This window comes from Cypionkella sp. (assembly GCF_036782355.1).
Lineage (GTDB): Bacteria > Pseudomonadota > Alphaproteobacteria > Rhodobacterales > Rhodobacteraceae > Cypionkella.
Map to the genome: position 1 here is coordinate 1 of NZ_DAIPZF010000005.1, position 45150 is coordinate 45150.

At 59.3% G+C, this 45150-nt stretch carries 41 protein-coding genes and 1 tRNA gene; 22 read left to right on the top strand and 20 right to left on the bottom strand.

Features of this window, described 5'->3' with window-relative positions:
• Together V7Q10_RS02925 and V7Q10_RS02930 are read left to right on the top strand one after the other, a co-directional pair.
• Window positions 1-953: porin (locus V7Q10_RS02925; RefSeq protein WP_333867547.1), on the top strand; the 953-nt coding region annotated here is incomplete at its 5' end.
• Between the two features lie 517 nt (window positions 954-1470).
• Entirely contained in the window at window positions 1471-2124 is a 654-nt protein-coding gene (locus tag V7Q10_RS02930) for a response regulator transcription factor (RefSeq protein ID WP_333867548.1), read from the top strand.
• 63 nt (window positions 2125-2187) lie between these two features.
• Here the strand turns inward: V7Q10_RS02930 and V7Q10_RS02935 are convergent, their stop codons facing one another.
• On the bottom strand, window positions 2188-3093 hold the full coding sequence (locus V7Q10_RS02935; protein ID WP_333867549.1) for a LysR family transcriptional regulator: 906 nt from the start codon (window positions 3091-3093) through the stop codon (window positions 2188-2190).
• 133 nt (window positions 3094-3226) lie between these two features.
• Window positions 3227-4123 (bottom strand): peptidoglycan DD-metalloendopeptidase family protein, encoded by an 897-nt coding sequence (locus V7Q10_RS02940; protein ID WP_333867550.1) that lies wholly within the window; start codon window positions 4121-4123, stop codon window positions 3227-3229.
• A 116-nt stretch (window positions 4124-4239) separates the two neighbouring features.
• Between V7Q10_RS02940 and V7Q10_RS02945 the strand changes: the two genes are divergently transcribed.
• From V7Q10_RS02945 to V7Q10_RS02960, 4 genes are all read left to right on the top strand, one after another.
• Window positions 4240-4839 carry a hypothetical protein gene (locus tag V7Q10_RS02945; RefSeq protein WP_333867551.1) on the top strand — a complete coding sequence of 200 codons (600 nt, stop codon included), beginning with the start codon at window positions 4240-4242 and terminating at the stop codon, window positions 4837-4839.
• A gap of 149 nt (window positions 4840-4988) precedes the next feature.
• Window positions 4989-5762 carry a DUF6478 family protein gene (locus tag V7Q10_RS02950; RefSeq protein ID WP_333867553.1) on the top strand — a complete coding sequence of 258 codons (774 nt, stop codon included), beginning with the start codon at window positions 4989-4991 and terminating at the stop codon, window positions 5760-5762.
• A gap of 10 nt (window positions 5763-5772) precedes the next feature.
• Entirely contained in the window at window positions 5773-6144 is a 372-nt protein-coding gene (locus V7Q10_RS02955; RefSeq protein WP_333867554.1) for a hypothetical protein, read from the top strand.
• Between the two features lie 69 nt (window positions 6145-6213).
• Window positions 6214-8214: an NADPH-dependent 2,4-dienoyl-CoA reductase gene (locus V7Q10_RS02960; protein ID WP_333867555.1), complete on the top strand. Its 2001-nt coding sequence runs from the start codon at window positions 6214-6216 to the stop codon at window positions 8212-8214.
• 6 nt (window positions 8215-8220) lie between these two features.
• Here the strand turns inward: V7Q10_RS02960 and V7Q10_RS02965 are convergent, their stop codons facing one another.
• The 3 genes from V7Q10_RS02965 to V7Q10_RS02975 all read right to left on the bottom strand — a co-directional run bounded on the left by V7Q10_RS02965 (window position 8221) and on the right by V7Q10_RS02975 (window position 10692).
• Window positions 8221-8763, bottom strand: coding sequence for a glutathione peroxidase (locus V7Q10_RS02965; protein ID WP_333867556.1), 543 nt, complete (start codon window positions 8761-8763; stop codon window positions 8221-8223).
• A 76-nt stretch (window positions 8764-8839) separates the two neighbouring features.
• Entirely contained in the window at window positions 8840-9604 is a 765-nt protein-coding gene (locus V7Q10_RS02970; protein ID WP_333867557.1) for an FkbM family methyltransferase, read from the bottom strand.
• A gap of 56 nt (window positions 9605-9660) precedes the next feature.
• Window positions 9661-10692, bottom strand: coding sequence for a LacI family DNA-binding transcriptional regulator (locus tag V7Q10_RS02975; protein WP_333867558.1), 1032 nt, complete (start codon window positions 10690-10692; stop codon window positions 9661-9663).
• A gap of 256 nt (window positions 10693-10948) precedes the next feature.
• Between V7Q10_RS02975 and V7Q10_RS02980 the strand changes: the two genes are divergently transcribed.
• Window positions 10949-11025 (top strand) — tRNA-Arg (locus tag V7Q10_RS02980).
• 240 nt (window positions 11026-11265) lie between these two features.
• Here V7Q10_RS02980 and V7Q10_RS02985 read toward each other — a convergent pair.
• The 8 genes from V7Q10_RS02985 to V7Q10_RS03020 all read right to left on the bottom strand — a co-directional run bounded on the left by V7Q10_RS02985 (window position 11266) and on the right by V7Q10_RS03020 (window position 19047).
• Window positions 11266-11973 carry a class I SAM-dependent methyltransferase gene (locus V7Q10_RS02985; RefSeq protein ID WP_333867559.1) on the bottom strand — a complete coding sequence of 236 codons (708 nt, stop codon included), beginning with the start codon at window positions 11971-11973 and terminating at the stop codon, window positions 11266-11268.
• 239 nt (window positions 11974-12212) lie between these two features.
• The gene (locus V7Q10_RS02990; protein WP_333867560.1) at window positions 12213-12965 is read right to left on the bottom strand and encodes an alpha/beta fold hydrolase; all 753 of its coding nucleotides are present in this window, start codon (window positions 12963-12965) and stop codon (window positions 12213-12215) included.
• Window positions 12966-12976: 11 nt separating this feature from the next.
• Window positions 12977-14287 carry a histidinol dehydrogenase gene (hisD, locus tag V7Q10_RS02995; protein ID WP_333867561.1) on the bottom strand — a complete coding sequence of 437 codons (1311 nt, stop codon included), beginning with the start codon at window positions 14285-14287 and terminating at the stop codon, window positions 12977-12979.
• Between the two features lie 16 nt (window positions 14288-14303).
• Complete coding sequence (locus V7Q10_RS03000) at window positions 14304-15158, bottom strand: ABC transporter permease subunit (RefSeq protein ID WP_333867562.1); 855 nt, start codon at window positions 15156-15158, stop codon at window positions 14304-14306.
• Complete coding sequence (locus V7Q10_RS03005; RefSeq protein ID WP_333867563.1) at window positions 15155-15943, bottom strand: taurine ABC transporter ATP-binding protein; 789 nt, start codon at window positions 15941-15943, stop codon at window positions 15155-15157. Before V7Q10_RS03005 ends, V7Q10_RS03000 begins: the two co-directional genes overlap by 4 nt.
• Before the next feature lie 63 nt (window positions 15944-16006).
• Window positions 16007-16996 carry a taurine ABC transporter substrate-binding protein gene (gene tauA / locus V7Q10_RS03010; RefSeq protein ID WP_333867564.1) on the bottom strand — a complete coding sequence of 330 codons (990 nt, stop codon included), beginning with the start codon at window positions 16994-16996 and terminating at the stop codon, window positions 16007-16009.
• Between the two features lie 41 nt (window positions 16997-17037).
• Window positions 17038-17757 (bottom strand): aspartate/glutamate racemase family protein, encoded by a 720-nt coding sequence (locus V7Q10_RS03015; RefSeq protein ID WP_333867565.1) that lies wholly within the window; start codon window positions 17755-17757, stop codon window positions 17038-17040.
• Between the two features lie 270 nt (window positions 17758-18027).
• Complete coding sequence (locus V7Q10_RS03020) at window positions 18028-19047, bottom strand: D-cysteine desulfhydrase (protein ID WP_333867566.1); 1020 nt, start codon at window positions 19045-19047, stop codon at window positions 18028-18030.
• 114 nt (window positions 19048-19161) lie between these two features.
• Between V7Q10_RS03020 and V7Q10_RS03025 the strand changes: the two genes are divergently transcribed.
• Entirely contained in the window at window positions 19162-20070 is a 909-nt protein-coding gene (locus tag V7Q10_RS03025) for a LysR family transcriptional regulator (RefSeq protein WP_333867567.1), read from the top strand.
• Window positions 20071-20081: 11 nt separating this feature from the next.
• Here V7Q10_RS03025 and V7Q10_RS03030 read toward each other — a convergent pair whose 3' ends face one another.
• From V7Q10_RS03030 to V7Q10_RS03045, 4 genes are all read right to left on the bottom strand, one after another.
• Window positions 20082-21734 (bottom strand): S41 family peptidase, encoded by a 1653-nt coding sequence (locus V7Q10_RS03030; RefSeq protein ID WP_333867568.1) that lies wholly within the window; start codon window positions 21732-21734, stop codon window positions 20082-20084.
• A 10-nt stretch (window positions 21735-21744) separates the two neighbouring features.
• On the bottom strand, window positions 21745-23211 hold the full coding sequence (locus tag V7Q10_RS03035) for a SagB family peptide dehydrogenase (RefSeq protein WP_333867569.1): 1467 nt from the start codon (window positions 23209-23211) through the stop codon (window positions 21745-21747).
• Window positions 23212-23221: 10 nt separating this feature from the next.
• The gene (locus tag V7Q10_RS03040) at window positions 23222-25477 is read right to left on the bottom strand and encodes a TOMM precursor leader peptide-binding protein (protein WP_333867570.1); all 2256 of its coding nucleotides are present in this window, start codon (window positions 25475-25477) and stop codon (window positions 23222-23224) included.
• A gap of 65 nt (window positions 25478-25542) precedes the next feature.
• On the bottom strand, window positions 25543-27438 hold the full coding sequence (locus V7Q10_RS03045; RefSeq protein WP_333867571.1) for a thiocillin family RiPP: 1896 nt from the start codon (window positions 27436-27438) through the stop codon (window positions 25543-25545).
• A 233-nt stretch (window positions 27439-27671) separates the two neighbouring features.
• Between V7Q10_RS03045 and V7Q10_RS03050 the strand changes: the two genes are divergently transcribed.
• Window positions 27672-28580: an MBL fold metallo-hydrolase gene (locus V7Q10_RS03050; RefSeq protein ID WP_333867572.1), complete on the top strand. Its 909-nt coding sequence runs from the start codon at window positions 27672-27674 to the stop codon at window positions 28578-28580.
• Between the two features lie 7 nt (window positions 28581-28587).
• On the opposite strand, the gene V7Q10_RS03055 is transcribed toward V7Q10_RS03050, so the two are convergent.
• Window positions 28588-28794 carry a hypothetical protein gene (locus V7Q10_RS03055; RefSeq protein ID WP_333867573.1) on the bottom strand — a complete coding sequence of 69 codons (207 nt, stop codon included), beginning with the start codon at window positions 28792-28794 and terminating at the stop codon, window positions 28588-28590.
• 120 nt (window positions 28795-28914) lie between these two features.
• Window positions 28915-30711 carry a tetratricopeptide repeat-containing sulfotransferase family protein gene (locus V7Q10_RS03060; RefSeq protein ID WP_333867574.1) on the bottom strand — a complete coding sequence of 599 codons (1797 nt, stop codon included), beginning with the start codon at window positions 30709-30711 and terminating at the stop codon, window positions 28915-28917.
• A gap of 115 nt (window positions 30712-30826) precedes the next feature.
• Between V7Q10_RS03060 and V7Q10_RS03065 the strand changes: the two genes are divergently transcribed.
• Window positions 30827-31480, top strand: coding sequence for a YggS family pyridoxal phosphate-dependent enzyme (locus tag V7Q10_RS03065; protein WP_333867575.1), 654 nt, complete (start codon window positions 30827-30829; stop codon window positions 31478-31480).
• On the opposite strand, the gene V7Q10_RS03070 is transcribed toward V7Q10_RS03065, so the two are convergent.
• Window positions 31477-31980: a L,D-transpeptidase family protein gene (locus V7Q10_RS03070; protein ID WP_333867576.1), complete on the bottom strand. Its 504-nt coding sequence runs from the start codon at window positions 31978-31980 to the stop codon at window positions 31477-31479. The two genes, V7Q10_RS03065 and V7Q10_RS03070, sit on opposite strands and share 4 nt — an antisense overlap.
• A gap of 202 nt (window positions 31981-32182) precedes the next feature.
• Between V7Q10_RS03070 and V7Q10_RS03075 the strand changes: the two genes are divergently transcribed.
• The 12 genes from V7Q10_RS03075 to mutL all read left to right on the top strand — a co-directional run.
• Entirely contained in the window at window positions 32183-32869 is a 687-nt protein-coding gene (locus V7Q10_RS03075) for a response regulator transcription factor (protein WP_333867577.1), read from the top strand.
• Between the two features lie 414 nt (window positions 32870-33283).
• The gene (locus tag V7Q10_RS03080; RefSeq protein WP_333867578.1) at window positions 33284-34072 is read left to right on the top strand and encodes an exodeoxyribonuclease III; all 789 of its coding nucleotides are present in this window, start codon (window positions 33284-33286) and stop codon (window positions 34070-34072) included.
• A 77-nt stretch (window positions 34073-34149) separates the two neighbouring features.
• Window positions 34150-34386 carry a WGR domain-containing protein gene (locus V7Q10_RS03085; RefSeq protein WP_333867579.1) on the top strand — a complete coding sequence of 79 codons (237 nt, stop codon included), beginning with the start codon at window positions 34150-34152 and terminating at the stop codon, window positions 34384-34386.
• Complete coding sequence (locus V7Q10_RS03090) at window positions 34383-35432, top strand: saccharopine dehydrogenase (RefSeq protein ID WP_333867580.1); 1050 nt, start codon at window positions 34383-34385, stop codon at window positions 35430-35432. The genes V7Q10_RS03085 and V7Q10_RS03090 overlap by 4 nt, the downstream gene beginning before the upstream one ends.
• A gap of 11 nt (window positions 35433-35443) precedes the next feature.
• On the top strand, window positions 35444-36580 hold the full coding sequence (locus V7Q10_RS03095) for a saccharopine dehydrogenase family protein (RefSeq protein WP_333867581.1): 1137 nt from the start codon (window positions 35444-35446) through the stop codon (window positions 36578-36580).
• 242 nt (window positions 36581-36822) lie between these two features.
• Window positions 36823-38508 (top strand): heparinase II/III family protein, encoded by a 1686-nt coding sequence (locus V7Q10_RS03100; RefSeq protein ID WP_333867582.1) that lies wholly within the window; start codon window positions 36823-36825, stop codon window positions 38506-38508.
• 38 nt (window positions 38509-38546) lie between these two features.
• Window positions 38547-40133, top strand: coding sequence for a bifunctional phosphoribosylaminoimidazolecarboxamide formyltransferase/IMP cyclohydrolase (gene purH / locus V7Q10_RS03105; RefSeq protein ID WP_333867583.1), 1587 nt, complete (start codon window positions 38547-38549; stop codon window positions 40131-40133).
• Between the two features lies 1 nt (window position 40134).
• On the top strand, window positions 40135-40632 hold the full coding sequence (lspA, locus tag V7Q10_RS03110) for a signal peptidase II (RefSeq protein ID WP_333867584.1): 498 nt from the start codon (window positions 40135-40137) through the stop codon (window positions 40630-40632).
• A gap of 55 nt (window positions 40633-40687) precedes the next feature.
• On the top strand, window positions 40688-41224 hold the full coding sequence (locus tag V7Q10_RS03115) for a DUF3035 domain-containing protein (protein WP_333867585.1): 537 nt from the start codon (window positions 40688-40690) through the stop codon (window positions 41222-41224).
• Between the two features lie 95 nt (window positions 41225-41319).
• Complete coding sequence (locus V7Q10_RS03120; protein ID WP_333867586.1) at window positions 41320-42663, top strand: M16 family metallopeptidase; 1344 nt, start codon at window positions 41320-41322, stop codon at window positions 42661-42663.
• Window positions 42660-43964 (top strand): M16 family metallopeptidase, encoded by a 1305-nt coding sequence (locus tag V7Q10_RS03125; protein WP_333867587.1) that lies wholly within the window; start codon window positions 42660-42662, stop codon window positions 43962-43964. Before V7Q10_RS03120 ends, V7Q10_RS03125 begins: the two co-directional genes overlap by 4 nt.
• A 45-nt stretch (window positions 43965-44009) precedes the next feature.
• The coding region (gene mutL, locus V7Q10_RS03130; RefSeq protein WP_333867588.1) for a DNA mismatch repair endonuclease MutL at window positions 44010-45150 on the top strand (1141 nt) is incomplete at its 3' end.

Sequence of the window (45150 nt, forward strand, 5' to 3'; positions counted from 1 at the left end):
CCGGCTATGCCGCTGCTGAAGTGAAAACCACTGCTTCGGTCCGTATGGGCGTTGTGAGCACTCCTTCCGTAACTGCTAAAGCTGCTGGCGCAACCGCTGCTGCTGACGCAGACGCAGTTGTAGCAGCACAGGCTGATGTGAATGCAGCAACCACGACCGCTGACTTGACCGCAGCAAACACTGCTTTGGCAGCTGCTAAGACTGCAGCAGCAGCATCGGCAGCAGTTGCTGCTGTAGGTTCCGACGTGGCGTTCACGTCGCGTGTTCGTATTGGCTTCGCAGCTTCGGGTGAGACCGACAACGGCCTGACCTTCGGCGCTTCGGTTCGTGCTGACCAGTCGGGCCAGGGCAATACCGCAAACGGCGACTCGACCGTGTTCATCTCCGGCGCATTCGGCAAGTTGACCATGGGCGATGTTTCTGGCGCTGCTGACGCAATCGTTGGTCAAGTTTCGGGCGTTGGCTTCACCGGTCTGGGTTCGAACAACGAAATCGGTTACCTGGGCAACACCAAAACCGCTGCTCTGTACACCTACTCGGCAGGCGCACTGTCGTTTGGTCTTGGCCTTGGCCAAACCACAGCTGCTAAGCAGGAGATGTCGGTTGCTGTTAAGTACTCGACCGACGCTTACTCGGTAGCAGTTGGCTTTGAAGACAATGGCACAACCACCCAAACTTCTGCTTTGGCTTCCGCAACAATGTCGGGCGTAACCGTCAAAGCTAAAGTTGCTGACAAGAACACCGCAGCAAACAACGCTTATGCTCTGTCGGCTGACTACTCGATGTCGTCGGTTGCTATGACCGCTTTCTACTCCTCGTCGTTCACCAAAGTCGGTTCGTACGGCGTTGGCGCTTCCTATGACCTCGGCGGCGGTGCTACTGTCGCTGGTGGCGTCTCGAAGTCGGAAGGCGCTAAGTCGTCCTTCGACCTCGGCGTGTCGATGAGCTTCTAATCCTAACGGATTAACGCCAATGAAAGAGCGGGCACAGCGCCCGCTCTTTTTTTGCCTGCCGACCTGCTGTGGTGCAGGTCTGCTGATCGCGCGGAAGCGGCAGAGTTGCCGCAGGCCGCCGCCGTGCGCAACGATTGCGCCCCACTCTCCTCGCCACCTGACCTATCGGCCCCATAAAAGCTTGATCTGGCCGTTGCGCTGGCTTTTGGGCTGACTATCCAAAAATATAGCAAAATTCTCTTTGGGGGTTTCAGACCTGTCTTTGTGTGCAGGATATTGACCCTACAAATACCTACGTTATTAATGACATAAGGGAATGAAGGCGGGATATTGTCTGTAGTTCCATCAATATCAACCTAAAGTACTTAATAATCCTTAGGGTTGTATTTACTATTCCTTTTGTGTCTGCGGTGCTTATAGTCCAACGCCTAGTACGGTGATTTTCTGCCAAAGCATTTCGGGTATTTTGTCAGTTTCTTTGAATGAGGCCGATAAATACAAGAGCTGGGAGGCTGGAATGATCAACGTTGCAATCTTGGAAGACAAAACCTTCCTCTCGGATCGCTTTTCGGGTGTTTTGTCGAAATGGGATTATGTGGCGGAAACATCGGTCTTTAAATCCAGCCCAGATTTTCAACAAGCTATGCTGCAATTCTTTTACGATGTTCTGTTGGTTGATCTAGATTTCTCGGATGACTGCATGCTGGAAGTCATCCGCTTGATCGGCAAACTTCATCCGAAAACAGCCGTTATTGCGATTTCGGATAAGTCAGATTCAGAAACCGTGGTCGAATGTATAAAAGCAGGGGCCAGCGGCTATTTGTTGAAGGGCGATGCCACTTTTGGCGTGAAATCTGCGATCTCTGAAGTGTTAAATCGCGGTGCGCCGCTTAGTCCGACTGTTGCGCTGCATTTGCTGAAACGTATTACCGTTTCACCGCATTTCGACACAAAGTCCCGCGAGCGGCAGCCAGAGCTTAATCTGACAAAGCGGGAATGCGAAGTGATTGGCCTTTTGTCGAAAGGGCTTTCAACCAAAGACGTTAGTCTTGAATTGGGAATATCCGAAAAAACCGTGCCGGTTCATTTGCGCAATATCTATAAAAAGCTGGGCACCTCGAACCGGCGACAGGCGATTATCGAGGCGCGGCATTTGGGCTTGGTACATTAACCCGCCGCCAGCCAGAATGGTCGCGAAAGCCAAAGCAACAGGTGTCGTCGCTTTGGCCAGTCTTTACCACTGATCCGGGCCTTTGTCGGTATAGCGGCGCGCAAGAAAGTCGATGAAAGCGCGCACTTTTGGCTGGGTAAACCGGCCTGGCGGGTAGACGGCATAGATGCCCAGCGTTTCCACCGGCAGATTTGGGATCGCGTCTTCCACCTCGCCGCGCTTCATCGCATCGGCATAAAGGAAAGAGGGCAAATAGGCGATGCCAAGCCCCGAAACTGCGGCGTTCAGCAGGCTTTGACCATCATTAACTGTCAGCCAGCCCGCCGTGCGCACCTGCCGCTTTTCGCCGGAAGGCGCGGTAACTTTCCAAACATTGCCATTGGCCTGATTGGAATAATGCAGCAGCTTATGGTCGTTTAGATCGTCGATTTTCAGCGGACGGCCGTGCTTTTGGAAATACCCAGGCGAGGCGATCATCCGTCTGGTGGTATCGGTCAGCTTTCGGGCGCGCAGGGTGCTGTCTTCCAATTCACCGACACGAATGGCCATATCAAAGCCTTCGCTGATCAATTCGACAAAACGGTTGTTCAGCACCATGTTGACGGTGATATCGGGGTATTCCAAAAGAAAGTCGCCCAAGATCGGCGAGAGCAGGTTCACGCCAAAATCAGTTGCCACTGAAATGCGCAGCAGGCCCGAAGGCGCAGATTGCATGGATGTGACCAAGGCATCTGCCTCTCCGGCATCATTCAGCACGCGGCGGGCGCGGTCGTAATAGGCCAGACCAATCTCGGTTGGGCTGACGCGCCGCGTCGTACGGTTCAAAAGCCGCGCACCAAGCCGTGCCTCGAGCGCCGAGACATGCTTTGAGACCGCAGATTTCGAAATCCCCATCTTTTTTGCCGCATCGGTAAAGCCGCCTTGGTCAACGACCATCGCAAAGGCTTCCATTTCAGTCAGTCGATCCATTGTTTTCCCCAAGCGAATAGAGTGGGCAGATGCGACCTTATTGATCCGCAAATCGGGCAAGAACGCGGCGAGCTTGCGTTCTATCAAAGGTTTTAGCGAGGATCGTTGAAGGCAGGGCAACACTCGGCTGGGATTACAGCGCGAACCTTTCGGCGGGGATGCGCAGCACCAGATTGGGGTCGATGCAGATCCCGCTCCAGACATCCCACAGGCTTTCATGGCCGACACCATAGAAATTGCCGCCGGTTTGATCCAACATATCGGTCATAATTTGAAAGTGCAGATGCGCGGCCCAACCGCCATTTTCATGCCAATCGCCCAGATCGGCGATATGCTGGCCCGGCTGCACCGGATCGCCCACTGCAAGCAGCTGTGGCAGGCTATGTGCCAGATGGCCGTAAAGACTGTAAAAGCTAACCCCCTCGGCCGCATGTTCCAAGATCAGGGTGTGGCCATAATCCAAAGGATCGGCGTTATAGGTAAGATATTTGACCACACCGGCCAAAGGCGCAAAAACCGGCGTCATCACGGGGGCAAAAATATCGATACCGGTGTGAACCGTGCGGCGTTCTGGGCTGGCAGCATCGGCGAACTGCGCGGTTTGATAGACGCTGCGCTTTTCGCCATAAGCGCCAAGGCCGTAATCGACCTTTTGCGCCGCAAACCAAGCATCAAAGCTGGGGTCAGAAAAAGCGGGCATATCTGGGCGCTGGCCCTCGGTTAGCAGGGCGGTGGTCTTGGCTTTAGCCAGATCGGGTGCAAACAACAGCGCGGGTGAGATCTTGGACAAATAGGCGCGCACCGCGGCTTCTGCTTGGGTCGCGTCCAGCCCCCGCCCCCGCCGCATCACAGCCCTGAGCAAGCCTTGGTCTACGGCCTGCAACCGCTTTGCAGTCTGTTGCGCCACACTATCGCCAGCGCAAAGCGCCTGCATCACTGCTGGCAGCTCTGCCCCTTGCGCCGCAACCTGACGCAAAGCGGCGTAAAGATCGGCCTGACCTGAAACATATGTGGCAAAACTGTCTGACATCTTCGCTCCCTTTTCTGCAACAACTCTGTGCTGATCTTACCGAATTTGGCAATCCGCCTTGTCGCAAAGCCACGACGAGACTATCCCTTTGGGTAGGGCAGTTGTGACGAGTATTTATGCGTATCGTTTTTGTTAGATTAGCAGGGATTGGCCTGTGCCTGAGTTTGGCAGCCTGTCAGCTGGGCTCTGGCCTGTCTGGTCTGCCAAGCCTTTCGATGCTGTCCGGTCGCGCCGAGACGGTGGTTTTGGATGGTGCCATTCGCGTTGTCGCGCCGCGTGGCTATTGTATCGAGCCGCAGTCAGCGGCCGGCTCTGCGCAAACAGCGGTGGTTTTTCTGGGGCGATGCGCGGCACGATCAAAGGTCGTGGCGGCTTTGGTGACGATTTCGATCGGCGCCGAAGCCTCGGGCGGGGTGATGACGGCGGGCGGTGTCGCCCTTGCGGCGTTTTTCCAATCTGAAGAGGGTCGTGCCACGCTAAGTCGCAGTGCAAAGGCTGAAGATGTGACGCTGATTTCTGCCTCTGGCAGCGAGTCTGTGCTGTGGCTTTATCTGAATGATGCCGCCATCGGCAGCTATTGGCGGGCAATTTCGGCCATATCGGGCCGTTTGGTGACGTTATCGGCCACCGGCACAGTCGAACATCCGCTGCTGCCCGAGGATGGCCGCGCGTTGTTAGAAGCCAGCTACAGCGCCTTGCAAAAGGCCAACCGATAGACCGCCCGCGCCACATGGCGCAGAAAGATTTTAGGGACGCCCTTTGTCGGCTTGTCTTATGGATGGAGTATTAACATTTTAGCAGCGATAAAAGATTCGGTTTCGGTGTCAGGCTTGGCCTTGAAGCCGTGGTAAAAAGTAGAGGGTTCATGCGGCGCATTTTGACAAGGTTTGTCGACAGCTATCTGCATCGGCGGGTGTTGCGGCACTGGAGCTTTGCGGGCGATCAGGCAGAGACGGCTGATCTGGATGCTTTGCGCGGCTTGCGCGGCCGGGCACGCGCGCTTCGGCGCAATCTGGATCGGGTGATCCATGCCGCCGACCATCGGCTTGCGTTGCCGGTCATCGGTTCGAACATCATCCGCAAACCCCCTGGCACCGATTGGACCTGGCGGCCTGATCTTTGGAAGGGCCCGCTGCCCATTCCAGGCTTTGCCAGCGTCTCTGGTAAGTCCGAGATTTTTGACGGCGCGACGCTGTTTCACGATTGCCGCCGCTCTGAACTGACCGTGCGCCAGATCCGCAACTCGCGAGCTTCGGATATTGCGCCCTTTGGCTTTCGGATGGACGTTTTCCGCTTTGACGGCTCGTTTCTGTCGCTGGTCGTTGACCTGCCAGAAGATGCGGCGCGCGGCCTAAAGCAAAAGCATGTCATTCGCATGGATGTGATCGTCGAGATGGAAAAACCGCTGGAGATTTTCGCCAGATTGAACATCAAGCACGGTCCCAATGTCGAACAGATTGTGCGCGAACTGCCCCTGAATGAGGAAGAGGTGATGGTCGAATTTGATCTTGCCTATTCAAAGATAAATGAGCGTCGGGTCGAACGGCTATGGGTTGATCTGATCTTTGAAGGCCCCGAGATGAACCAAATCATCTTGCGGGATATCACCCTTAGCCGCCGCCCCCGCGCAGAACTGTAAAGGCCGCAGAATGGACGCTAAACTGACAAAGACAAGGATCCGCTCGGGCATTTGGGAGGGGGTGCTGACCGGCATCGCCGCCGAACCTGAGTTGGAGGTGGTGCATCTAGAGCAGGTCGTGGCCGGACTAAGCGTGACCCGCGTGCCCGAGCGTGAGGGCGATTGGCTGGTGCGGGTGCCGATCCCGATCGAGGTTTTATCAGAAGGGGTGCAGACCTTTTTGATCCGCAATCTTGCGACTGGCGAAAAGTTACAGCATTTTTCGGTGATTACGGGTGTTGCCATGGAAGACGATCTGCGGGCAGAGGTCGATCTGCTGCGGGCCGAACTTGATATGCTTAAGCGGGCCTTCCGGCGGCATTGCATAGAGACAGCGCAGTAGGGTGACGCGGCGTTTTGGGTGACAGGGCGCGCTTGCTGCGTCATCCTTCGACGAAATCGGAGGAAGCCTATGCCCTATTCCCACCTGCTGGCCCCACTTGATCTTGGCCATGTCACCCTGAAAAATCGGGTGCTTATGGGGTCTATGCACACGGGGCTGGAAGAAACCGGCGATTGGAACCGTGTGGCGGAATTTTATGCCACTCGCGCGCGCGGTGGCGTCGGGCTGATGGTGACCGGCGGCATGGCGCCCAATCGTGAAGGTGGGGTGTTTCCGGGTGCGGCGGGGCTGTTTTCGGATCAAGATATTGAAAACCACCGCCTTGTCACCGACCGCGTGCATCAGGCGGGCGGGCGGATTGCGATGCAGATCCTGCATGCTGGGCGCTATGCCTATTCGAAAGACTGCGTTTCGGCCTCGGCGATAAAATCGCCAATCTCGCCCTTCGCGCCGCGCGCTTTGGATGCCGAAGGCATCGAGGCGCAGATCAGCGCCATCGTCACAGCCGCGCAGCGCGCGCAGGCCGCGGGCTATGACGGGGTCGAGGTGATGGGGTCGGAAGGCTATTTTCTGAACCAATTTCTGGTGCGCCACACAAACACCCGCACCGATGATTGGGGCGGATCTTATGCCAATCGTATGCGCCTGCCGGTCGAGGTGGTGCGGCGGGTGCGGGCGGCGGTGGGGCCTAATTTCATTCTAATTTACCGCATCAGCCTGATTGACCTGGTGCCCGACGGCTCGACTTGGGACGAGGTCGTGCTGCTGGCCCGCGCGGTCGAGGCCGCGGGCGCAAGCCTTTTGAACACCGGCATTGGCTGGCACGAAGCGCGGGTGCCGACGATTGCCACCTCGGTGCCACGCGCGGCCTTCAGCTATCTGACCGCGCGGCTGCGGCCCGAGGTTTCGATCCCTGTGATCACCTCGAACCGGATCAACAGCCCTGATGTCGCCGAAGCCCTGCTGGCCGAAGGTGCGGCCGATATGGTGTCGATGGCGCGGCCGTTCTTGGCCGACCCCGACTTTGTTGCCAAAGCGGCGGCGGGGCGGGCCGATCTGATTGCGCCCTGCATCGCCTGCAATCAGGCCTGCTTGGACCATACGTTTTCGGGCAAGCTGACCTCATGCCTTGTCAATCCGCGCGCCTGCCATGAAACGGTTCTAAGCTATCCGCCCAGCTTGTCGTCAAAACGGGTGGCGGTGGTGGGCGCAGGCCCTGCGGGGATGATGGCGGCGCTGGTTGCAGCACAGCGCGGGCATCAGGTGGTATTGTTTGACCGCGCCAATGCCTTGGGCGGCCAGCTAAACCTTGCGCGCCGCGTGCCGGGGAAAGAAGAATTCGACGGGCTGGTTGATTGGTTTGCAGCCTCGATCGCGGCGGCGCAGATTGAGTTGCGTTTGGGCGTTGCGGCAAAGGTGGAAGACCTGCACGGCTTTGACGAGGTGGTGATCGCCACTGGTGTCGTGCCGCGTGACATAGCACTTGCGGGGCAAGAGCGCGCGCTAAGCTATATCGAGGTGCTGCAAGGGGCGCCGGTGGGGCCAAGGGTGGCGGTGATTGGCGCGGGCGGTATCGGCTTTGATGTCGCCGAGTTTCTGGTCGCTGGTCCGCATCTGTTGGCCCAAGATCCAGCCGCATGGCGGCGCGAATGGGGGGTTGGTGATCCGGCGGATGTCGCGGGCGGTTTGGTGCAACCACTGCCCGAAGCGCCCCAACGCGAGGTTTGGCTGTTGCAGCGAAAGGCCGAAAAGCTTGGCCGCCATCTGGGCAAAACCACTGGCTGGATCCATCGCGCAGCCCTTGCGATGAAGGGTGTGAAGATGATCGGCGGCGTCAGCTATCTGGGCATCGAGCCGGAGGGCTTGCGGATTGCCCGCGACGGGGTCGAGCAGGTCTTGCCGGTTGATACCGTGGTGCTTTGTGCCGGTCAGATGCCCGAGCGCGGGTTGGCAGAGCGGCTGACGCTGGCGGGCATTGCGCATCATGTCATTGGCGGCGCGGATCTTGCGGCAGAGCTGGACGCCAAACGCGCCATAGACCAAGGCGCGCGTTTGGCGGCGGGGTTCTAGGCGGCCTTAGCCCAGCAAGGCCTCCATCGCCTCTTTTACAGGACCCATCGGCTTGGCGTTTGATCCCCAAGATTTGACGATATTGCCGTCTTTATCCAACAAGACCTTGTTAAAGTTCCAGCCGGGCTTGAACCCGCTCTGCGCCTTTGCCCAAGCGTAAAACGGATGAACATCGCCCTTGGCAACATGGGTGATCGTGGTCATTGGCAAAGTTAGATCATAGTTCAGCGCGCAAAAGTTCTTCACCTCAGCCTCGCTGGCAAGCTCTTGGTTGAAGTCGTTCGACGGAACCGCAAGCACCACCGCCCGCGCGCCCAGCAGATCGGACAGCGCTTGCAAATCGGCATATTGCGGCGTGTAGCCGCACATCGAGGCCGTATTGACCACCAGTACCGGCTTGCCGCGCCATTGCGCGGTGTCATAGCTGCCGCCGTCGATCGACTCAAAGCTGAAGCCGGGGGCAGAGCTGGCGGCCAGAGCCGGCAAGACCCCCAAAGCGGCGGGGGCAGTCAGCAGGGACATAACCATCATGCGGCGCGAAACGACCATTGAACATCTCCTTTAAACACCTGCAAACTCTACGCAGGGCGCCCGTCTTTGGATCAGTCTTGCGGCGCCGCCGCGGTCATGCTGGCACAAAAATCGCGTTTCGGTTAAAGCGGAGCTTGCGCACCTCTAGCGCCTCAACATAGCCAAGCTCGGCCATCAGCGCGCAAAATTCGTTATTATTCTCTCGGTCGATTTCAACGAAGATCCGCGGTTTGCAGCGGGCGATGGTTTGGCGCAGGCCCTCAATGACATCAATCTCCATGCCTTCGACGTCGATCTTGATAAAATCGACCTGCTGATCTGCCAGCAGTGCGTCGCCGGTCTTGATCTCGATATCGCCGGTTCCGGCCTTAAGCGTGCCTGCGCCAAGGTTCTTTTCTGGCACGGACATGCCAAAGCCGCCCGAGGCCTTACGCCCGACCCCAAGCCCAAGATGCTGGGTGTCAACGCGGTCAAGCAGGCCGTTTAGCACAAGATTGGCCACCAAAAGCGCGTAGGCTGCGACATTTGGCTCTACGACAATGGATTTCGATGCCCCCAGACTCAGCAAGGCAAACAGCGTGTGATTGCCAATATTGGTGCCCAAATCGCAAAACACATCACCTGGTTTCAGATAGGCGCGGATCGCCTCAAGCTCGTCTGGCTCGTAATATTTGCCACGGCGATGCTTGCGCTGGATACGGTCCTCGGGGTTGGAAAAGGCAAAGATCACCTCGTGATCGGGGAGGCTGACCTGACGCGTTTCCACGCCTTCGGGCAGTGCAAAGCTGGCGGGATCGCTGATCCATTTCTGCACATGCGGGGCGATGCGAGAGCGGGTTTTGCTGCTCGGTTTTTTCATGAAAGATCCGATCTACTGGTAAAACGCCACGGGAAAACGAGTTTGGTCAAAGGCAGTTAGTTGCGAATGGTATCGCCGCGCTGCAAGGTTGGTGACAGCTCGACAACCTCGCCGCCGATCACCTCGCCTTGTGCCTTGCCTGCAATGATGGCTGCGGCACGGCGGCCTATTTCGTGGCGACAGGCATCCATCGTGGCCAGTTTGCGCGGCAAACCATCCAGCAATTCGACGCCGTTGAACCCCGCAAGACCGATTTGGCCGGGCACATCAATGCCCTTATGCAGGCAGTACAAAAGTCCACCAGCGCCAATCATATCATTGGAATAATACAAAAAATCCACCTGAGGGCTGCGGGTTAGCACCGCTTCGGTCATCTCGCGCCCTTTCAGCAGAGCCGAGCCGCCCGAGTAAAACTCGCGATCGACCAACGTCAGGCCGGCCTTTGCCAAAGCCTCTTCAAAGCCCTCCAGCCGTTTGCGAGCGCGGTGATCATAGGGCATCATCGTGCCAAGGAAGGCGATGTTGCGATAGCCCGCGGCGATAATCGCTTCGGCCATTTTGCGGCCCGCGCGGCGATGCGAAATGCCAACGGCGGAATCTACGGGCGTGCCATCGATATCCATGATCTCGACAATCGGAATGCCGGCCTGCGCCATCATCGCGCGTGCGGCTTCGGTATGTTCCAGCCCCGCGATAATCACGCCCGATGGCCGCCAGGACAGCATCTCGTAAAGCACGGATTCTTCGCGGTCTGGCGAGTAATTGGTAATGCCGACAACGGGTTGCAGGCCAGTATCTTCCAGCGTGTCCGAAATGCCGGTCATCACCTCGGGAAAGACCATATTCGACATCGAGGGGATGATCACCGCCACAAGATTTACCCGCTGACTGGCCAGCGCTCCTGCGATTTTGTTGGGCACATAGCCCAGCCGCCGCGCCGCTTCCAACACACGTTCGCGGGTGCTTTCCGAGACATCGCCGCGGTTGCGCAGCACGCGGCTGACAGTCATTTCGCTGACCCCCGAGGCCTCGGAGACATCGCGAAGGGTCAAGGTGCGGCGGGGATCGGAAATCGGTGGGATGCTCACGTTGTCTGGGCCTATCTGTTCTGGCGTGCGCTAGTGTTACCGCTAAAAGAGCGCTTGTCCAAGCCTACAATATCAGCTATGTTAGCGGTAACGGTCTTAAGGCCGACGATATCCTGCGCGTCCTGCAAGCTCTCAACCCAGACGCGACGGACCTTAGGGGGAGTGGTGGGCCAAAAATTCACTCCCCCTTACCTTTCCAAAATCACCTCAACAGCCTGTTGCATCTTTGCGGTTTTTTCCGCAAATAGAGCAGAGTGGCTCCGTGGCTCAACTGGATAGAGCAGTCCCCTCCTAAGGGACAGGTTGCAGGTTCGAATCCCGCCGGAGTCACCAAAATTAATAAATAAAATCAATAACTTAAAGATAAACGTTTTCCAGAAAGCGCAGTTTTTTCGCCGTTTTGCCTGTGTGCAAATCCTTTACAAATTTCACACAGAACTCCGAGCATACCGGACCATCAAGCAGCGAAGCATCTGAAGGTATAAGGGCTTTTCCAGAAAAGATTGATTTGAAGGGGGATGGGCGCATTAATCTCTGGCAACGAGAGGGCCTTAAGACCCCTAAGCGGCTCATTCAAGACGATCCATGTCGCGCGCGCTTGGCCGCGATTTTTTCCTTGTTCTTTTCTGCGCGTGCAGCTTTTTCTTGGTTTCCAAACTGGACAAGCAAAGGGCTTGGCCGCAGTTCGGCCTCTGGGCCTTCGGGCTTGGTAAAATACCAAGAGCGATAGCGGTTGTAAGTCTCATCCACCGTTAAATCCGTGATTTTCAGATCGACGCCAAGCTGATCTGCCAAGTTGTGAACGGCCCAAACAACCAAGGGCCAAGCCTCTGGATCGTAGTCGTCCCCCGCCATCACGCCACCCGGCTTTAATTTAGCGTACCAATTCAGCAAGGTTTGACCGCCTTCTTCGCCGGTGTGGGCATAGCCGTCTGCATAGATGAAATCGAAAAACTGATCGGGAAATAGATCCAGCGCTTGATCGAACGTCATCCGCAAAAGGTGAAAGTTGCGGTTCAGGCCGACGCTGCGCAGGGCCTTTTTATATTCAACAACGGTATGTCCATCGCCGTAAATATCGACGCCGTAAAAGCGTTTGAACTTGCCAGAACGCATCATGCGCGCCGAAAACGAGCCACCCGCAACGCCAAGTTCGATGCCGATGTGTCGATTGCCGGGAAGGCTGTCAATCACGTTCCAACGATAGCTGCCCGCCACAGTTTCAACTTTGATCTGCGGCATCTCTCGTTTGGCGATTGCCCGCAATTCTTCGGTCGTCATCGTCATCTCCTCTGGGATACACCGCCCACCAATCGCCCGCATAAGGCAGGCAGGATCGTCGGAATTTTGACACGGATCAAGGGGGACACTGCATATTCACGCGGCAGAGGTCGGTTTTTCAGAGGCTCTGGCGCGCCTGTCTGCGGTTGTCGTGCTGGCAAGGTTCAGCCGCGGTAAAGTGGCAAGCGGGGCATTGCAAACCGCACAAAGCCTGCGGGGCAGATCTTAGGGCCTAGCCATCATGTGCCGCGTAAAAAATCGGCCAGCAAGGTGTTGAAAAGTTTCGGCTTTTCTAGATGCACGTTATGGGCGCACTGTGGTACGACGCTGAGATCAGCGCCTGCTATGCCGCGCCAAAGTGCTTCGGGTTGCGACCAATCATAAGAGCGATCTTGGCTGCCCCATAAAACCAGCGTCCGCGCAGTGATATCGGCAAGGCTGCTGCGGCCATCCCAGCCTTCCCAAGCTGTCAAGCTGGCCAAAGCTGCTTGCAGGCATGCCTGTTGGCCAAGCCTTTCGCAAAGGGCAAAGCCTGCGGCTTTCTCGCCCTCTAAGAACCAAGTCGCGGCAATGCGTCGGGCGGTGGTTGCCAGACCTTGCTCGGTGATCCTTGCACGCGATTGCGCGATGGTCTCGAACCGGCCGGGTAGAACACCCTGCGGGCCGGTGCCGTAAAGGATCAAACTGCGCAGACGCGCGGGCGCCATCACGGCCATGGACTGCACAATCATCCCGCCCATCGAATGCCCCAGCAGATCAAACTGGTCGATTTGCAGGTGATCAAGCAGATCCAACACCAGCTGCGCATGGCCCTGAATGCTGTCGGGGGCGGTCAGATCGGCGCTGGCGCCAAAGCCTGCAAGATCGGGGCAGATCACATCATAATCGCGGCTGAAGGCCTCAATCTGTGCCGCCCAAATCGCGCTGCCGGCCAGATAGCCATGCACCAAAACCAATGTCGGGCCTTGGCCTTTGCGTTGATATGCCAGCAACTGACGCCCCCCTAGCCCGAGATCGCCGGCGCGCGCAGATCAAACACCTCATCTGGAAAGAACTTCGCCAGCCGAATATCGGCAGAGCGGGCGTGGCCCTCCATTCCCTCCAGCCGCGAAATGCGCGCGGTGGCTTCGGCCAAGGGGCGGGCGGCGGCGCGGGTGGCGCGCTGCCATGTCACTGTTTTCATGAACTTATGCACCGAAAGCCCGCCGGTGTAGCGCGCAGCCCCCGAGGTGGGCAGCACATGGTTCGGGCCAGAGGTTTTGTCGCCAAAGGCCACCGTGGTTTCTTCGCCCAAAAACAGCGACCCATAGGCGCGCAGCCGGTTCAGCCACCACTCCAGATTGGCCGCCTGCACATGCAAATGTTCGGGGGCGACTTGGTCGGCGACTTGCGCCATCTCTTCGGGGCCATCGCAGAGGATCACTTCCGCAAGCTCGGTCCAAGCCGCCTGCGCGCTGTCACGGTTCAGCGCGGGCAGCGTGGCGATCAGGCGCGGCACCAGATCCAGCACCGCGCTTGCAAGCCCGCGGTCCGAGGTGACAAGCCAGACCGGCGAGTTATAGCCATGCTCGGCCTGTCCAACCAGATCGGCGGCGACCATGGCGGCATCGGCAGTTGCATCGGCAATCACCATGCTGTCGGTTGGGCCCGCAAACATGTCGATGCCGACTTGGCCGTAGAGAATGCGCTTGGCTTCGGCGACATATTGGTTGCCGGGGCCGACGAGGATATCGGCTTTGGGCAGGCCAAACAGGCCGTTCGCCATCGCAGCCACGCCTTGCACCCCGCCCATGTTCAAAATCACATCCGCGCCGCAAAGATCCATCGCGTAAAGGATCGCGGGCGGAATACCCTGACCCGCGCGCGGTGGCGAACAGGCCGCAATATGCGGCACGCCTGCGACTTTGGCGGTGGTGATGGTCATGATGGCGCTGGCAACATGGCTATAGCGCCCGCCCGGCACATAGCATCCGGCCGCCGAAACCGGGATCTGCTTTTGCCCCGCCATCAATCCGGGCAGAATTTCCACTGCGCAATCGGTCACGGTGGCGCGCTGGGCTTCGGCAAAGCGGCGGATGTTGTCATGGGCAAAGCGGATATCAGCTTTCAGCTGATCGGGCACCAAAGCGGCGGCAGCCGCGCGCGTGGCTTGCGATACGACAATATCGCCGCTCCAATGATCCAAATCGGCAGTGAAGGCCCGGGCCGCATCTTCGCCGCCACTGGCGATTTGCGCCAAGATGCTTTCCACAGTCGCGCGCACATCTTGCTGATCCGCAGGCGCGGGTGGGGTGGCTTTTTTCATATATATCATGGGTTTGTCTTTCGGATTACATTCTGCCCTTCCAAGGCACGAGCCTGCGCTCGACAAAACGCATCAACAGATCAAAAGCAAAAGCGATGATGGCGATGACGAAAATACCCATGATCACCACAGGGGTTTGCAAAAACTGGCTGGCTGAAAGCACCATATAGCCAAGGCCTTTGGTGGCCGCGACCATCTCGGCGGCGACAAGGGTGGTCCAGCCAAAGCCGATGCCGATACGCATCGCGGTCAGGATCTCGGGCAGGGCCGAGGGCATGATGACATAGCGCATCACCTGCCAACGCGAGGCGCCAAAGGAATAGGCGGCGTGGATCTGTTCAATGGCTGCCGATTTCACGCCCGAGCGCGCGCCCAAGACCACCGGCGCAAAGACCGACAGAAAGATCAGCAGGATTTTCGAGGTCTCGCCAATGCCAAACCAGATGATCATCAGCGGCAGATAGGCCAGCGGCGGGATCGGGCGGTAAAACTCGATCGGCGGATCAAACAGGCCACGCATCAGCGGGCTCATCCCCATGGCAAGCCCGAGCGGCAGGCCGATGACGCAGGCCAGTAAAAACGCACCAAACACCCGCAGCGTCGAGACGCCAAGGTGTTCTAAAAACGGCGTGCCGGTAAAGCCATCGTTCCAGATCGCAATGAACTTGCCAAAAACCGCCTGAGGCGAGGGCACGAACAAGGGTTTGACCCAGCCCATCGCGGTGACCAGCCACCAGATAAAGAAGAACGTTGCAACCGAGCAGGCCGAAAGCCAAAGCGTGTTGCCTTGGCCGGGCACGCCGTAGATCTCGCCGGGTTTGGTGGGGCGCGCGCGCGACAGGCGGGCGATCAGCCCTGTGGGTTTGGATGGTTTGCTCATGCTGCGGCCTCTTCATCGGCAAAGATGATGGTCAGAATCTCTTCGCGCAGGCGGATAAATTCGGGCGAGGCTTTCACCTGCCGCGCCGAGGCTCCGGCCAGGAATTGCCGCGAAAACGGCAGGTCAAACAGATGGGTGATGCGACCAGGGCGCGGCGACATCACCACCAGTTTGGTGCCCATGAACAGCGCCTCTTCGACGCTATGGGTGATGAAGAACACCGATTTTTGCGTCTCGTGCCAGATGTTCAGGATCAATTCCTGCGCCTTTTCGCGGGTCAGCGCATCCAGCGCGCCCAAGGGTTCGTCCATCAGCAGAACCTTTGGGTCACAGGTCAGCGCGCGGGCAATGCCCACCCTTTGCTGCATGCCGCCCGAAAGCTTGTAGACGGGCGAGGCTTGAAAGCCATCCAGCCCCAAAAGCCCTACGAATTTATTCGCCATCTCGTAGCGCTGGGCTTTCGAGATGCCTTGAATTTGCAAGCCAAAGGCGACGTTGTCCAAAACGTTCAGCCAAGGCAAAAGCGCGTGCTTTTGAAACACCACCGCGCGGTCCGCTCCGGGGCCAGAGACCGGCACCCCGTCCAGCAACAGATCCCCCGACGAGGGCGACAAAAACCCCGCGATCAGGTTCAACAGCGTTGACTTGCCACAGCCAGAAGCCCCCAGCGCCACCACAAATTCGCCCCTGTCGATGGTCAGGTCGATCTTGCTGAGCGCTTCGACAGGCGGGCGGCGGTCGGCGGCGGGATATACCACTGATACTTGGTCGATTGTCAGTCCCATAAGTCCTCTCAGGCGGGAAGGGGGGCTGCCCAAGCAGGTGGCGCTTGGGCAGCCCGACTGGGCTTATTTTGCAGCTTCTGCGGCAAACTCTGGGTTCACAAAGCCTGCGTAATCATCGCCAACGCTGTCGATCCGGCCTGCCTCTTTCAGGAAGTCAGCCGTGCCTTTGATGGTTTTAGCAGCGCCGCCAAGCCAGGTGTCGGTGATCTGGGTAGCCATTGGCAAAAAGCCAAAACCTTCCAGAATTCCAGGCACTTGTGCAGCATCCGCCCCGGTGCCGCTGGCAAGGGTTTTCACCTCGGCAGAATCGGCAGTCCAAGCCGCTGGGTTGCTAAGGTAAGAGGCGTTTGCCTTGTCGATTTCCTTCAGGAAAGCCACCACTTCGGCCTTATGCGCTTGGCCGAATTCGCGGTTCACCACCCAGCCGTCAAAGGTTGGAAAACCCCATTCCGCAACCTGATCCGCGCCAAGGATCAGCGTGCCCGATTTCAGCAGTTCCGATTGCACCGGCTGCCAGATCCAGGCCGCGTCGATCACGCCTTGTTCCCACGAGGCCGCGATCTGGTCGGGCTTCATGCCAATGATGGTGACATCGCCCACCGCAATGCCTTCGTGCTGCAAGGCCCCCATCAGCGAGAAATGCGCGGTCGACCCGATTGGCACCGCGATGCGCTTGCCCTTCAGATCGGCGACGCTGGCAATGCCGCTGTCGTTATGAGCGATCAGCGATTCCGCTTTGCCGATGATGTCGGAAAAGGCGATCAGCTGTAGATCAACGCCTTGGCTGGCGGCAATCGCCAGCGGCGAAGACCCCAGCTCTGACAAGACCACATCGCCCGAGGCCATTGCCGCGATCACATCGGTGCCCGAGTCAAACTTGCGCCACTCGATATCCCAGCCGGTGTCATTTTTCAGCGCATCCGAAGCTGCAAGCAGCTGCATCGGTGTAGGGTTGCCGAAGTGGCCGATGATGATTTTATCAGCCAAGGCCGAGGTCGCAAGAAGGCTCGAGGCCGCGACGCCGATCAGAAATCTTTTAATGCTAAGGTTCATTTTGGGTCTCTCCTTGTCGTTGTGGGTTTTACGTCAGGCAATCACGATGCTGCCTGTTCTTCCTCCGCGCCATTGGTCTGCGCGAATTTCACGATAGCAGTGACAAGCAGATCCAGCGTGTCAAATGCCACAATATCTGTCGCAACCGCCTCAGCGATCAGCGAAAATTCGGTGCAGGCGATCATCTGCACCAAGGCGCCGCGCGCGCGCAGCTCTTGCGAGGCATCGCGCAGGGCTTGCCGCGCTGCCGCGCTTGGCCCCTGCGCCTTGATCTGGCGAATGGCTGCCAGCATTGCCTCGGGCGTGCTTGGATAAAACGCGGTCAGCCCTGCTTTGGCAAGCGCTGCATCAAACAGCCCCACCTTTTGCACCGCAGGCGAGGCAAGGATGCCGATCGCGCTTTGCCCCTGCGGCACCAATGCGCGGGCATGGCGCACCGAAAGCGCGATCATATCCAGAAAAGGCACGGTGACGGCGGCGCGAATGGCGGGGGCATAATGATGTGCGGTGTTGCAAGGCATCGCCAAAGCCTCGGCCCCGCCGGCCACCAAACGCCGCGCCATTTCGGCCAGCACGGGGGCGGGGTCTGGCCCGCTGCCTTCCAAAAGATGCCGAATGCGCGAGGGGACTTGTGGGTTTTGATCAACGATAACAGGGATATGGTCGGCGTCATCTTGGGCAGGCACCGCCGCCAGCAGCTTTTGCAGGATCAGAACCGTCGCCTCTGGCCCCATGCCACCAAGAATGCCAACCCGTCTCATGTCTTGCCCCGCTGCCGATTTAGGGCGCCACCCTTGGCGCAAGGCTGGCCGATCAGCGCCGTGCTGCCAAGCGGGCGCGCCCCAATCAGGCACGGCCTGCGCCATCTGCTGAAACAATCAGCCCTTTGCCGCTGCGCTTGCCCGATCTTCGGGCGGTTCAGGGCCTGTGCGTCTGTCTTGCTGTAATCTCGCGCCAAAACCAGCCGCCGCGCCCGAATGCGGGGCGGCTGAAGGGTTTTGGCGCGGATCAGAGCGTGGCGCATCGGCGGATCAGACCCGAAGTGTGGCGTTATGCTCGGCAAAAGCGGCGTCATAGCCAAACAGCGCCGCCGAGCCGCCGGTGTGCAAGAACACCACCCGCTCGCCCTTTTTGAACCGGCCCTTGCGGCAATAGTCGATCAGGCCCGCCGCCGCCTTGCCGGAATAGACCGGATCAAGCAAAATCGCCTCTAGCTCGGCAAACATCCGAATGGCCTCCAGCGTATCGGCGCGCGGAATGCCGTAGCCTGCGCCGACATAGCTGGTGTCGGCGATCACATCGCCGCGTTTCACCACATCAGGGCAGCCCAGCTTTTCGGCGGTTTTCAGCGCCAGATTGAACACGTTTTCCTCTTGCTTATCCTTGGGCGCCCGCACGCCCATGCCCAGCAGCGGAATGCCCGCATTGATGGCTTTCAGACCGGTGATCAGGCCGGCTTGGGTGCCCGCGCTGCCTGTTGCGGTGACCAGGTGGTCAATCACCAAGCCGCGATCATTGGCTTGCGAGACCAGCTCGAAGGCGCAATTGACATAGCCAAGCGCGCCGGTGGCATTCGACCCACCGCCCGGAATGATGTAAACCTTGCGCCCCTGCGCGCGCAGATCGGCCGCGACAGCCTCCATCTCGGCGGCCATATCAGCCCCGCCAGCACGTTTCGAGGTGGTCGCGCCATGCAGATGATCCAGCAGCACATTGCCGTTGCCGTTGTAATTGGCGTCGTTTGATCCGGTGCGGTCTTCCAACAGAATATGGCAGCCCATGCCGAGTTTTGCTGCAAAAGCCGCGGTTTGGCGCGCGTGGTTGGATTGAGTAGCCCCTTGGGTCATCACCGTATCCGCGCCCATCGCCTGCGCTTCGGCCATCAGAAACTCCAGCTTGCGGGTCTTGTTGCCGCCTGTCGAAAGCCCGGTGCAATCGTCGCGCTTGATCCAGATTTCCGGCCCGCCCAACTCTTTTGACAGCCGGTCCAGCTTTTCCAAGGGCGTCGGCAGATGCGCCAAGAAAACACGAGGGAAACGAGCGAGATGCATTGGCGACGTCCTTCTGATAACTTGCATCCCGCAACTATTGATCCACATCGACTTGTTTACAAATGCGAAATAGTTGAACCATATTGCATAAAATGCAAGTTAACGGGGGATGCGATGCGGTTGGAATGGCTGGAAGATATTCTTGCGATTGCCGAAACCGGCTCTTTCAGCGGTGCGGCGGAACGCAGGCGGCTGACGCAATCGGCGTTCTCACGCCGCGTGCACCATATCGAGGAGTTTATCGGCGTCGAGCTGTTTGATCGGAGCCATAAGCCAGTGCAACTGCGCCCCACCACCTTGGCGCAAAGCGGGCAGATCGAGCATATCGCCGCGGCGTTGCGGCAATTGATTGTCGATCTGCGGCGCGGCGACCGCATTGCCAGCAATCGCATTGTGATCGCCAGCCAGCATTCGCTGACAACCTCACTCACGCCGCAGATCATTCAGAATATGAGCAAGCAGGATGGCGATGTGCATGTGCGGCTGCGCTCGGCCAATCGCGATGAATGCCTGACGCTGTTGCTGTCGCGGCAGGCCGATATTGCGATTTTGTACCGGCTGCTGGATGAGGCCAACGAGCTTTCGGGCGATTTTATCGAAACCATCGAGTTTGGCTCTGATCAGCTGATCCCAGTTTTTGCCGAGGATCTGACCCAGCGCTTTGCCTTGGCCCCGCCGTCAGAGCTGCTGTATATCGCCTATCCCGCCGATGTGTTTCTGGGCGAAGTGATGGCGCGCAAAATCCTTCCACTGCTGGAACCGGTGACGCTGGCCTCGGCCAAAGCAGAAACCGCGTTAACGCTTGCAGCACTGGAAATGGCAGCCGTGGGGGTGGGGGTGGCATGGGTGCCAAAATCGCTGGCGCAAGACAGGTTACAGACCGGGCGGCTTTTCGATCTGTCCAAGCTCTTGCCCAGTTGCGAATTGCAAGTGCGCGCGGTGCGCATTCAGGGCAAGGCCAGCACCGCAGAAGCTGCCCTCTGGGCGCAGCTGTTGGCCTTGGGATCCACACGTTTGCCCTAAGCAAGGCGGCCTTAAACAGACGCTGGGCGCTGGAGTAGGTTGACGGCGGCCATCAGCATGTCTTCGTTCATGCCCAAGATGTCGCGTCGTGTTGGAAAGTAGCGCTGATCTGCCATCGCGCCCAGCCCCTCAAGCGGCAGACCACGGTTCGGCCCTGCCCTCAATGCGCGGCGCACAGCAACACGGCAATCCATGCCAACTGGCAAAAGCGGGATTTCGGGTAAGCCTGCCTCTGCTGCAAATCCCGATATTTGCGACAGGCTCCAGACATTGGCGCCACCCGCGCCTGTGGTCGGATCGAGCCCCAAAATATTCCCCAGACGATTGTCTTCAAACCCAGCAACAAAATAATCTGTCGTTGAGTAGCTGAGTGCGTCAATGATCACCACCACTGGCCCACGATAGCTGTGTTCAAGCCCCGCATAGTCTGCCGGATCTGAAAGCTCAAAGCCCTGCGAGAAATCCTGCCCTGTTTCGTAGACAAGATCGAGCGAGCGTTGCCAGCGCTGAAAAAACGGAATTGTACCTGCCATGGCGCGAAGTGGGCGGCTTGCGCGAAAGACATTGCGCGTTGGCTCGATCGCGCGATCGGTTATCAGATGCAGCAAAGCTTCGCCTGCGGGGATGGTCCCGCCCGGATTGCCGCGTACATCTATAATTAGGCCCGCTGGCGGCATCTGTCGCAGCAAGGCGGCCATGTCTTCGGCAAAGCGGCGCACGTCTTGAACCGAAAACGAAAACAGGCGCAAATAGCCATAGTTGCGCCCATCATCCAAGGTCAGGGTCGAGGCCGATAGCAGATTTTCAAGACCTGCTGAACCAGACAAGGGCTCGGACAATAAAGCACCATGACGCTGGCCACTTTTTCGAATGACACTGGCGCGGCGTGGTTTAGAGAACAGTGTCTTTAGCCCGCTGTTGACGATCGCGGTGCCTTCATCCAGACCTAACATGGCGGCAAGGGGGGCGGCCATCGCTGTTCCCGACATCACAGCTCCAGGTGTCGAGCCTCCCTCTGGTGCGATTGCGACCCGCCAGTTCAAACTGACATGCCGACGCTCGCCTTTCAAAGAGATGTAGCTGAGCGTCACCCAATCCTCTGGTGGCATTTGCATATAGCCTAAGGCGCGCAATGTCAGGCTGCGCTGGGCCAAAGCAATGCGTGCATAGGGGTTTGATCCGGGCGTGCTCCAAGACAAGTCATTGATCAGCTGGGCCACTGGAGTGCCGTTCCAATGCGTGACCTCGACGCCGACTTGCAGCTGATCATCGGGGATTTCGCCAGCGATGCGGCTGACAATAAGCAATCTGCGGCCCGCTTCATAACAGCTTTCCAGTACAACTGGCAGAAAGGCAATCATGCGGTTCAGGGGCTCGGGCATCCGCAGCGCTGTGTGACGATCGCGCAGTTTTGTGATAACGGCGTTCAGACGATTTAGAAACGCCAAGTTATTGTAGTAAAGTGGTGCGTCATCGGCCAGAAGTTCCAACTCGCGACTGGGGTTGATGGCCATTGCCCCTACTTTTTGGGGAAGATGAACGTAATAATCGCCAAGCAATTCGCGCAGGCGGATTGCCGTTTCGCGCCGATCGTCGCTGGTCATTGAAACGTCAAAGTCACGCAAGGACCACAGGTCGAATTCCTGAAAATCGGGCTTGGGCATGGCGATCTCCTTATGCTCCTATGGGTGGGCCACTCAGCGCGAATTCCCCGATGGAGCCTTCGACCTCGATCCGCGAACCCGTAAGGCGACGAAACGTCTCGATTGACCCTAAACCAAGCCCGCAAGGTGACAGGCCCATAGCCGTGGCCGCCATGTAGAAGGCCATGTAAATCGCACCCGTGTTCTTAAGCTGGGTTGCATAGGCCATGCCGGAATATTTCCAGCTTACACGCTGAAACCTTGCGCCCAGCGTCAGAACCGCATCGGGAATGGTGGTCTCGGCCATCGCGGTCACGGCCTGCGCGATTAACGCTTCACAATCGGTATTCCACGGCCTGACCAGCAATAATTCATGCGTGGCGGCAGCGTAAAAGTAGAAGCCCGGCATCAGGCCGACAACCTCGCGTGCAGTGATCCAGACGTCTTGTTCATAGCTGCCCCCGCCGGATGGATAGGGGCGGGCGGTAAACTCACCTATTCCACCGTCAAAGATGCGGGTGATCCTTGCGGTGCGCCAAAGAAAAAGACCTAACTCTTGCAAATTAAGCGGCCGGCGTGCCCCAGGCCTGACCGAAACGCGCGCCTCAATGGTCTGCGACAGGGTTGGATCATTGGCTGCCATCGCCATCTCGTCCGGCCTTGCCAGCTGAAGTCGGGCCAGATGCTTTGGCTCGGGGCGAAGCGCCGGAACCGGGTCGATGATATTCTTGAACCGAAAATCGCCGCCAATGCGCTGATCGTGCCGCCCCAAGCGTGACCGCAGATGGAAGGCCAGATCATGGACATCCCATTGCCGCAGGGTCGGATCTTGGTCTTCATCACTCAGACCGCTCGCGTCTAGCGGTCTGATCAACCCTGCCGCAGAAAGCAAGCTTAGCAGCGGTTCACAATCGGCTTCGGGGATGTCTGCGCGGCGCAAGTCTTCAAGCGCAGCTCCAGACCCCAGCAGAGCCAAGGCCTGCATTGCAGTTGTGCTGCGGCTAAGTGGGTTGATATGGCAGCGAAATGGTGACAGCGGGCTTTCAAGGATCAACCCCGCATTATGCGGCAGTTGCCCGGGCACATGGCCGGCCTCATCCATCCGAATCTGTGCAAAGCGCGACAGCCGGTAGGTCACGCCGGCCTTAGCAGATGTCGCGGTTAAGGCAGGTGCAGGGGCGACAGGAGCCAGCCGAAACAGGGATTCGGTTTCGTCTGCTGCGGTGGCATAGGCCAGCATACGCAATTCGCCCAGTTGGTCCATCACTTGGCTTGCCACAACAGCTGCCAATGGCTCACCCCCCTGCATCGCTGCAATCAAGAGAGCATCGACTTGGCTGCGGGCAACCGGTCTTCGCAACAGATCAGCAAGCGCAACCGCCGTATGTGGCGCCAACATCCCCAAGTTGGCCAGCATCTCATCCAAAACGCCGAGTGGGTCGGTTTTGGTCCGCGGACCACGATGCTGTCCGGGTGGCTGGCAGAGGCTTAGGTACATCTCGGCCTCCTCACAGGAACATCGCGATCGGATTAAGCGCGGTTTCGGGCAGGGGCGCTGTAACATCGCCCATGGTGAGCGGCACCTCAAACAGCCGCCCCGGCGCATAGCGTGCCCAGAAGTGGCGCAGTCCGGGTGCCATGACCTTCACAACCGGCAAGCCAACATCCGCACGGGTCTGATCGAGTATCAGCACCTCGTGTCCGGCCTTTTCGATGGCTGCAATAGCCTCGTCCAACAGATCGGAAATCGCACCACCCTGCCGCCGCTGGGCTTTGCTTGGGTCAGAGAGAATATCGCTTTTCGGTTGTATATAGGGCTGGTTTTCGAGCGTGGCTGTGCGCCACCAATGCAGGTATTCGGGGTCGTCAAAGGCGTAATGCGTCACGCCATCGCTGCCCACATCCAAAACCGCTGGCATAAACTGGTTCATTTCGGTGATGGCCCGCAAGATGCCAGTGCGTGCGTCCAGATGGGCCCCAAAACCCATCACGATATCCTCGGTCGGCCCATAAGTGCGACGGTTTAGGCACACATAAGATGGGATCCCAAGATCTGTTGTAAGGTCAAGCACCCAAAACTCGCGCCCCATCTGCGCGAACCAAGCCTGCATGCTGCTGATGAATGGATCATCCAAAGCGGTAAGATCAACCCGGGGCCGCTGCACGCGATTATACCACCAGATCGCGACGCTATCACGCTCGACCAGTTCAAAAAGACCCTGTAACACGGCGTCTTCATAAGAGGCGCCCGCGGCACAACCGTTGCTGTCTGCCCAGCTGGTGAACCTTGGGCCCTGAGCGGGGTAGCTGTAAAACAGCAGACTGGCAGGCAGATATTTGATCCGCTTTTCACTGTGTGACCAGACCGGAGTCCAATCTGTGATCTCGGTCTCTTCCAGCCAATAGGGCACAACCTGAAACTGGCTGCCGCGCGCGTTCCAAGTGTCACGTTCGCGGTATTGTTTTTCGGAATAAAGCATCAGCTTATTGGGGTGAATTCCTGCATCGCCAAATTGACGCAGGCTTCCTCGCAGGGTGATTTCCTCACCTCGATATTTGCCGCTGTAGCGTTCCAGCGCCTCGCAAAGCGCCGATGTGCGGGCCTGTTGATCACTACGTCCCTTGCCAGAAGAGTAGCTGCGCAGATTCTGCTTCAATCCTGAAAGCGCCATCGGTGCCACCGCCAAATTATTTCCTGCGCTGTAAGACAGCAACGGGGTATGGCCATTCCACTTGCTGGGGATCAACTCTTTCACGATGCCAGTTATCGGACCAATCAGATGGCTGTAGCGTGATAGCGTTTGGGCGGCACTGGCGCTGCGTTCACCGTTCTCGACACCTTTCACGCCGCTAAACGCGCGAAATTCCGTAGGCGCCCCGCCGATCCTGCCCACCGCAGGGTCGCCGCAGCACGCGCATTGGGGGCGTCGTGCCAGCGGATGCTGGCGGCGCGCAAAGCCGAGGGGATCCAACTCTTGTATTCGGCCTTCCAAATCGACGTTGCGTCCTGATTGAACAAGCCGCGCCAATTGTACCGCCGCCACACTGAGCGTTTGCGCGACAAAAGCCTGCGGGCGTGGCACGGGGCGTTCGGGTGGGCCGGCCACACCCAAACGGCGCGAGAGCAGCAGCTCGACCTCGCGGTTTTCTACAAGCCTTGTTCGAAGACATTCCCAGCACCCTGTCGTGCCGGGGACAAACAGCGGCCCTACCAAGGGCTTTAGCCCAGCCGCTCTGACCAACAGCCAAGCCATCCGCTTTGTCTGAAAGTGTCGGTTGAGCGGTTCTAGCTGCGGATCGAGATAATCATCGGCCAAGACAAGCGCCACGGCACCTTCGGTCCCTTGTGGGGCGATCTGCAAGCCCATCGAGCCCAACCAACTTGCGGCAATTTCAGGATTGGTCTTGCCCAAGCCAATCACGCTGATCGGATAGGCCGCGGCGCGGTCGCGTGCGCTGCGGGTGTCGATGCCAAGGCTTGACCAGAACAGTGCCTCTTCTGGAGCAGCCTGCGCATCCGCTTCGCGCAGATGTCCCATTTGCGCAAGGTAATCTAGTGTGTGCGAGACATCTTCGGCGGGAACTTGACCGGCCAAACTGGCAACAATTTCCGCCCGGGTCCGCTTGCCATCGATCATCGACAGCACGGGCGTGATGGCGCCACCTTCAAGCGCAAAACTTTCGGTGTCCGACAACAGGATGTTGCCTTCGCCATGCAAATGATACACGGCAAAATCTTCCCGCAAAACAGGCCTTGCGATCATCTCTGATCTCCTTTTGGGTGGCGCAGTGGCAGGTGGCCCCTACTGGCTGCCGCCTGCCAAGTTGATCACCAGCCGTAGCAGCCGCTGTAACCCATGTTCGGCATCCGCTGTTGTGCAAGGTTGAGCGCAGGCATCATACGCGTTGCCGAAATTGCCATGCCCGGGCGCTGCATCTGCATGGCCTTCAAGTCGCTTGAACCGCCACTGCCATAGGTTCCAGCTGACCCCACCGACCCCGCGCAGCCACCGAAGGTGCCCGCACTGCCGAAAGTCCCAGCAGAGCCCCAGCAATCGCCGCTCACTGGATCGGCTGACATGCTCTGACCATCATCCCCGACGCAGCCACAATAGGTTGCAAAGCTGCCCAGCGTGGCGCCCGACAGGCGGGTAGAAGAGGGCATCTGAGCGCTGGATGTCGCCATCATGGCCGATCCCTGTGTTGCCATCATCTGGCAGGGCATCGCCTGTTGTTGCGGCATCGCTTTCATCTGAACGCGCCCCCCAGCACAGCCATAGGTGCCGGCGGTGGCAAATGTGCCCGCGGTTCCGCCAACCGATCCAATCGAACCTGCCGATCCGACGGACCCCACGCAATCGCCCGAAACAGGTGCATTCATCGTCGGCACTTGGTTTTGACGAAGTGTGGCTTGGGTGCCCTGCGTCATCACGGAACCCATTGTCGGCGTCAGGCAGAAATCAGGTGTTTTCATTTTAAGTTCGTTAGATCCCCCGCTTCCGTAGGTGCCTGCTGTGCCGACCGAGCCTGCGCAGCCGCCGAAGGTGCCGGCGCTGCCAAAGCTGCCTGCTGATCCCCAGCAATCGCCTGACATCTGCCCCGTGTAGTCACCGCCCGAAAGGCGGGTCGAACTGATCGGGCCCGGGTTGGTAAGCATGCTGCCAGTGGTGACCTGCGTGGCCAATGTCGGGACAGGAGTTGAAAGGCAGGATTGGGTCAGTTGCGTTGCCGTGGTGAAATTGCAAGGCTTGATTGACGCCACAGTAAAGTCGCATTGCCGGATCGAGGCCTGTGTCAATTCACATTGCCGGATCGAAGCCACGGTTGGCTTGATAGAGGCTTGGGTCATCGGGGTGGATTCACAAAGCGCCTGAGCGCCCGCGCAGCCATAGGTTCCAGCTGTGGCGAAGCTGCCAGCGGTGCCGCCAACTGATCCGATTGAGCCCGCACTCCCGAAAGATCCGACGCAATCGCCGCCAAGAGTGGAAGAAGTTCCTGAACTTTGCATATTCATACCTTTCGTTGCCAATGATTGTGTCGTTGCAAATGAGTAAGCCGCCGTCATCCCCATTGATCCGGCGCTCGCTGTGGTGTCCACGCTTTGCTCTGCCGTTCCTGCCGACGCATCAGGCTCGGCTGGGGTAGGCTGTTGCGGCTCAGGCACGGGCATCCACCAGCAGCCAGACGTAAAGCCGCTGGCAACCGAGCCTTGGGCCGTTGCCGCGCAGGCGCATCCGCTTGAAGCTGTGGTGATATCGTCGCCGACGGGATTTGGCTTTGCCTGACCTGGCATCAAACCGCTTGCTGCGGCGGGTGGATGTGCCGCGGCTCCAATCATTTCAAGCGCGGCAGAATAGCTTGGTATCAAATCTTGTTCTGGGTCGATATCCCCAAGGCCAGAGACCCCGAATACTGCAAAGGCTTCGGCAAGGTTATCGCGCAAGACGGCCGCGAAATCGCTGTCTGATGCTGCCCGCGAGATGACCCTGGCCCAGACCAACTGAACCTCTGGTGAAACCTTCGGTCGGCTGGTGTCGCCAGGGCCTGATTTTGGGTTTTCAGTTGCGTCGGCTGTTGCGCGCGGATGTCTTTTTCGCCATAGAATGTCACTCTCAAATACACATGCTTTCAGAGGAAAAGCCCCGTATTTTTCGCGGCCTTGCACCTCTTGCAATAAAGTAGATTTGAATAAAATTTTAATACAACCCTGAGGATCAGTCTGCACGCAAAGATGTTATCTGTAAACTGAATTGTTTAAATTCGGCGGGGTGGTTGGTATCCTGTCTCGCGCTGGGGTTGACACTACGGGGGCGGAAAAATCTGAAATCCCTGCAACAAACCGTCTTGACGAGGTTCTGGGCAAAGCGCGAGCGGCTTGCTATGGTCGCACCTGATTTGACGACATTGGCTTGCCAGGTTCTCGCGTCACCTCGGAATTTTGGCCTAAAAGGAAACAGCATGCGCATCACCCGACGCAATCTTCTTACCTCTGCCTTGGCAGCCAGTGTTGTGCCAAAGATGCTTTGGGCCAGCACGCAGGTCACGTTGGGTGCGATGGAGATTTCGTCTTTGTCGGATGGCAATTTGATGCTGCCGGGGGCGTTTATTCTGGGTGGGATGCCGGCGGATGAGGTTGCGACACTTCTTGCCAAATATAATCTCTCGACAGAGACGCTCGAGCCGTCGTGCAACGTGACGCTGCTGCGCTCTGGGGGGCGGAATGTGTTGTTTGATGTGGGGGCTGGGCCTGATTTTCAGCCAACGGCGGGCAAGCTTGGTTTGGCGCTCGAGGCACTGGGGCTCACGGCTGAAGACATTACCGATGTTGTCTTTACCCATGGCCACCCCGATCATCTCTGGGGGCTGCTTGACGAATTTGACGAACCGGTTTTTGCCAAGGCAACGCATCATTTTGCGCAGGGCGAATTCGACTATTGGACCGATGAGAATACCCTTAGCAGCATTGGGGCCGAGCGTACGACCTTTGCCGTGGGCGCTGCGCGTCGGCTGAATGCCATTGCCGATCAGCTGCGCTTTTTTAACGACGGCGAGGAAATCTTGCCCGGTGTCGCGGCGCGGGCGACCATTGGCCATACCCCAAGTCACATGTCCTTCGAGCTGCGCGATGGGTCAGAGTCGATGCTGGTGGTCGGGGATGCCTTGGGCAATCACCATGTTGCTTTTGAGCGTCCGGCTTGGGCTTCGAACTCTGATCAGGATGCCGCTTTGGCGGCCCAGACACGGCTGGGTTTGCTGGATCAACTGGCCTCTGAGCAGATGCTTTTGCTTGGCTATCATCTGCCCAATGGCGGCCTTGGCCGCGCCGAGCGGTCGGGCGACACCTATCGCTTTGTGCCCGCCACTTAGGCCCGCGTCAGAGGTCTTTGACAGAGCGGACCGATAGGCCGGTGCCGTTTGCTTGGGTGCAACTGCATCCTTTGTCCAAAGGCATCCACGATTTCAAGCGACCGCCTTTCGCCAGATCTTCTACCGCAGTCCGCACGATATGCGTTTGCGGCATCTGTTCGCGATCAAAGCCATCAATGCCCAAAGACATGATCTGCGCCTGCTTATAGGCCAAGCGCGCCTTCTCTGGTGCCGGATCGACAGAGTCCGCCGGATAAGGCCAACTGGCGCTTGGCGCGGCGGAACAGGTGTTTTGCGGTTTCGCAAACGGCCGCGCCCAAGCCTGCAATAGGCCTTAGGCGAAATGCGCGATCAGTTCGGCCAAATGCGGCTCGAACTTACGCCATTTGCCGCTGCTGCCTTGATAAATCCCCGAACGCACCTGCCGCACCGAGGCTGTTCGCACCGCGCGTTGGTTGTCTTGAGGAGAGAGGCAGGCAGCGTCAAAGGGCAGGCCGCAATAGTCCAGCATCTGCCGGATGGCGGGCTCTGGATTGCGGGTCAGCGAGTCGTAATCGACATCCATAAAGCCGTCAGGATAGGCCGCGCGCCATTGCTGCATCATCTGGGTATACAGATCGTAATAGCCGATGGTATCGGACAAAGAGTTGTCATAGCCGATGCCCAGATTGGTGAAAAAGGTCTTATAGATCGACCAGCACACCGCCACCGGATCGCGGCGCATGTGCAAAATCCGCGCTTCGGGCAGGGCTTTGCGGATCAGGCCGATCAGCCGAAAGTTCGCGGGCAACTTATCGACCACATAGCGCGCATCGCCCGCGCCTTGATCAATGGCTGCCAGATAGGCGCTGCGAATCCGCTCTAGGGTCTGGGTGTCAAAGCTGCCGGAGGTCTGCGCGGTCTCGGCCATCACCAAACGTGGCAGCACCTCTAACTCGCCCGCGCCATGCACCAGCGGATGCGCCGACAGGATCTGTTCGGTCAAACTGGTGCCCGAGCGCATCATCCCCAGCACAAAGATCGGGGTGCGCGCGGCGGGTGGCGGCGTCAGGGCCGGCGCGGCAGGCGAGAACCGTTGCACATAGTCGGCAAACAAGGCGCGGTCGGTGGCGAGGCTATAAGGTGACTGTGACGCGCGCAGGGCATTGGCCTGTTGCAGATGCGCAAAGCTGGCGTCCGCCTCGCCGATATCTTCATAGGCCTTTGCAAGGCCAAAGTGCAGCGGCACGCGGTCTTCAAATGGCAGGCCACTGTCAGCGGTCATTGCTTGCATCTGCGCGATCAGTGGATCTTCTGCGGTAAAATCACGCGCGCGGCCCAGATTGAAAAACGCGATGGCCGATCGGGGATTGATCGTCAGAGCCCGTTCAAACAGCTCTTGCGCCTTGGGTAGATCGCCTTCTGACAAGGCCAGATTTCCCATATTGCCAAAGGCGGCAGCGTTGTTTGGGTCGGCGAGCAGCACGCTTTGCAACAGCGTTTTCGCCTCGCTCAGAGCGCCGGTTGTGGTCAGACAAGAGGCAAGGCCGATCTTGGCTTCCAGATCGTCTGGATGTGAGGCGCTATAGGCTTGAAAGGCCGCAATCGCCTCGGCGTCGCGCTGCGACAGCGCCAGAACTTGCGCGCGCTTTAATTGCGCCAAGGCGAAATTCGGGTCTTGCTTTAGCACATGCTCAAGGCTGATCAGGGCCTGCGGCAATTGTCCGGCTTGCTGCTGCGCGGCGGCAAGGTTCATGCCTGCCTCGAGGAAGCGCGGGTCCAGTTTCAGCGCGATGCCAAGGTATTTGATCGCGGCGGGCAGCAGGCCGGCCTCCATCAAGGCACCGCCCAGAATGCTGTTGGGCCAAGGATGCTGTGGGTTCAGCCGCACCGCTGCGGCCATTTCTTCGATGGCGGCGTCAAGCCCGATACGGTCGCGCACCGCAAGGAAATGCTGCACATGATGCGGGCCAAAGGGGCGGGCGGGCAGGCCGGTTGCGGCCTGCTGCACCTCGGTCAGTGCCGTCAAAAGCCGCGCATTGGCAGGAAATTTTTCCAGCGCCATCAAGACCTCGCCGCGCACCTGCGCCGCACGACCCGCTCGGATCTCGGTCTTGGCGTTGCGCAGCACTTTGTCGATGTTGACGCTCATATCGGCCTCTGGATGACGTTTGTTCTAGATTAGGCCGCGCGGGTGCAGACATCAACCATCGCCCGACTTTCCTTTCAAGGCAAAATATGGGCAGATGGCCAAAACAGGAGCCCACATGTCTTTGCACCTTATCACCCAACGTATTCGCGACGCCGAAGCCAAAGCCGGCCGTCTGGCAGGGTCGGTGCAGCTGATCGCTGTCAGTAAAGTGCAGCCCAATGCGCGGGTCCGCGAGGTTTTGGCCGCAGGACATTTGGTCTTTGGCGAGAATTATGTGCAGGAAGCGCAAGGAAAATGGCCGGGCTTTCGCGCTGAATTTCCAAGCGTTTCGGTGCATATGATCGGGCCTTTGCAGACCAATAAGGCCAAGGTCGCGGTCGAGCTGTTTGACGCCATCCACACGTTGGACCGCCCCTCGCTGGCCGATAAGCTGGCAAAACTGGCACAGGCGCGCGGCGCTTGCCCAGAGCTTTTCGTGCAGGTCAACACCGGTGCCGAGCCGCAAAAGGCCGGCGTCTTGCCGGACGATCTGGACGGATTTATCGCCACCGCCCGCGCGATGGATCTGCCGCTGTCGGGGCTGATGTGCATTCCGCCCGAGGATCAAGACGCCACCCCGCATTTCGCGATGCTGGCAGAGATGGCGGCGCGCAACGGGCTAAAGGGCCTCTCGATGGGGATGAGCGGCGATTTCGAGGCTGCCATCGCCGCAGGGGCCACGCATGTGCGGGTGGGGTCTGCGATTTTCGGCGCGCGCAGCTATGCCTAGCCGCGGGTGATCAGCCGCGATTGCGGTTGCAGCCGATTGGCGATCCACAACAGATCGGCGGGGGCAAAGCCCACGCATCCGGCGGTGGGGTGACAGGGTTTGCGCCAGCGGTGCAAAAAGATCGCCGACCCGCGCCCGGCGGTGGCATAGGGCCAGTTCCAATCGGTGATCAGGATCAAATCATACAGCGGATCGGCGCGGCGCAGCGATTCGTGACTGTAAGGGTGCGGCGCGGAGACCATGGTGTTGTAATCGGGATCATTGCTGTCATCTGACCACAGATCGCCCATTCGGATTGGCAAGGCCCAATCGGGCAGGGCGCTCGCCGCAATCCGGTCCGCGCGATAGAGCATGCCGACAATCTTATGCACCCCGCGTGGGGTTGCCCCGTCGCCCTCCCGTTTGGCATCCGTCATGCCGCCGCGCCCAATGGTGCAGGCAAAGCGGCGGTTCATGAACTGCGCTCCTGTGGGGCTGACAAAAAGATCTAGGCGGCTCATTATTGCTCCTTCGGTCGGGGTTTGGGGGGGGCGTCTTGGGGCGTAGATAGGTCAAATCATACGAAAGTGAAACAATTGCCTATCTGTCGACACGACCGCGTGAGCAAATTGAAGCATATCTTGTTGTGTCACGGATCAGAGCGCATCTGTAACCCACAGGGCGAGCCCGCCCAAAGGTATTCCCCGTGAGATGGAGGCCAAGATGGCAACGCTACGGAAGATTCTGCTGGTTGATGACGACGACGATCTGCGCGAGGCGCTGAGCGAGCAATTGGTGATGACCGAAGATTTCGACGTCTTCGAGGCCGCCACCGGTGCCGAGGGCATGGAGAAGGCCAAGGCCGGTCTCTATGATCTGGTAATCCTGGATGTCGGTCTGCCTGACACCGATGGCCGCGAATTGTGCCGCCGGATGCGCAAAACTGGCGTCAAATGCCCGATCATGATGCTAACGGGCCATGACACCGACAGCGACACCATCTTGGGCCTTGATTCGGGCGCCAATGATTATGTCACCAAGCCGTTCAAGTTTCCGGTGCTGCTGGCCCGCATTCGCGCGCAGTTGCGCACGCATGAGCAATCCGAAGATGCAGTGTTCCAGATGGGGCAATACACCTTTAAGCCTGCGCAAAAGTTGCTTGTCGATGCCAAGGATAAAAAGGTGCGGTTGACCGAAAAGGAAACCAACATCTTGAAATTCCTATATCGCGCGCAACAAGGCGTGGTGGCCCGCGATGTGCTGCTGCACGAGGTTTGGGGCTATAATGCTGGCGTGACGACCCATACGTTGGAAACCCATATCTACCGTTTGCGGCAGAAAATCGAGACCGATCCCGCCAATGCGCGGCTGCTGGTCACCGAAAACGGCGGCTACAAACTGGTGGCTTAAGTTAACGGTTTTGTCACCCTTTGGTCTTATTATTATCCAAATGGATAGGTAAAACCTATTTGTGGTGCGAAAGACGATCTTTGTTCCCCTTGCTGTGTCGGGGTTATGGCACAGCTTTCCTCCCTGTTGGACTGGCCGGGCTTTGCGCCCGGCCTTTTTTATCTGCGCTCTGCCGCTCCATTGGGGCGTGGCGAAAGTGCCATAACCCCGCAGATTGTTTCCAGAACCCGCGCAATGGCTTAAAACTGTGCTACCTTTGATCATTATCTCCCTGTTGGACCTCCCCGGCCATTTTGGCCGGGATTTTTTTGCCCAAAGCCGGTTGATCCCCTTCCCCCCAAAACCTTGGCCGCTTGCGGCTTGAGAACCGCCGCCGCAGGGCTTAGGCTTGGCCAACACCAGCTGGAGCGCGCTATGAGTTTTACCCTTGCCACTTGGAACATCAATTCCGTACGTCTGCGCGAAGATTTGGTGGCGCGGCTGATGGCCGAACAGCAGCCCGATATCCTGTGCTTGCAAGAATGCAAAAGCCCGGTCGATAAAATCCCGCTCGAGCAATTTCAGGCGCTTGGATACCATCACATCGTGGCGCGTGGGCAAAAAGGCTATAACGGCGTGGCGATTTTGTCGAAGCGTCCGATCACCGATGCGGGCGAGAAGGATTTCGCCACAATGGGCCATGCGCGCCATGTGGCGGCACGGCTGGAAAACGGCGTGACGATCCACAACTGCTATGTGCCGGCGGGCGGCGATATTCCCGACCGTGCGCAGAATGAAAAATTCGGCCAAAAGCTGGATTTCCTGACCGACATGCGGGATTATTTTCGCTCTGAAAAGCCAGAGCGCGCGATTTTGGTCGGCGATCTGAACATCGCCCCGCGCGAAGATGACGTTTGGGATCACAAGAAACTGCTGAAGATCGTCAGCCACACCCCGATCGAGGTCGAGCATTTCAATCAGGTGATGGAGGCAGGCGATTGGGCGGATGTGACCCGCAACGACCTGCCGCAAGGCAAGCTTTACAGCTGGTGGAGCTATCGCGCCGCCGATTGGGACACCGCAGACAAGGGCCGCCGCTTGGATCACATCTGGGCCAGCCGCGATATTGCGGCCGCAGCGCATGGCAGCCACATTCTGCGCGAGACCCGAGGCTGGACCCAACCCAGCGATCATGTGCCGGTCTTTGCGACGTTTGATCTTTAGGTTAGCCCCGCTTTCCCCCCTTTTGCTTGCAGCCAATTCTGTTAGGTCTGTGGCTGAACGATCACAGGAGCCGCTGCTTGTTCACCCTGTTTTTGACCCAAACCAGCCGCCAGCGGGATCGCTATTACCGCGTCGAAGTTGCCTACAATTTGTTTGGCGAATATTCGGTCATGCGCGAATGGGGGCCAAAGGGGCGGCAGGGGCGGCATTTGTTGGTCTGGTTTTCCAACCTGCGCGACGCCTGCCTTGCTGCCGAACGGTGGCACCGCCGTGCGATGCGGCGCGGCTATAGCACAGAAGGATTTCGTCGATGACTCACCTCTGGGTGCGCGCTGAACAGCGCCCGAACGAAGAACGCGTTGGCCTGACCCCCGAGGGTGCGGCGGCGCTGATCAAGGCGGGCATTCGGGTGACGGTTGAACACAGCTCGGTGCGCGCGATTGGCATTGACGGCTATATCGCGGCGGGCTGCGAGATTGCGGCGGAAAACCTCTGGCCAGAGGCCCCCGCCGATGCGATCATCTTTGGCTTGAAAGAGCTGCCCGAAGACGGCACGCCGCTGACCCATCGTCATATCATGTTTGGCCATGCCTATAAGGGCCAGCCCGCGGGGCGCCTGCTGTTGCAGCGGTTCAAGGCGGGGGGGGGCAGCCTGTATGATCTGGAATATCTGGTCAATGAAGACGGGCGTCGGGTTGCGGCCTTTGGCTATTGGGCGGGCTATGCGGGTGCGGCGATCAGCCTGAAATGCTGGGCCGCGCAACAGCGTGGCGGCATTGCCGGCCCTGTGGCGAAATATCCGGGCAAGACCGCGCTTTTGGCCGATTTGGCTGCCGAGATGGCGGGCATGACCCCGCCGCGCGCAATTGTGATCGGGGCGCTGGGGCGGGTTGGCACCGGGGCTTCGGACCTTTGCGAAGCCTTGGGGGTTGCGGTGACGAAATGGGACATCGCCGAGACCGCAAGCGGTGGCCCGTTTCCGCAGATTTTGCAGCACGAGATTTTCCTGAACTGCATTCTGGCGCGGCCCGGTTGCCCGGTGTTTGTGCCTGCAAGCGCCAAGACTGACGCGCGCGCGCTGACGGTGATTGGCGATATCGCTTGCGATCCGACCTCGGATTTCTCGCCGATCAAGGTCTATGACCGGGTAACGGAATGGGATGCGCCAGCGTTGCGGGTGGCGGATGCGCCGCCGCTGGATGTGACTGCGATTGATAATTTGCCGTCCTTGCTGCCGGTCGAAAGCAGCATGGATTATGCCGCGCAACTGTTGCCCTCGCTGGCGACTTTGGGCGCGTTGGAAACAGGTGTCTGGGGGCGGGCTATGGCGGAATTTACCCGCCACAGCGCCGATCTGTAAGGGAGAGCAAGATGACAATTCATTGGTGTGGCACAGGGCTGTCTTCGGCTCCGGGTTTGCGGCGGTTGATCGAGGCCGGTCATAAGGTTGTGGTCTGGAACCGCACCGTTGAAAAGGCGCGCGAGGCGGTGGGCGATCTGACCCAAGACATTCGCCCCTATGCGCTGGCCGATCTGACTGCGGCCCTGCAGCCTGGAGATGTGGCGATTTCGATGCTGACGGCCGATCACCATGTGCCGATTGCCACCGCCTGCTTGGCCAAGGGCGCGCATTTTGTGTCGTCGTCCTATATCGCCCCCGAGATGAAAGCCTTGGATCAGGCGTTTCGTGACGCGGGGCTGGTCTCGATCAACGAGGTGGGGCTGGATCCGGGCATTGACCATCTGATGGCGCATGATCTGGTGGCGCGCTATCGCGCCTCCAAGGCCTATGACGCGGAAAACACCCTGAGCTTTGTCAGCTATTGCGGCGGTATCCCAAAGATTCCGAACCCGTTCCGCTATAAATTCTCTTGGGCGCCGGTGGGGGTGCTGAAAGCGCTGCGCTCGCCGTCGCGCTCGGTGAAGAATTTCGCCGAACTGCGGGTGGCGCGGCCTTGGGATGCGATCACCAGCTATGAAGCACCGCTGCCGCAAGCGGAAAGCTTTGAGGTCTATCCAAACCGCGACAGCTATCCCTTTATCGAAGAATACCGCTTTGATCCGGCGTGGAAGGTCAAGGATTTCGTGCGCGGCACCATCCGTCTGGGCGGCTGGGCCGAGGCTTGGGCGCCGGTGTTCCGCGAGATTGAAACGCTGGAAGGCCCGGCAGGCGATGCGCGCTTGGCCGAGATGGCGGCAGAGTTCCTGAAGGAAAACGCCTATGCGCCGGGCGAGCCTGACCGGGTGGTGCTGTTTGTCAGCCTGAAGGCCGAGCGCGACGGGCGTGTGGTGTTCCACGAGACCTGGGCGATGGATGCTTGGGGCGATGCGCGCGGCTCGGCGATGGCGCGGCTGGTGTCGATGCCCGTGTCCTTTGCGGTTGAATCGGTGCTGAACCACGAGATCACGGCGGGGGTTCATGCAGCCCCACATGAGCCGAAGCTGTTGAAAAGCTGGCTGGATCAGGTGCGCGGGCTTGCGCAATATATGGACCGCGTTCAGCACTAAGCGCGATCTTTGCGCAAAACCCAGCGCCGCCGCGCGGGCCATCGAGGCCCCCACGGCGGCTTTGGTGTGCGACCTTGGCCGCAGTTTGGATTTTTAACCGCGCAGCTGGCATGTGCGGGTGACACATCTGCGCCGTCGCGCTAGGATTGCTGCAACGATCTGCCTCGGGCGGGCCGAGAGGCAAATGCAGGACAAGCATGCAGCGCAGCTTAGGAAGTGGAAGCCTTGGGAATAGGCTGGCGATGTGGCGCGCAAGGCGGGCTGCGCCTGCGCGCGGCTTTGTCTCGCAGCCCGAGCCGCGCAGCATGGGGCTTTACGCGCGCGGGCGGCAGCTGGTTGCGGGCAATTTCAACTTTGCAGGCCAAGTGATCGAGGCCCCAGACACCGCAATCTGGGATATCGGGCTGGAGGATTTGGCCGCCGCCGAAGAGATGCATGGCTTTGACTGGCTGGATGATCTGGCCGCTTTGGGTGATGCGGGCGCGCGGGCGCGCGCGCAGGATTGGACTTGGGGCTGGATGGCGCGGTTTGGCGCCGGCAAGGGGCCAGGCTGGTCGCCAGATCTGACCGGGCGGCGGTTGATCCGTTGGATTAACCATGCGCTTTTGCTGCTCTCGGGGCGCGATCGCGTGCAATCGGATGCGTTTTATCGCAGCCTTTCGGCGCAGGTGGTATTTTTGTCGCGGCGTTGGCCGCATGCCGCAGCGGGTCTGCCCCGGTTTGAGGCGCTGACGGGGCTGATCTATGCGGGGCTTGCGCTGACGGGGATGGAGGCACGGGTTTTGCCGGCCGTTTCCGCCCTGGCCGAGGAATGCAGCCGCGAGGTCGATGCGCTTGGCGGCATTCCCACCCGAAATCCTGAAGAATTGTTGGAAGTCTTCACGCTGCTGACCTGGGCCGAACTTGCACTTGCCGAATCGGGGCATCGCCCGCCCTTGGCTTTGGTGGAAGCGCTGGAGCGGATGGCGCCCTGCCTGCGGGCGCTGCGGCATGCCGATGGCGGCTTGGCGCGGTTTCATGGTGGCGGTCGCGGTGCGGAAGGCAGGCTGGATCAAGCGCTGGCTGTGACGGGGGTGCGGCCGGCCTCGCCCAAGGCAATGCCGGCGCTTGCCATGGGATTTGCCCGTCTTGGTGAGGGGCGCACCACGGTGATCGTTGACGCGGCACAGCCCCCCGATGCGCGCGCGGGTCTTTCGGCGCATGCCTCGACGGCGGCTTTCGAGCTGACTTCGGGGCGGCGCCCCTTAATTGTGAACTGTGGTTCAGGAAAAACCTTTGGCAGCGAGTGGCGTCGTGCAGGGCGGGCGACGCCTTCGCATTCGACACTGGCGATTGACGGCTATTCTTCGTCGCGGCTGCGGGCGGGTGAGGGGCGCGAGGTCTTGGTTGACCGCGCCGAGGTCACCGGCTTGCAGCAAGGCCAATTGCCCGAAGGCACCCAGATCTCTATCGCGCATTCGGGTTGGTCTGCGACGCATGGTCTGACCCATGGCCGCGATCTGTTGCTGTCGCCAGACGGGCGCAAGCTGACGGGGTTTGAGACTCTGCTGGCGCAAAGCTCTGCCGAGCAAGAGCGGTTTGAACATTTGCTGACCGAAGGCCGGATGGAGGGCGTGGGCTTTACCCTGCGGTTTCATCTGCATCCTGATGTTGAACCAAGCCTTGATCTGGGTGGCACCGCGATTTCGTTGGCGCTGAAAAGTGGCGAGATTTGGGTTTTTCGCCACGATGGCAGCACGAAACTGTCGCTTGATGCTTCGGTCTATCTGGAAAAAGGCCGGCTTAAGCCGCGTCCAACCCAGCAAATCGTGCTTTCTGGCCGTGCAAGGCAAGTCCAGACGCGGATCGGCTGGACCTTGGCGAAAGCACAGGATACTCCGCTCGCCATCCGGGATCTGGACCGCGACGATATGCCGGTTCCGATCTGACCGGTGCCGATCTGGTTTTTAACGAAGGGTCCAACGCCATGACCAACCTCGTCCCCATTGGCCGCGCGCTGATTTCTGTCTCTGATAAGTCCGGCCTGCTGGAGCTTGCCCGCGGTCTTGCCGCCCAAGGAGTCGAGCTGATCTCGACCGGCGGCACCGCTGGCATGCTGCGCAACGCAGGGCTTGCGGTGCGCGATGTCTCTGACGTCACGGGCTTTCCTGAAATGATGGATGGCCGTGTGAAGACCCTGCATCCGAATGTGCATGGCGGTTTACTGGCGCTGCGCGATGATGATGAACACCTGCTGGCAATGGCCGCGCATGGGATCGAGCCGATCGATCTGCTGATCGTCAACCTTTACCCCTTTGAAGAAACCGTCGCCAAAGGCGCCGACCACGAGACCTGCATCGAGAATATCGACATTGGCGGGCCTGCGATGATTCGGGCGGCGTCAAAGAACCACCGCTTTGTGACCGTGCTGACCGATCCTGCGGATTATCAGGCGCTGATCGACCAGATGCGCGCCAATGATGGCGCGACCACGCTGGCCTTCCGGCAAAAGCTGGCGCTGACAGCCTATGCGCGCACCGCGGCCTATGACACGGCGGTTTCGGCTTGGCTTTCGGGCGCATTGAACCAGCCCTTTACCCGCAGCAAATCCTTTGCCGGCACTTTGGCGCAGGGGTTGCGCTATGGCGAGAACCCGCATCAGGCGGCGGCGTTCTACACCGACGGCACTGGCCGCGCAGGGGTGGCCACGGCCAAGCAATGGCAGGGCAAAGAGCTGTCTTACAACAACATCAACGACACCGATGCGGCCTTTGAATTGGTGGCGGAATTTGCCGGGGCTGGGCCTGCTTGTGCGATTATCAAACACGCAAACCCTTGTGGCGTCGGCAAGGCGGCCAGCCTGAAAGAGGCCTATCTGCGCGCCTATGCCTGCGATCAGACCTCGGCCTTTGGCGGCATTGTGGCGCTGAACCAGCCGCTGGATGCCGAAACCGCCGAAGAGATCGTCAAGATCTTCACCGAAGTGGTGATTGCGCCCGGCGCCTCGGATGAGGCCAAGGCGATCTTTGCCGCCAAGAAAAACCTGCGGCTGCTGACCACGCAAAGCCTGCCCGACCCTGCCGAGAAAAGCCTTGCTTTCAAGCAGGTTGCCGGTGGTTTTCTGGTGCAAGACCGCGATGTTGACAGCATTTCGGCCGCCGATCTGCGGGTGGTGACCAAACGCGCGCCGACCGAGGCGGAACTTGCCGATCTGATGTTTGCTTGGAAAGTTGCCAAGCATGTCAAATCCAACGCCATCGTTTACGTCAAAGACGGTGCGACGGTTGGGGTAGGCGCTGGCCAGATGAGCCGGATCGACTCGACCCGCATCGCCGCGCGCAAGGCGGGCGATATGGCCGAGGCGTTGGGGCTAACGCAAAGCCCGACGATCGGTTCGGTTGTGGCCTCTGACGCGTTCTTTCCTTTTGCCGATGGTCTGATGGCCGCGGCCGAGGCAGGGGCGACGGCGATCATCCAGCCAGGTGGGTCGATGCGCGATGACGAGGTGATTGCGGCGGCAGATGCGGCGGGCCTTGCCATGGTCTTCACCGATCAGCGGCACTTCCGGCACTAGGATGCGCGCGCTTTCCCTTACCACACTGATTGTTTTTGTGCTGGACCAGCTGTCGAAATGGGCGGTGGTGCAGGGCATGAATCTGATAAACCTAGGAGAGCGGGATGTCTTCCCGCCCTACCTGAACTTTCGCATGGCGTGGAATCGCGGTGTGAACTTTGGGCTGTTTTCGAATTCGGCCGATATCATGCGCTGGATTTTGATTGCTGTTGCTCTGGTGATTTCGGCTTGGGTGCTGCTTTGGCTTTACCGCGAAAAGGCGGGGCGGTGGTCGATGATCTCGGGCGGGCTGCTGATTGGTGGCGCGCTGGGTAATGTGGTGGATCGTGTTATCTATGGCGCTGTCGCCGATTTCATCACCATGTCCTGCTGTGGCTTTGACAATCCGTATTCCTTCAATGTCGCAGATATTGCGATCTTTGCCGGCGCCTTTGGTTTGGTGCTGTTCACGGGGCGGGGAACGGCCAAGCCAGCGCCGAAACGGCGAAAGACCCCGTGACGAAAGCGGAACGATAGGCTAAGACAAAGGCATAGAGTCTGGTGGAGGCTACAAGATGCGCTCAACACAGGGTGTTCTCGCGATCGCAATGTCGGCGCTTTTGGTGCTGACGGCCTGCGCACGCGGTGAGAAAACCCCGCAGTTGATGAACATCCGCTCGACCACCGAGGGGCCGGACGAATTCACCATTGTGCCGCCAAGGCCTTTGGCCATGCCAGAAAGCCTGACCGAGCTGCCAGAGCCAACACCGGGCGGTGCAAATCGCACCGACCAGAACCCCTTTGAAGATGCCATCACAGCGTTGGGCGGCAAGCCCAATGTTTCGGGCAAAATCGGAGCGGGGGATGCGGCTTTGGTCAGCTATGCCGCGCGGGCTGGTGTGGCTGAAGGCATTCGTGACACGCTGGCCAGTGAAGATCTTGACTATCGCCGCAACAACAACGGCAAGTTGTTGGAAAGATTGTTCGATCAGAACGTCTATTTCAAAGCCTATCGCCCCTATGCCTTGGATCAGCAGGCCGAATTGGCACGTTGGCGTCAAGCAGGTGCGCGCACGCCTGCGGCCCCCCCGCCGCCTCCGGCTGCGAAATAACCGCCAGTTCAGCTGCGATCACAAGGTCGTAACCGCGCTTGCACCCCCTCGCAAAGCGACTAGCTTGCAGATCAGGTTTCCAACGGAGGACCGCGATGTTTCGCACCCTTGGCCGCAGGGCTTTTGGGCTGATTGCCCTGCTACCCCTCTCTTTGCCCGCGATGGCAGACACGGTAAGTCACTTCACGCTGAAAAACGGCATGGAGGTGGTGGTGATCGAAGACCATCGCGCGCCCGTGGTCACGCAGATGGTCTGGTATAAGATCGGTCGCGCCGATGAGGCCGCTGGCCATTCTGGCATCGCGCATTTCTTTGAACATCTGATGTTCAAGGGCACCAAAGAGATTGGCCCGAACGAATTTTCCGCCATTGTCGAAAAGCAGGGCGGCGATGACAACGCCTTTACCACCCAGGATTACACCGCCTATTTCCAACGGGTTGCGGCAGATCGGCTTGACTTGATGATGAAGCTGGAAGCCGACCGGATGGTGAACCTCAACATGTCCGAAGAAGACGTTGCCACCGAGCGCCAAGTGATCTTGGAAGAGCGCGGCCAGCGCGTTGACAGCGATCCGGGATCTTTGCTGCAAGAACAGATGGGGGCGGCGCAGTTTCTGAACCACCCCTACGGCATTCCGGTGATCGGCTGGCGTCAAGAGATTGCCGCCCTGACCCATGACGACGCGATGGCGTTTTACAAAGCCTATTACGCGCCCAATAACGCCATTCTGGTGGTGGCAGGCGATGTCGATCCGCAGGCCGTGCTGGCGATGGCTGAAACCCATTATGGCCCGCTGCCGCCGTCTGATAAAATCAAACCCCGCCTGCGCCCTGCCGAGCCGCCGCAGTTGGCGGAACGGCGTCTGGTGCTGCGCGATGAACGCGTGGCCCAACCTTATGTTGCGCGCAGCTACCTTGCGCCGCAGCGCAAATCCGGCGACCAGAAAGAAGCCGCAGCGCTTTCCGTGCTGGCCGAGCTGTTGGGCGGGGCCGGCACCACATCGGTGCTGACCCGGGCTTTGCAGTTTGACAGTCAGACGGCGGTTTATGCCTCGGCGTTTTACTCGGATGTCTCGCTTGACCCCGACACCTTTTCGCTGGTCGTTGTGCCCGCAGGCGGTGTCAGCCTTGGCGATGCCGAAGCGGCGATGGATGCTGTGATCGCAAAATTCCTGCAAGACGGCCCCAAGCCCGAGGATTTCGCCCGCATCAAAATCCAGATCCGCGCCTCTGAAATCTATGCCCGCGATTCCGCAGGTGGGCTGGCGCGCAGCTATGGCGCGGCGCTTGCCTCGGGTCTGACGGTGCAGGATGTGCAGGATTGGCCCAGCATTCTGCAATCGGTCACCCCCGAAGATGTGATGGCGGCGGCACGCAAGGTCCTGAACAAAAACAACGCCGTAACAGGCTGGTTGGCAACGCCGGAGGCTGCAAAATGAAGCTGCGCATCGCATTTTTCCTGCTGGCTCTTGCCTCGCCTTTACAAGCAGAGGTGGCTATTCAAGAAGTCACCTCGCCCAAGGGGATCAAGGCTTGGCTGGTGGAAGATCACGGCATTCCCTTCACCTCGCTGAGCCTTGATTTCAAGGGCGGCACCTCTTTGGATGCGGCGGGCAAGCGCGGCGCGGTCAATCTGATGACCTCGCTGATCGAAGAAGGCTCTGGCGATTTGGATGCACAGGGTTTTGCTGCGGCGCGCGATGCCTTGGCGGCGGATTTCAGTTTTTCCTCGGGCGAGGATTCGGTTTCAGTCTCGGCGCGGTTTCTAAGTGAAAACCGCGAGCAGGCGATGGCTTTGTTGCATCAGGCACTGGTCAACCCGCTGTTTGACCAAGCCTCGGTCGAGCGGGTGCGCGCGCAAATTCTGTCGGGCCTGAGGTCAGATCTGAAAGACGCTTCAGCGATTGCTGCCAATCTGGACCGCGCTCGCAGCTTTGGCGATCATCCTTATGGCAGCGATGGCTCGGGCACGGTTGACAGTGTCACCGCCCTGAGCCGCGACGATATTCTGGCCGCGCATCAGGGCGCGCTGGCGCTGGACCGCATCACCGTGGGGGCGGCAGGCGATATCACGGCGGCAGAGCTGGGCCAGTTGGTCGATGCCTTGGTCGCGGGCCTGCCCGCCACGGGCGCGCCGCAGCCTGCCGATGTGACGCCACAGCAAAAGGGCGGCATCACGGTGCAAGACTTTCCTGGGCCGCAGTCGGTTGTGCTGTTTGGTCAGGGGGGCATCGGCTTTGACGACCCAGATTACTATGCGGCTTCGGTGTTGAACGAGATCATCGGCGGTGGCCGCTTTACCGCGCGGCTGATGACCGAGGTGCGCGAAAAGCGTGGCCTCACCTATGGCATCGGCACTGCACTGGCCAATTACGATCACGCCGCGATGCTGTCGGGCCAGTTTCAAGCCAGCAACGACAAGGTCGCCGAGGCGATCAGTGTGATCCGTGCGCAATGGGCCTTGATTGCCGCCGAGGGGGTCAGCCAGCAGGAGTTGGACGATGCGAAAACCTATATGACCGGGGCCTATCCGCTGCGGTTTGATGGCAACCGCCGTATCGCCAATATTCTGGTCGGCATGCAGACGCTGGGCCTGTCGTCTGATTACCCCAAGACCCGCAACGCGCGGATCGAGGCGGTGACGCTTGCCGATGTCAAACGCGTGGCGGCCAAGCTGTTGCAGCCGCAAGATCTGCATTTCACCGTGGTGGGCCAGCCCACAGGCGTGGTCAGCGAATAACCGAATCTATGGCCCCGCGCCGGTGAAGCTGCTAGGATTGGGGGTATGACAGTTCATGCCCCCAATATACGCCCCATTATTCGCCCGCTGGACGAATCTGCGATCAACCGCATTGCGGCGGGTGAGGTGGTTGAACGGCCTGCCTCTGCGGTCAAGGAACTGGTCGAAAATGCGCTGGATGCGGGGGCGCGGCGCATCTCGGTCGAGTATACGGCCGGCGGCAAGGTGCTGATCCGCGTCACGGACGATGGCTGCGGCATGACGCCCGAAGATCTGCCCTTGGCCATGGCGCGGCATGCGACCTCGAAGATCGACGGCTCTGATCTGTTGAACATCCGCTCTTTCGGTTTTCGCGGCGAGGCTTTGGCCAGTCTGGGTGCCGTGGGGCGGCTGACGTTGACCTCGCGCGCCGAGGGGCACGAGGGCGCCAGCCTGACGGTTGCGGGTGGGCGGATGTCGCCACTGCGGCCCGCGGCGGCGGTGCGCGGCACGGTGATCGAGCTGCGCGATCTGTTTTATGCCACGCCGGCGCGGCTGAAATTCTTGCGCACCGACCGCGCCGAAGCCCAAGCGATTGCCGATGTGATCAAGCGGCTGGCGATGGCGGAACCGCAGGTCGGCTTTAGCTTGACCGAGGTTGCGGACGGCGAGGCCCCAAGGCTGATCTTTCGCGCCGATCCGTTGTCGGGCGATTTCTTCGAGGCGCTGCACGGGCGTTTGGCCAGCGTTTTGGGCCGTGATTTTATCGACAACGCGCTGAAGATCGACATCGAACGCGATGGCCTGCGCCTGACCGGCTATGCGGCCTTGCCGACCTATTCGCGCGGGTCTTCGGTGCAGCAATTCGTCTGCGTCAATGGCCGCCCGGTGTTGGACCGCACGCTTTTGGGGGCACTGCGGGTGGCCTATTTCGATTTTCTGTCGCGCGATCGTCACCCTGCCGCCGTGCTGAACCTGATCTGCGACCCCGAGCGGGTGGATGTGAACGTGCATCCGGCGAAATCCGAGGTGCGCTTTCGTGAACCCGAAGCCGCGCGCAGCCTGATCATCACCGGCCTGCGCACAGCGCTGTCAGGCGCGGGCCACCGCGCCAGCAGCACCGTGGCCGATGCCACCCTTGCCGCCATGCGCCCCGAAGCGCCGCGCGTCTACCAGATGGAGCGGCCAAGCCAAAGCAGCCTGCGCC

Coding starts and splice junctions, on each gene's coding strand:
- hisD (WP_333867561.1), bottom strand. CDS start 14,287: ATGATATATATGAAAAAAGCCACCCCACCCGCGCCTGCGGATCAGCAA.
- V7Q10_RS03030 (WP_333867568.1), bottom strand. CDS start 21,734: ATGCCCAAGCCCGATTTTCAGGAATTCGACCTGTGGTCCTTGCGTGAC.
- V7Q10_RS03065 (WP_333867575.1), top strand. CDS start 30,827: ATGTCTTTGCACCTTATCACCCAACGTATTCGCGACGCCGAAGCCAAA.
- V7Q10_RS03115 (WP_333867585.1), top strand. CDS start 40,688: ATGCGCTCAACACAGGGTGTTCTCGCGATCGCAATGTCGGCGCTTTTG.
- V7Q10_RS03060 (WP_333867574.1), bottom strand. CDS start 30,711: ATGAGCGTCAACATCGACAAAGTGCTGCGCAACGCCAAGACCGAGATC.
- V7Q10_RS03005 (WP_333867563.1), bottom strand. CDS start 15,943: ATGGGACTGACAATCGACCAAGTATCAGTGGTATATCCCGCCGCCGAC.
- tauA (WP_333867564.1), bottom strand. CDS start 16,996: ATGAACCTTAGCATTAAAAGATTTCTGATCGGCGTCGCGGCCTCGAGC.
- V7Q10_RS02935 (WP_333867549.1), bottom strand. CDS start 3,093: ATGGATCGACTGACTGAAATGGAAGCCTTTGCGATGGTCGTTGACCAA.
- V7Q10_RS02945 (WP_333867551.1), top strand. CDS start 4,240: ATGCGTATCGTTTTTGTTAGATTAGCAGGGATTGGCCTGTGCCTGAGT.
- V7Q10_RS02955 (WP_333867554.1), top strand. CDS start 5,773: ATGGACGCTAAACTGACAAAGACAAGGATCCGCTCGGGCATTTGGGAG.
- V7Q10_RS02950 (WP_333867553.1), top strand. CDS start 4,989: ATGCGGCGCATTTTGACAAGGTTTGTCGACAGCTATCTGCATCGGCGG.
- V7Q10_RS03120 (WP_333867586.1), top strand. CDS start 41,320: ATGTTTCGCACCCTTGGCCGCAGGGCTTTTGGGCTGATTGCCCTGCTA.
- lspA (WP_333867584.1), top strand. CDS start 40,135: ATGCGCGCGCTTTCCCTTACCACACTGATTGTTTTTGTGCTGGACCAG.
- V7Q10_RS02960 (WP_333867555.1), top strand. CDS start 6,214: ATGCCCTATTCCCACCTGCTGGCCCCACTTGATCTTGGCCATGTCACC.
- V7Q10_RS03070 (WP_333867576.1), bottom strand. CDS start 31,980: ATGAGCCGCCTAGATCTTTTTGTCAGCCCCACAGGAGCGCAGTTCATG.
- V7Q10_RS03025 (WP_333867567.1), top strand. CDS start 19,162: ATGCGGTTGGAATGGCTGGAAGATATTCTTGCGATTGCCGAAACCGGC.
- V7Q10_RS03020 (WP_333867566.1), bottom strand. CDS start 19,047: ATGCATCTCGCTCGTTTCCCTCGTGTTTTCTTGGCGCATCTGCCGACG.
- V7Q10_RS03080 (WP_333867578.1), top strand. CDS start 33,284: ATGAGTTTTACCCTTGCCACTTGGAACATCAATTCCGTACGTCTGCGC.
- V7Q10_RS03000 (WP_333867562.1), bottom strand. CDS start 15,158: ATGAGCAAACCATCCAAACCCACAGGGCTGATCGCCCGCCTGTCGCGC.
- V7Q10_RS03040 (WP_333867570.1), bottom strand. CDS start 25,477: ATGATCGCAAGGCCTGTTTTGCGGGAAGATTTTGCCGTGTATCATTTG.
- V7Q10_RS02970 (WP_333867557.1), bottom strand. CDS start 9,604: ATGAAAAAACCGAGCAGCAAAACCCGCTCTCGCATCGCCCCGCATGTG.
- V7Q10_RS02930 (WP_333867548.1), top strand. CDS start 1,471: ATGATCAACGTTGCAATCTTGGAAGACAAAACCTTCCTCTCGGATCGC.
- purH (WP_333867583.1), top strand. CDS start 38,547: ATGACCAACCTCGTCCCCATTGGCCGCGCGCTGATTTCTGTCTCTGAT.
- V7Q10_RS03015 (WP_333867565.1), bottom strand. CDS start 17,757: ATGAGACGGGTTGGCATTCTTGGTGGCATGGGGCCAGAGGCGACGGTT.
- V7Q10_RS03095 (WP_333867581.1), top strand. CDS start 35,444: ATGACAATTCATTGGTGTGGCACAGGGCTGTCTTCGGCTCCGGGTTTG.
- V7Q10_RS03090 (WP_333867580.1), top strand. CDS start 34,383: ATGACTCACCTCTGGGTGCGCGCTGAACAGCGCCCGAACGAAGAACGC.
- V7Q10_RS03035 (WP_333867569.1), bottom strand. CDS start 23,211: ATGTACCTAAGCCTCTGCCAGCCACCCGGACAGCATCGTGGTCCGCGG.
- V7Q10_RS03050 (WP_333867572.1), top strand. CDS start 27,672: ATGCGCATCACCCGACGCAATCTTCTTACCTCTGCCTTGGCAGCCAGT.
- V7Q10_RS02940 (WP_333867550.1), bottom strand. CDS start 4,123: ATGTCAGACAGTTTTGCCACATATGTTTCAGGTCAGGCCGATCTTTAC.
- V7Q10_RS03075 (WP_333867577.1), top strand. CDS start 32,183: ATGGCAACGCTACGGAAGATTCTGCTGGTTGATGACGACGACGATCTG.
- V7Q10_RS03100 (WP_333867582.1), top strand. CDS start 36,823: ATGTGGCGCGCAAGGCGGGCTGCGCCTGCGCGCGGCTTTGTCTCGCAG.
- V7Q10_RS02965 (WP_333867556.1), bottom strand. CDS start 8,763: ATGGTCGTTTCGCGCCGCATGATGGTTATGTCCCTGCTGACTGCCCCC.
- V7Q10_RS02985 (WP_333867559.1), bottom strand. CDS start 11,973: ATGACGACCGAAGAATTGCGGGCAATCGCCAAACGAGAGATGCCGCAG.
- V7Q10_RS03125 (WP_333867587.1), top strand. CDS start 42,660: ATGAAGCTGCGCATCGCATTTTTCCTGCTGGCTCTTGCCTCGCCTTTA.